47 protein-coding genes, 2 tRNA genes and 1 pseudogene (1 of these 50 only partly in view) are annotated in these 57,671 nt (G+C 70.9%); 37 read left to right on the top strand and 13 right to left on the bottom strand.

Going from position 1 to position 57,671, the window contains the following annotated elements; translation table 11 throughout:
* A protein-coding gene (locus BQ9890_RS04480; RefSeq protein WP_075889679.1) for an alpha/beta hydrolase family protein crosses the window boundary here: on the bottom strand, positions 1–1,748 show its 5' portion. Its footprint begins 253 nt before the window's first position; 1,748 of the gene's 2,001 nt are visible here — the first part of the coding sequence; its start codon is at positions 1,746–1,748; its stop codon lies beyond the left edge, outside the window.
* A gap of 299 nt (positions 1,749–2,047) precedes the next feature.
* Here BQ9890_RS04480 and dxs point away from each other — a divergent pair, with 299 nt between their 5' ends.
* Positions 2,048–4,093, top strand: a complete 2,046-nt coding sequence (gene dxs / locus BQ9890_RS04475; RefSeq protein WP_075889677.1) for a 1-deoxy-D-xylulose-5-phosphate synthase — start codon at positions 2,048–2,050, stop codon at positions 4,091–4,093.
* A gap of 39 nt (positions 4,094–4,132) precedes the next feature.
* Here dxs and BQ9890_RS04470 read toward each other — a convergent pair whose 3' ends face one another.
* Together BQ9890_RS04470 and BQ9890_RS04465 are read right to left on the bottom strand one after the other, a co-directional pair.
* Positions 4,133–5,482 (bottom strand): AI-2E family transporter, encoded by a 1,350-nt coding sequence (locus tag BQ9890_RS04470; protein WP_075889675.1) that lies wholly within the window; start codon positions 5,480–5,482, stop codon positions 4,133–4,135.
* A gap of 26 nt (positions 5,483–5,508) precedes the next feature.
* The gene (locus BQ9890_RS04465) at positions 5,509–6,174 is read right to left on the bottom strand and encodes an HAD hydrolase-like protein (RefSeq protein ID WP_075889673.1); all 666 of its coding nucleotides are present in this window, start codon (positions 6,172–6,174) and stop codon (positions 5,509–5,511) included.
* Between the two features lie 178 nt (positions 6,175–6,352).
* Here BQ9890_RS04465 and BQ9890_RS04460 point away from each other — a divergent pair, with 178 nt between their 5' ends.
* Positions 6,353–6,817, top strand: a complete 465-nt coding sequence (locus tag BQ9890_RS04460; protein WP_230297816.1) for a MarR family winged helix-turn-helix transcriptional regulator — start codon at positions 6,353–6,355, stop codon at positions 6,815–6,817.
* 81 nt (positions 6,818–6,898) lie between these two features.
* On the opposite strand, the gene BQ9890_RS04455 is transcribed toward BQ9890_RS04460, so the two are convergent.
* Both BQ9890_RS04455 and BQ9890_RS04450 read right to left on the bottom strand, forming a co-directional pair.
* Complete coding sequence (locus tag BQ9890_RS04455; RefSeq protein ID WP_075889670.1) at positions 6,899–7,189, bottom strand: DUF1540 domain-containing protein; 291 nt, start codon at positions 7,187–7,189, stop codon at positions 6,899–6,901.
* Positions 7,190–7,494: 305 nt separating this feature from the next.
* Positions 7,495–7,581 (bottom strand) — tRNA-Leu (locus BQ9890_RS04450).
* A gap of 208 nt (positions 7,582–7,789) precedes the next feature.
* Between BQ9890_RS04450 and BQ9890_RS04445 the strand changes: the two genes are divergently transcribed.
* From BQ9890_RS04445 to BQ9890_RS04425, 5 genes are all read left to right on the top strand, one after another.
* Positions 7,790–8,497, top strand: a complete 708-nt coding sequence (locus BQ9890_RS04445; RefSeq protein ID WP_075889668.1) for a DsbA family oxidoreductase — start codon at positions 7,790–7,792, stop codon at positions 8,495–8,497.
* Positions 8,494–9,615, top strand: coding sequence for a GNAT family N-acetyltransferase (locus tag BQ9890_RS16595; RefSeq protein ID WP_075889666.1), 1,122 nt, complete (start codon positions 8,494–8,496; stop codon positions 9,613–9,615). Before BQ9890_RS04445 ends, BQ9890_RS16595 begins: the two co-directional genes overlap by 4 nt.
* Positions 9,616–9,729: 114 nt before the next feature.
* A complete protein-coding gene (locus BQ9890_RS04435) occupies positions 9,730–11,799 on the top strand; it encodes a M3 family metallopeptidase (protein WP_075889664.1) in 2,070 nt (689 codons plus the stop codon).
* 40 nt (positions 11,800–11,839) lie between these two features.
* A complete protein-coding gene (locus BQ9890_RS04430) occupies positions 11,840–12,937 on the top strand; it encodes an FAD-dependent oxidoreductase (protein WP_075889662.1) in 1,098 nt (365 codons plus the stop codon).
* A 130-nt stretch (positions 12,938–13,067) separates the two neighbouring features.
* A complete protein-coding gene (locus BQ9890_RS04425) occupies positions 13,068–13,373 on the top strand; it encodes a DNA primase (protein ID WP_075889660.1) in 306 nt (101 codons plus the stop codon).
* A 31-nt stretch (positions 13,374–13,404) separates the two neighbouring features.
* Here BQ9890_RS04425 and BQ9890_RS04420 read toward each other — a convergent pair whose 3' ends face one another.
* Complete coding sequence (locus BQ9890_RS04420) at positions 13,405–14,343, bottom strand: aldo/keto reductase (RefSeq protein WP_075889658.1); 939 nt, start codon at positions 14,341–14,343, stop codon at positions 13,405–13,407.
* Between the two features lie 87 nt (positions 14,344–14,430).
* On the opposite strand from BQ9890_RS04420, the gene BQ9890_RS04415 reads away from it, so the two are divergent.
* Together BQ9890_RS04415 and BQ9890_RS04410 are read left to right on the top strand one after the other, a co-directional pair.
* A complete protein-coding gene (locus BQ9890_RS04415; RefSeq protein ID WP_075889656.1) occupies positions 14,431–15,285 on the top strand; it encodes an undecaprenyl-diphosphate phosphatase in 855 nt (284 codons plus the stop codon).
* The gene (locus BQ9890_RS04410; RefSeq protein ID WP_075889654.1) at positions 15,282–15,980 is read left to right on the top strand and encodes an HAD family hydrolase; all 699 of its coding nucleotides are present in this window, start codon (positions 15,282–15,284) and stop codon (positions 15,978–15,980) included. The genes BQ9890_RS04415 and BQ9890_RS04410 overlap by 4 nt, the downstream gene beginning before the upstream one ends.
* Positions 15,981–16,073: 93 nt before the next feature.
* On the opposite strand, the gene BQ9890_RS04405 is transcribed toward BQ9890_RS04410, so the two are convergent.
* Positions 16,074–16,988 carry a RecB family exonuclease gene (locus BQ9890_RS04405; RefSeq protein WP_078062226.1) on the bottom strand — a complete coding sequence of 305 codons (915 nt, stop codon included), beginning with the start codon at positions 16,986–16,988 and terminating at the stop codon, positions 16,074–16,076.
* 103 nt (positions 16,989–17,091) lie between these two features.
* Here BQ9890_RS04405 and BQ9890_RS04400 point away from each other — a divergent pair, with 103 nt between their 5' ends.
* From BQ9890_RS04400 to BQ9890_RS04330, 15 genes are all read left to right on the top strand, one after another.
* Positions 17,092–18,285, top strand: a complete 1,194-nt coding sequence (locus tag BQ9890_RS04400) for a tRNA (adenine-N1)-methyltransferase (protein ID WP_143226236.1) — start codon at positions 17,092–17,094, stop codon at positions 18,283–18,285.
* Between the two features lie 130 nt (positions 18,286–18,415).
* Entirely contained in the window at positions 18,416–19,939 is a 1,524-nt protein-coding gene (gene arc, locus BQ9890_RS04395) for a proteasome ATPase (protein WP_075892715.1), read from the top strand.
* The gene (gene dop, locus BQ9890_RS04390; RefSeq protein WP_075889652.1) at positions 19,936–21,483 is read left to right on the top strand and encodes a depupylase/deamidase Dop; all 1,548 of its coding nucleotides are present in this window, start codon (positions 19,936–19,938) and stop codon (positions 21,481–21,483) included. The genes arc and dop overlap by 4 nt, the downstream gene beginning before the upstream one ends.
* A 32-nt stretch (positions 21,484–21,515) precedes the next feature.
* On the top strand, positions 21,516–21,698 hold the full coding sequence (locus BQ9890_RS04385) for a ubiquitin-like protein Pup (protein WP_075889650.1): 183 nt from the start codon (positions 21,516–21,518) through the stop codon (positions 21,696–21,698).
* A gap of 1 nt (position 21,699) precedes the next feature.
* Positions 21,700–23,088 (top strand): Pup--protein ligase, encoded by a 1,389-nt coding sequence (gene pafA, locus BQ9890_RS04380; protein ID WP_075889648.1) that lies wholly within the window; start codon positions 21,700–21,702, stop codon positions 23,086–23,088.
* A complete protein-coding gene (locus BQ9890_RS04375; RefSeq protein WP_075889646.1) occupies positions 23,085–24,047 on the top strand; it encodes an FKBP-type peptidyl-prolyl cis-trans isomerase in 963 nt (320 codons plus the stop codon). The genes pafA and BQ9890_RS04375 overlap by 4 nt, the downstream gene beginning before the upstream one ends.
* A gap of 62 nt (positions 24,048–24,109) precedes the next feature.
* Complete coding sequence (hisF, locus tag BQ9890_RS04370) at positions 24,110–24,883, top strand: imidazole glycerol phosphate synthase subunit HisF (protein WP_075889644.1); 774 nt, start codon at positions 24,110–24,112, stop codon at positions 24,881–24,883.
* An 89-nt stretch (positions 24,884–24,972) separates the two neighbouring features.
* Entirely contained in the window at positions 24,973–25,332 is a 360-nt protein-coding gene (hisI, locus tag BQ9890_RS04365; protein ID WP_075892713.1) for a phosphoribosyl-AMP cyclohydrolase, read from the top strand.
* On the top strand, positions 25,329–26,966 hold the full coding sequence (locus BQ9890_RS04360) for a chorismate-binding protein (RefSeq protein WP_075889642.1): 1,638 nt from the start codon (positions 25,329–25,331) through the stop codon (positions 26,964–26,966). Before hisI ends, BQ9890_RS04360 begins: the two co-directional genes overlap by 4 nt.
* 97 nt (positions 26,967–27,063) lie before the next feature.
* Positions 27,064–27,909 carry an indole-3-glycerol phosphate synthase TrpC gene (gene trpC, locus BQ9890_RS04355; protein ID WP_075892711.1) on the top strand — a complete coding sequence of 282 codons (846 nt, stop codon included), beginning with the start codon at positions 27,064–27,066 and terminating at the stop codon, positions 27,907–27,909.
* Between the two features lies 1 nt (position 27,910).
* Positions 27,911–29,224 carry a tryptophan synthase subunit beta gene (gene trpB, locus BQ9890_RS04350; protein WP_075889640.1) on the top strand — a complete coding sequence of 438 codons (1,314 nt, stop codon included), beginning with the start codon at positions 27,911–27,913 and terminating at the stop codon, positions 29,222–29,224.
* Positions 29,221–30,039, top strand: a complete 819-nt coding sequence (trpA, locus tag BQ9890_RS04345) for a tryptophan synthase subunit alpha (RefSeq protein ID WP_075889638.1) — start codon at positions 29,221–29,223, stop codon at positions 30,037–30,039. Before trpB ends, trpA begins: the two co-directional genes overlap by 4 nt.
* Positions 30,036–30,998, top strand: a complete 963-nt coding sequence (gene lgt / locus BQ9890_RS04340) for a prolipoprotein diacylglyceryl transferase (RefSeq protein ID WP_075889636.1) — start codon at positions 30,036–30,038, stop codon at positions 30,996–30,998. Before trpA ends, lgt begins: the two co-directional genes overlap by 4 nt.
* A gap of 9 nt (positions 30,999–31,007) precedes the next feature.
* Positions 31,008–32,453: a pyruvate kinase gene (gene pyk / locus BQ9890_RS04335; protein WP_075889634.1), complete on the top strand. Its 1,446-nt coding sequence runs from the start codon at positions 31,008–31,010 to the stop codon at positions 32,451–32,453.
* Positions 32,454–32,734: 281 nt separating this feature from the next.
* Entirely contained in the window at positions 32,735–32,977 is a 243-nt protein-coding gene (locus tag BQ9890_RS04330) for a hypothetical protein (protein WP_230297815.1), read from the top strand.
* A 50-nt stretch (positions 32,978–33,027) separates the two neighbouring features.
* Here the strand turns inward: BQ9890_RS04330 and BQ9890_RS04325 are convergent.
* Positions 33,028–33,101, bottom strand: a tRNA-Leu gene (locus BQ9890_RS04325).
* 65 nt (positions 33,102–33,166) lie between these two features.
* On the opposite strand from BQ9890_RS04325, the gene BQ9890_RS04320 reads away from it, so the two are divergent.
* Entirely contained in the window at positions 33,167–33,757 is a 591-nt protein-coding gene (locus BQ9890_RS04320) for an ANTAR domain-containing response regulator (RefSeq protein WP_075889632.1), read from the top strand.
* A 150-nt stretch (positions 33,758–33,907) separates the two neighbouring features.
* On the opposite strand, the gene BQ9890_RS04315 is transcribed toward BQ9890_RS04320, so the two are convergent.
* Complete coding sequence (locus tag BQ9890_RS04315; protein WP_143226235.1) at positions 33,908–34,351, bottom strand: PaaI family thioesterase; 444 nt, start codon at positions 34,349–34,351, stop codon at positions 33,908–33,910.
* Here BQ9890_RS04315 and polA point away from each other — a divergent pair.
* The 6 genes and pseudogenes from polA (at position 34,350) to BQ9890_RS04280 (ending at position 46,640) form a co-directional block, all read left to right on the top strand.
* A complete protein-coding gene (gene polA, locus BQ9890_RS04310; RefSeq protein WP_195907625.1) occupies positions 34,350–37,112 on the top strand; it encodes a DNA polymerase I in 2,763 nt (920 codons plus the stop codon). The two genes, BQ9890_RS04315 and polA, sit on opposite strands and share 2 nt — an antisense overlap.
* A gap of 185 nt (positions 37,113–37,297) precedes the next feature.
* On the top strand, positions 37,298–38,761 hold the full coding sequence (rpsA, locus tag BQ9890_RS04305; RefSeq protein ID WP_075889628.1) for a 30S ribosomal protein S1: 1,464 nt from the start codon (positions 37,298–37,300) through the stop codon (positions 38,759–38,761).
* Between the two features lie 97 nt (positions 38,762–38,858).
* A complete protein-coding gene (coaE, locus tag BQ9890_RS14710) occupies positions 38,859–40,286 on the top strand; it encodes a dephospho-CoA kinase (protein ID WP_078062225.1) in 1,428 nt (475 codons plus the stop codon).
* A gap of 211 nt (positions 40,287–40,497) precedes the next feature.
* Entirely contained in the window at positions 40,498–42,609 is a 2,112-nt protein-coding gene (gene uvrB / locus BQ9890_RS04290; RefSeq protein WP_075889626.1) for an excinuclease ABC subunit UvrB, read from the top strand.
* A 288-nt stretch (positions 42,610–42,897) separates the two neighbouring features.
* Positions 42,898–43,887 (top strand): annotated as a pseudogene (locus BQ9890_RS04285) (TerC family protein); the annotation flags it as partial.
* 212 nt (positions 43,888–44,099) lie between these two features.
* Positions 44,100–46,640 carry an HAD-IC family P-type ATPase gene (locus tag BQ9890_RS04280; RefSeq protein WP_078062223.1) on the top strand — a complete coding sequence of 847 codons (2,541 nt, stop codon included), beginning with the start codon at positions 44,100–44,102 and terminating at the stop codon, positions 46,638–46,640.
* Positions 46,641–46,713: 73 nt separating this feature from the next.
* On the opposite strand, the gene BQ9890_RS04275 is transcribed toward BQ9890_RS04280, so the two are convergent.
* Positions 46,714–46,998 (bottom strand): YciI family protein, encoded by a 285-nt coding sequence (locus BQ9890_RS04275; RefSeq protein WP_075889624.1) that lies wholly within the window; start codon positions 46,996–46,998, stop codon positions 46,714–46,716.
* Positions 46,999–47,086: 88 nt separating this feature from the next.
* On the opposite strand from BQ9890_RS04275, the gene BQ9890_RS04270 reads away from it, so the two are divergent.
* The 5 genes from BQ9890_RS04270 to BQ9890_RS04250 all read left to right on the top strand — a co-directional run bounded on the left by BQ9890_RS04270 (position 47,087) and on the right by BQ9890_RS04250 (position 51,434).
* A complete protein-coding gene (locus BQ9890_RS04270) occupies positions 47,087–47,896 on the top strand; it encodes an alpha/beta fold hydrolase (protein ID WP_075889622.1) in 810 nt (269 codons plus the stop codon).
* Positions 47,897–48,139: 243 nt separating this feature from the next.
* Positions 48,140–49,039 (top strand): ABC transporter ATP-binding protein, encoded by a 900-nt coding sequence (locus BQ9890_RS04265; RefSeq protein WP_075889620.1) that lies wholly within the window; start codon positions 48,140–48,142, stop codon positions 49,037–49,039.
* Entirely contained in the window at positions 49,036–49,758 is a 723-nt protein-coding gene (locus BQ9890_RS04260; RefSeq protein WP_075889618.1) for an ABC transporter permease, read from the top strand. Before BQ9890_RS04265 ends, BQ9890_RS04260 begins: the two co-directional genes overlap by 4 nt.
* 18 nt (positions 49,759–49,776) lie before the next feature.
* Positions 49,777–50,835: a sensor histidine kinase gene (locus BQ9890_RS04255; protein ID WP_075889616.1), complete on the top strand. Its 1,059-nt coding sequence runs from the start codon at positions 49,777–49,779 to the stop codon at positions 50,833–50,835.
* Positions 50,832–51,434 (top strand): response regulator transcription factor, encoded by a 603-nt coding sequence (locus BQ9890_RS04250; protein WP_075889614.1) that lies wholly within the window; start codon positions 50,832–50,834, stop codon positions 51,432–51,434. Before BQ9890_RS04255 ends, BQ9890_RS04250 begins: the two co-directional genes overlap by 4 nt.
* 74 nt (positions 51,435–51,508) lie before the next feature.
* Here the strand turns inward: BQ9890_RS04250 and BQ9890_RS04245 are convergent, their stop codons facing one another.
* Positions 51,509–51,826, bottom strand: coding sequence for a YciI family protein (locus BQ9890_RS04245; RefSeq protein WP_075889612.1), 318 nt, complete (start codon positions 51,824–51,826; stop codon positions 51,509–51,511).
* A gap of 140 nt (positions 51,827–51,966) precedes the next feature.
* Here BQ9890_RS04245 and uvrA point away from each other — a divergent pair, with 140 nt between their 5' ends.
* Positions 51,967–54,825, top strand: coding sequence for an excinuclease ABC subunit UvrA (uvrA, locus tag BQ9890_RS04240; RefSeq protein ID WP_075889610.1), 2,859 nt, complete (start codon positions 51,967–51,969; stop codon positions 54,823–54,825).
* A gap of 7 nt (positions 54,826–54,832) precedes the next feature.
* Here uvrA and BQ9890_RS04235 read toward each other — a convergent pair whose 3' ends face one another.
* Positions 54,833–55,633, bottom strand: a complete 801-nt coding sequence (locus BQ9890_RS04235) for an SDR family oxidoreductase (RefSeq protein WP_230297814.1) — start codon at positions 55,631–55,633, stop codon at positions 54,833–54,835.
* Positions 55,630–57,558 carry an AMP-dependent synthetase/ligase gene (locus tag BQ9890_RS04230; protein ID WP_075889608.1) on the bottom strand — a complete coding sequence of 643 codons (1,929 nt, stop codon included), beginning with the start codon at positions 57,556–57,558 and terminating at the stop codon, positions 55,630–55,632. The genes BQ9890_RS04235 and BQ9890_RS04230 overlap by 4 nt, the downstream gene beginning before the upstream one ends.
* Positions 57,559–57,671: the final 113 nt, after the last annotated feature.

Below are 57,671 nucleotides of genomic sequence, written 5' to 3'. Positions count from 1 at the left end.
GCGTCCACGTGCCGGATGGGGGAGCGCTCGTCCCAGACCGGGTCCGACAGGTCCCACGAGCCGACGAGTCGGAAGGCGTACTGGGACTCGAACTTGTGCGTCTCCCGCAGCAGGGCGCGCAGGTCCGAGACGCCGTACAGGCAGGTGGCGGCCGTGAAGACATCCGTCGTGGCGAGGGCCTGCAGGACCGTGAGGCCGCCGGCCGAGGCGCCCCTGATGGCCACGCGGGCCGGGTCCACGAGACCGCGCGAGATGAGGTGCTGGGCCCCCGTGGCGCAGTCGTCGACGTCCATGACGCCCCAGTGTCCGTTCAGGCGCTCCCGGTAGTCCCTCCCGGCGCCGGTGGAGCCGCGGTAGTTCACGTCGAGCACCGCGAAGCCACGCGTGGTCCAGAACTGGCGGGAGACGTCGAGGCCCGGGCGCGAGGCCGAGGTCGGCCCCCCGTGCACGTTGACGATCAACGGGGGGAGGTCACCCGTGGGTGCCCGGAAGCTGGAGTTGACGGGTGGGTAGTAGAAGCCGTGGGAGGTGTCCCCGTCGGTCGTCTCCCAACTGAGGAGCTGGGCACAGGAGACCATGTCGGGGGAGACCTCCGCCTCCGTCGAGGGGCGCACGACGCGCGTCGCACCGTCCTTGACCTCCACGATGGCCGGCGCGTGGGTGGCGGAGTCGGCCAGCATGACGACACGACCCTCGGTGGAGGCGACGTTGCCGATGGGCCACCAGCCGGTGGCCCACTCCTCCTCCAGTCCGTTGTCGAGTCGCACGGTGCCGATGTGCCAGGTCAGGTCCTCGGCCCAGGAGCAGATCAGGTGGTCATGGTCGAAGTTGTCGTAGGAGTGCAGGCCGAGGCGCCAGTGGGGGTGCGAGAACGCCTGGCGTCCCGGGTGCAGGGGACGCGTGCGCAGGCGCGTCGTCCAGGCGTCCGCCTCCTCGCCGTCGCGCCACACGAACCCCTCGGTGCGGTAGAGGTTGGCCCATCCCGTCGAGTCGTCGACGTGGATGAGGTCCCCGTCCAGTGTCCAGCGCGGTTCGTAGACGCACACGTCGGGGCGGTCGACCAGCGTGATGCTCGTGCGCAGCTCGCCCCCGAATCCCAGGGTGGCGACGTGCAACTGTGACCGGGTCCACGGCATGTCCGGGTGGTTCCAGGTCAGCCAGGCCAGCTTCGTCCCGTCAGGGGAGACGGAGGGCGCCTCGACGAAGTCCGTCCCGGAGAAGACAGTGGCCAGCGCGGACGCATCGCGCCCGGCCAGGCCGTCCAGGGGGATGGCGACCAGGGTGTTGACGGGTTCGCCGGGGGCGGAGTGGTCCTCGGCCACCGCGTAGACGATGCCGCGGACCTCGTCGATCTCGAAGTCGCCGTAGCGCACCCGGGACAGTGGGGTCAGGGGCACGAGCCCACGGCTGGGGGCCCTGGTGTCGAAGCGGTAGACGCGTCCGTCGAAACCGTCGGAGAAGACGATGAGGCCGCCCAGGACGGCATAGGCCCGACCGCCGTACTCGTGCACCCGCGTGCGCACGTCCACCAGCCTGACGCCGTCGAGGAGCGGCAGCACCTCCGAGGTCTGGCCCAGCGCGTCACGTCGCAGCAGGACCCCGCGGCCGTCCTCCTTGGGGTGTCCCTCCACCCAGTAGGTGTCGGGCCCGTCGACACGGACCTGGGAGAGGGTGACGCTGCGCGCTGTGAAGGACTCGCCGTTGATGGGCGAGTCCCACTCTCCGTAGGGGGCGACTGCTGAGGACATGGAGCACCTCTTCGGATCCGGGGACGTTCCGGCGCGCGGTGCACGCCGCTTGCACCGATCCTAGTCGCGACTCCCTGCCCCGGTGCACGGGCGTCCCGCTTCCGCCCACCGGAGCGCGGGCCGCGGGGGCCGGGCCGGGGAAGTGACCCGGCAGGGCGCACGGCCGCCGTCCCCGACCCCGGGGCACGAGGGCGTCCCCGACGCGTTCACCCGTCCAGACGCCGGGCCAGTCCCCGGCCCCGGGGGCACGAGGGCGTCCCGGAGGCCGCGCGCGACGCCGGGCCACTAGAATCAACGCCATGGTCCTTCCCGACAGTGCCGACGAGCTGCCCCTGCTCTCCCGTGTGCACGAGCCACGTGACCTCCGCGCCTTCACCCCCGGGGAACTCGTCGACCTCGCGGGCGAGATCCGCCGCTACCTGATCTCCTCGGTCTCACGCACCGGTGGGCACCTGGGGCCGAACCTCGGGGTGGTCGAACTGACGATCGCCCTGCACCGCGTCTTCGACTCCCCGCGCGACGTCCTCGTGTTCGACACCGGGCACCAGGCCTACGTCCACAAGCTCCTCACGGGCCGCCAGGACTTCTCCCACCTGCGCCAGGCGGGCGGCATCTCCGGCTACCCCTCCCGTGCGGAGTCGCCCCACGACGTCGTGGAGAACTCCCACGCCTCCACGTCCCTGTCCTGGGCGGACGGCATCTCACGGGAGAAGCAGCGGCAGGGTTCCACCGTGACCACGGTGGCCGTCATCGGGGACGGAGCGCTCACCGGGGGCATGGCCTGGGAGGCCCTCAACAACATCGCCGCCTCGCCCGAGCGCAACCTCGTCATCGTCGTCAACGACAACGGCCGTTCCTACGCCCCGACGATCGGCGGGATCGCGCACCACCTGGATGCCCTGCGCACCTCCCAGCAGTACGAGCGCACCCTGGCCTGGGGCAAGCGGACCCTGCTGTCCATGGGCGACCCGGGTCGTGCGGCCTACGATGCCCTCCACGGCCTCAAGGCGGGTGTCAAGGACGTCCTGGCGCCCCAGGTGATGTTCGAGGACCTGGGCCTGAAGTACCTGGGTCCCTTCGACGGTCACGACGAGGTCGCCCTGGAGACCGCGCTGGCCCGTGCCCGGGCGCTGCACCAGCCGGTCATCGTGCACGTGCTCACGGAGAAGGGCCGCGGCTACACCCCCGCCGAGGAGGACATCGCCGACCGCTTCCACGCCGTGGGGCGCATCCACCCCGAGACCGGACTGCCGGTGGCCCCGGCGCGCTTCGGGTGGACCAGCGTCTTCGCCGACGAGATCGTGCGCATCGCCCGTGGGCGTGAGGACGTCGTCGGACTCACGGCGGCCATGATGCTGCCGGTGGGCCTGGGGCCCATGGCCCGGGAGTTCCCCGGACGGGTGGTCGACGTCGGCATCGCCGAGCAGCACGCGGTCACCTCCGCGGCAGGCATGGCCTTCGCGGGTGCCCACCCCGTCTTCGCGGTCTATGCGACCTTCCTCAACCGCGCCTTCGACCAGGTCCTCATGGACGTCGGACTCCACCGGGCGGGAGTGACCTTCGTGCTCGACCGCGCCGGGATCACCGGGGACGACGGCGCCTCCCACAACGGCATGTGGGACATCTCGATGCTGCAGGTGGTTCCCGGGCTGAGGCTGGCGGTCCCCCGCGACGAGGCGACGCTGCGTGACGAACTCGACGAGGCCGTGGCGGTGGGCGACGCGCCCACGGTCGTGCGCTACCCCAAGGGTGCCCTGCCCGCACCGATCCCCGCCCTGAGGCGCGAGGGTGGGATCGACGTCCTCTCCGAGCCTGCCGGTGCCTCCCCCCGCCGCGGCGAGCCCTCCGTCGACACGGACCCGGGCACCGGGACGGGTCCCGGGACGCAGGTCGACGAGGGCGGCGACACCGGGGTGGCCCCGCGTGTGCTGCTCGTGGCGACGGGCTCCTTGGTGCCCGAGTGCCTGGAGGCGGCGGAGGCCCTGTCGGTGGAGGGCACACAGGTGACCGTGGTCGACCCCAGGTGGCTCGTCCCCGTCCCGGAGTCCCTGGTGGGGAAGGCACGGGACGGTTTCGACCTGGTCGCCACCGTGGAGGACGGGATCCTCGAAGGTGGTTTCGGCTGGGCCGTCCGCGACGCACTCGAGGGCGCCGACGTCCCGGTCCTCACCCTGGGGATCCCCAGGAGCTACCTCTCCCAGGCACGCAGGTCCGCCATCCAGGTGGAACTGGGGTTGGACGCCGTGGGCATCGCGGCGACGATCGGTCAGCGGGTCCGGGAACTCACCACGCGGCGCACCCCGGACACGACGCTGCCGACGGTTGCCTCCCTCGGGCGCCGCTGACCCTCCCCGCGGAGGGGCGGGTCGGGTGCCGTCGGGTCCTCAGTCCGCGTTGCGCGCCCTCTTGCGGGCGCCCAGGTAGTCGGGCAACGGGCCCTCGATGGGTGGGTCCGGTTCGTGGAGCTCCGCGAAGACGGCCCAGATGACACCGATGATCGGAATGGCGATGACGGCTCCGAGGAGCCCTGCGGTGAAGGTACCGACGGCCACGCCGACACCGACGACGACGGGGTGCAGTGAGACCTGGTGGCCCATGATCAGCGGTTGGAGGATGTGTCCCTCCAGCTGGCCGATCGCTGCGATGCCGAGGCCCACGATGGCTGCCTTGAGGATGCCGTCCGCTGCGAGCGCGACGACCATCGCCACGACCATGGCGGTGGGTGCGCCGATGAGGGGGATGAAGGCACCGATGAACACCAGGACGCCGAGCGCGGGAGCGACGGGCACCCGGAGGAGCTGCAGGAACACCCCCGCCAGGATGCCGTCGGTGGCGGCGATGATCATCGTGCCCCGGGCGTACCCGGAGAAGGTGTACCAGCCCGCCGAGGCGGCACGGTGGGTGTTGTCGCGCCGACGTGCCGGGAGCATGTTGAGGAACCATCTCCACATGCCCGTGCCCGAATGGAGGAAGAACACCGTCACGAAGACCGACAGCGCCATCACCGTGAATGCCAGGGCCACGCTGGACACATTGGAGAGGAGGTCCCCGGCGAGGCGGCTCCAGTTCGTGGCGAGGTAGGACTGGGCGTTGTCGACCATCTGGTCGAGCCAGGTGCTCACGTCCTCCTGGGTGAGGGTGATGTGGAAGGGGGTGGAGCGCAGGAAGTCGATGATGATGTCGATGCCGTTGCCGAACTGGTCCGTCAGTTTCGGCCACTGCCCGACCACCGAGGTCACGACCAGGGTCATGAGACCCATGAACAGACCGAAGAACCCGAGCAGGGCGACCAGTACGGCGACCCACCGGTTGACCCACCGGTCCAGGAGGTTCACGACCGGGTTGAGGATCGCCGTGAGCAGCAGTGCCACGAACATCGCCGTGAACACCGCGGAGACGCGCGCCAGGGCGAAGACGCTCGCGGAGATGACGATGACCAGGCCGATGAGGGCCCAGGACCCGAGCCCGGCCTTGCGCAGCCACGCGGGGAGGTCGCCGTTGCGACGTGTGTCCGTCGTCTGGACGAAGCGGGAGGTGGAGGGCCGCGACGAGCCCATGAGGCGGGGGGCCGTGCGGGCGGTGGCATGGCTCGTGCCCTGTCCCGCGGAGACCGTCGCGGAGGCCGGGAGCGGCTCACGGTGCTGCGTGGAGCCTTTCGCACTGCGCAGCAGCCGGTCCATTCCGCGACCGAGCCTGGACAGTGAGAGCGGTCGTTCGGAGCTGTCGTCGTCCATGGGATCTCCCTTCCTCTGGGCCCAGCCTAGGCGGGAGCGCTCCCGAGCAGGAGATCACGCGCCGAGGCGACGTCGTCCGCCACCGCGTCGGCCCCCGCGAGTTCCCCGGCCTCCGCGTACCCCCAACCGGCGCCGATCACGGGGATCCCGACGGTGTGGGCACCCTCCACGTCCCACCTGCGGTCACCCAGCAGGACCGGGCGCGAGATGTCGGTGCCGGCCTCCTCCAGGCGGGCGAGGGCGGAGGCGATCACGGTGGCCTTGGTGCTCGACGGGTCCGGGGTGGCTCCCGCGACGACCGTGAAGAGGGGGGCGAGCCCCAGGTGTTCGAGCTGGGCGCGTGCCATGGGCTCCTGTTTGGAGGTGGCCGTCGACAGGGGGAGGCCCGCCGCGTGGAGGTCCCGGAGCAGTTCCTCGACGCCGGGGAAGAGCAACGGGTCGAGGAAGAGGGCGGAGTAGATCTCGCGGTACAGGCGTACGGCGGCCTCGAGTGCCCGGTCCTCCAGACCGAGCTCCCCGAAGGAGGTCCACAGGGGCGGGCCGACGAAGCGGTTGAGGGTCGTGTCGTCGGGAACGGGTCGGTCGAGCTGTGCGAGAGTCTCCCGGAAACTCTGCACGACGACTGCGGCGGAGTCGACGACGGTGCCGTCGACGTCGAGGAGGACGCAGGTCCAACGGGGTGTGCCAGGCATCCGATGACTGTAGGACATCCGCACGTGGGGAGTCTGTCACCAGATTCACAGGACGGATCCCACACGGGGCAGGAGCTGCCCCCTATGCTCCGAAGGTGTGTGGTGGAGAACGCCCGCACCCGGACACTGCTCCGTGAGAGGAACGCCGAAAGGAATGCCGGTGGTCGATGGACCGGGGATGAATCCGATCAACGAGACGGGCAACAGTCGGTCCGCTGCGTGGCGGGTGTTCTTCGAGGCCTCCGGCCGCCTCCAGGGGATCCTCGAGTCCCGTCTCAAGCGCGAGTTCGGGCTGTCGATGCCCGACTACAACGTCCTCCTCGCCCTCTGGGAGGCCCCGGGACGCGTCCTGCGCATGGGTGAACTGGCCGGGAAGGTGGTCTACTCACCCTCCAGGCTGACCTACCTCGTGACCAATCTCATCCAGGACGGGTGGGTCTCCAAGCAGCCCTCCTCGGCGGACGGTCGGGGGTACGAGGCATCCCTGACGGACTCCGGGGTCCAGACGGTCCTGGCCGCCACCGAACTCCACCAGCAGACGGTGCGCGAGTACCTGCTGGATGCCATGACGGACGAGGACATCGACCAGATCGTGCGGGTCTTCGGGGCCCTCGACATGCGTCTGCGGGACCGGGCGTCCTGACCCGGCCCGCCCCTGCGCCAGTCACGGAGGCCCCACCCCCGCCACCGGGGGTGGGGCCTCCGTGTCGGTGGAGGTGGGGACTCAGCGGGCCGAGTACGTCAGGCAGTCGGCGGTGTCGGCTCCGATGCGCACCGAGGGCGCCGTGCACTCGAGCTGTGAGTTGTGGCTGCAGTCGGCCTTGGAGCAGGCACCGACGAAGCTGGTCACGCGGTCCAGGCCGCCCTTGACCCCCAGGGGGATGAAGGTGCGGCACGTGGCGTCGGGGGTGGAGCCGATGGTGACCGCAGCCGCCGAGCAGGCATCGGAGTGGTTGTAGGAGCACGCCGAGACGGTGCAGTCCAGGACGTGGGGGAGTTCGAGTGTGGTGGACATGGCGTTCCCTCCGGGTCTGTGTGGCACATCACTGTCACGACCAGCTTCCGGCACGCCCGGTGAGGTGTCACGCAGGGAGGCATCAGCGCAGGTCACGGACCGGCGCCGCGACGGGTGGGCCGACCAACTCCGTGCAGTGGACCTGCCCGGTACCCGTGGGACGGATCTCGCTCCGTCCGCCCGGGTCACGGGTGACGGCACCAGTGGGGCCGCCGGTGCGTCCGGGAAGGGCCCTCGGGCAAGCGGAACGCCCGGACCGACATCCTGTCGGTCCGGGCGTTCCGTCATGCCACTGCGTCACACTGTGCGCGGAGGGGGACTTGAACCCCCACCCTCGTATAAGGAGGACTAGCACCTCAAGCTAGCGCGTCTGCCTATTCCGCCACCCGCGCGGGTGGATCACGACTCGTCGTGAGCGGGAAGACTCTAACACGCGGCACCCGTGCCACGCCAAATCCGGCGTCACCACCGCGGGGCCGGTCGTCGGGGTGCGGACGTGCTCACCCCACCCGGCCGGGTCCGTCCCCCCCACCCGGCCGTGTCCGTGGGCGGGGCGCCCGCCCCCCACTATGGTGGGGGCATCCGATCTTTGGGAGTGACATGCACATCGACGTCTGGACCGACGTTGCCTGCCCGTGGTGCTACCTCGGGATCCGCCACCTGCGGAGCGCCCTGGCTGCCTTCGAGCACGCCGAGGAGGTGGAGGTGGTCGCACACGCCTACTTCCTCGACCCCGAGCTCTCGGAGCGTTCCGAACTCTCCGAGGTCGAGTACCTCATGGAGCACAAGGGGATCACACGCGAGCAGGTCGACCAGGCCCACGAGCGCCTGAGCTCCCTCGGGAGCGCCGAGGGCTTCACCTTCGACTTCGACCACCTCGTCGTCGTCCCCACCTCCAATGCGCACCGCGTGGTGGCCGCCGCCCGGGAGCACGACCTCGCCGCCGGCACGGAGACCGGGGCGGACACGACGCAGTTGCGGCTGCTGGAGGCCATCGACCGCGCCCACTTCGAGCTGGGCCTGGACATCGCCGACGCGGATGTCCTCATCGGGTGTGCCCAGGACGTCGGCATGGAGGCCGAGGACGTCGTCGCCGCCCTCGCCGATGAGCAGAGGGCCTCCGAGGTCTTCTCCGACTACCAGATCGCGGTCCAGATGGGCATCGACTCAGTGCCGACGCTCCTCGTCGACCGCACCTTCGTCGTCCAGGGCGCCCAGCCCGTCACGGCGCTGGCCAATGCCCTGGGGACGGCGTGGGAGCAGTCCCACTCCGTCGGGGCCGACGGGACCGGGGCGACGCCGCGATGACCATCCTCCCCTTCACCGTCGAGGGCGGGGACGTCCGTCTGGTCCCCCTCGCCACCACCGACGCGCACGACGTCCACCGAGCCGTCCAGGACCCGGAGATCCCCCGGTGGACGACCGTTCCCTCCCCCTACTCGCTCACCGATGCCGAGGAGTGGACCTCCGCGGCCCCCGGGCAGTGGGTGGCTGGAGCGCCGCACTGGTCCGTCCGCCGCACCACCGATGACGCCTTCCTCGGCGCGTTGACCCTCTTCCCCGCCGGCACCGACACCTTCGAGATCGGGTACTGGATGGCGCCGGAGCACCGTGGCCACGGGTACATGACCGAGGCCGTCCGCCTGGCCACCGCGGCTGCCGTCGAGGACCTCGGCGCGACCCGCGTGCAGTGGCGCGCAGTGGTGGGCAACTGGGGCTCGTGGAAGGCGGTGTGGCGCAACGGGTACCGCCGCGAGGGTGTGCTGCGTGCGCTGACGGACCCGCGCGGTCGCGTCCGGGACCACTGGAGTGCCTCCCTGGTGCGCGGGGACCTCATGCACCCCGTCGCCCCCTGGGACGGTCCCGGCGCACACGGCGCCGACGTCGGGCCTGCCCTGGACCCCTCGCGCCCCCAGGGCCTGGTCGCCCAGTTCCACCGCACCTACTCGATGCCCGACCGCCTCGCCGAGGGCGTCCCACCCACGCTCGACTACGACCGCCTGGGCATGCGCATCAGCCTGGTCGCCGAGGAGTTCTCCGAACTGCTCGGCGCCGTCTACGGCCCCGCCGCGCGCGCAGAGGTGGAGGCCGGCGTGGCCCGCGCCGTCGCCGCCGACGACTCCACCCGCGACATCGTGGAGACCGCGGACGCCCTGGCGGACATGGTCTACGTCATCTACGGGATGGCGCTGGAGTCCGGCATCGACCTGGACGCCGTGCTCGCGGAGGTGCAGGCCTCCAACCTGTCCAAGCTCATGCCCGACGGCTCCGTGCTGCTGCGGGCGGACGGCAAGGTGCTCAAGGGGCCGAACTTCTTCCGCCCGAACGTGCGTCGCGCCCTCGGGCTCCCCGGACAGGACGCCCACGAGGGCGACCCCGACCCGGCCGGGTCGGGCGACCCCCAGAAGCATCCCCGCGCCTCCTGAGACCGGCGTCCGCCCGTCCCCCGTGCGCACCCACGACGTCGCCCGGCCGGGGGAGGCAACACCCAGGGGCGCCGCCCTCGTGAACCCACGTCCCAGACCCATCCGGAGGACACCGTGCTCGACCCCGACAACCCCCTCGCCCGCCCCTCGGACCTGCCCTACGGGCTCCCCGACTACGCGGCGATCACCCCCGCCCACCTCGAAGCGGCCCTCCGCGAGGGGATGGCCCGACAACTCGCCGAGTGGGAGGCCGTCGCCACCGACCCGGAAGAACCGGACGTGGAGAACACCGTCGTCGCCCTGGACCGTTCGGGTGAGCTGCTGGAGCGCGCCGTCGGTGTGCTGTGGACCCTCGCCTCCAGCATCGGGGGAGAGGAGTACGACTCCCTCCAGGAGACCTTCTCCCCCCTGCTCGCGGCCCACGCCAGCGCCTTCACCCTGGACGCCCGCCTCCACCGGCGCTTCCTCGCCGTGGCGGCACTCCCGGACCTGGATCCCGAGACTGCCTGGGTCGTGCACCGCCAGGTGCGGGAGTTCGAACGCCTCGGCGTGGCCCTGGGGGAGGAGGACCAGGACCGTCTGCGTGCCCTGGACCAGCAACTCGCCTCCGCGGAGGCCGATGTCGAGATCCGCATCTCCCGGCAGCTGGAGCGCACCGGACTGGACGGCGACGACCCGCTCGGCCTGGACGGACTGGACCCGGCCACCGCGGCCCGGTACGAGCAGGCCGGGAGGGAGCGGGGGCACAGGTGGTTCATCCCCTGCCGGAACTTCTCCACCCAGCTCGACCAGTCCGTGCTGCGACACCCCGGCGTGCGCCGCGACCTGCTGGAGGCGTCACTGACCCGTGGCACGGGGCAGGACCCGGAGACCGACACACGGGCCCGGATCCTGGAGATCGTCGCGCTGCGCGCCGAGCGCGCGCACCTGCTCGGCTTCCCCGACCACGCGAGCCTCGTCATGGAGTCCGAGACCATCCCCGGACCCGACACGGCCCGCGACCTCCTGGTCCGTGTGGGCACCTCCGCCCGGGCGCGGGTCGGGGAGGACGCCCTCGTGCTGGGGGAGCTGGCCGCGGAGGACACGGAGGGTGACGGCCTGCGTGCGGCGGACTGGCCCTACTACGAGGACCGTCTGCGCCACCGGGACCTCGGAGTGGACGCCGACGCGCTGCGGCCCTACCTGGTCCTGGACCGTGTCATCGAGGACGGCGTGTTCCTGGCCGCCCGACGGCTCTACGGGATCACCCTGGACCCGCGCCCCGACCTGCGCGGGTGGAGCGAGGACGCGCGTGTGTGGGAGGTCCGTGACCACGACGGGTCACCGCTCGGGCTCTTCGTGGGTGACTGGTTCAGCCGTCCCGGCAAGAAGGGCGGGGCCTGGATGCACGAGGTCGTGGCGCCCGGCGGGCCCGGAGGACGCCTGCCCGTCATCGGCAACAACGCCAACTTCAGCCGTCCCGCACCGGGAGAACCCGCCCTGCTCACCTGGGACGAGGTCGTGACCTGCTTCCACGAGTTCGGCCACGCGCTCCACGGACTCTTCTCCGACACCCGTTACCGCGGGGACGCCGGGACCAATGTGCCCCGTGACTTCGTGGAGCTGCCCAGCCAGCTCAACGAGATGTGGGCCTTCCACCCCGATGTGCTCGCCCACTTCGCGCGCCGCCACGACACGGGCGAGGCGTTGCCGCCGGAGTGGGTGGAGGCGATCGCGCGCTCGGCCACCTTCGGACAGGGCTTCGCGACGCTGGAGTTCGTGGAGGCGGCCCTCATCGACCAGGCCTGGCACCGGCTCTCCCCCGAGGAGGTCCCCGCGGAGGTCGAGGACGTCACCGCCTTCGAGACGGCGGCGCTGGCGCGCTACGGGGTGTCCTCCGACCTGGTCCCCCCGCGCTACCGCTCGACCTACTTCGCGCACACCTTCGCCGGGGGCTACGACGCCGGCTACTACTCCTACATGTGGGCGGAGGTGCTCGTCGCCGAGCTGGAGCAGTGGTTCCGCGGCCCCGCCGCCCGGGGGGACGACGGGGGCCTCAACCGGGCCGCCGGGGACCGTCTGCGCCACGAGCTGCTGGGCAGGGGCGACTCCCGTGACCCGTTGGACTCCTTCCGCGCCGTGGTCGGCCACGACGCGGATCCCGGGTCCGTCCTCGTTCGACGTGGACTCCCCGACATCGCGTGAGATGATGACCCGACCAGAAGTGATGACAGGAGACAGCACAGTGGCACGAATCGTCGTCGTCGGTGGAGGATACGGTGGGGTCACCGTGGCCAAGGGGCTGGACCCCCTGGCGGACGTGGTCCTCGTGGAGCAGAAGGACCAGTTCGTCCACCACGCGGCAGCGCTGCGCGCGGCGGTGGACGACGTGTGGGAGCACACCGTCTTCATGCCCTACTCGAACCTGCTGGAGCGCGGGCGCGTGGTCCAGGGCACCGTCTCCCGGGTCGAGGGGACCACGGTCCACGTCTTCGGACAGGACCCCATTGAGGCGGACTACGTGGTGCTGGCCTCCGGGTCCAGCTACCCCTTCCCCGCCAAGTACTCCTCCTCCCGCACCGTGGTGGCCAAGGCCCGCCTCGAACAGCTCCACGAGAACCTGGCCGCGGCGCACTCGGTGCTGCTGGTGGGTGGCGGCACCGTCGGCATCGAACTCACCGGTGAGCTCGCCAACGCCTTCCCCGGCCTGGACATCACGATCGTGGAGAAGGCCGACTCGATCCTCTCCACCCCCGGTTACACCGATGAGCTGCGCTCGGAGATGGCCCGGCAGCTCGACGAGCTGGGCGTGCGCGTGCTCACGGGGTCCGAGCTGGCCTACCTGCCCCCCTACAACGTGGGGGAGTTGGGGCGCTTCACGGTCCACACCAAGGCGGGGGAGGCGGTGGAGGCCGACCTGTGGTTCCAGTGCTACGGGGCGAGGGCGAACACCGGGTACCTGGACGGGACCGACTACGCCGGGCTGCTCCACCCCGACGGGACGATCCGTGTGGGACCCAACCTCCTGCTGGAGGGCCACCGCGACGTCTACGCGATCGGTGACATCACGGACGTGCGCGAGTCGAAGCGCGCCGATGCCGCGCGCCAGCAGGCACGTGTCGTCATCGCCAACATCTCCCACCAGTTGGAGGGCGGCGCGCCCGACGTCACCTACCAGCCGACCAAGGAATGGGTGATCCTCCCCCTCGGCCCGAACCTGGGTGCCTCCCAGTTGGTCGACGAGCAGGGCGAGACCCGCATCCTCGGTCCCGACCAGACCGCGGAGATCAAGGGCACGGACCTCATGGTCTCCGTCATCCGTTCCCAGCTGAACCTGCCCTGACCTGCACGGCCCGTCGGGGTCGGCCCCGACGGACGTGCAGGCGGGCCCCGCGTGCCCGGCTGCGGGGGTGCGGGGGAGCGGCACCCTGACGGATGGTGTGACTCGGGGGGAGTGCGGGTAGTCTGTGCGCATGGCCACTGACCCCCGCGACGCCCTGAACCGCCTGATCGCCGCCTTCGAGAACCACTTCGACGCTGCCCGGTCAGGTGGGGTCGACTCGCCCGCGCTGGAGGCCGCCGAGGAACGTCTGCGCGACGCCTTCTTCACCTACGACGACGTCCTCTTCACGACTCACGAGGTGGAGCTCCCCTTCGACATCGTCGAGGACGAGGACCTGGAGGACGAGGACTTCGAGGACGACGACCTCGACGACGAGGACGAGGATGACGACGAGGACGACGACGATCCGGAGATCGCCGACATCGAGGCGGACTGACCTCCCGCACGTCGCGGGGCGCTGAGGTGTCTCAGACGCGTGAGACCTCGTCGAGGACCTGACGGATCTGTGCCGGGAGGGCCTCGCCCCCCTCGAGGACCTGGTCGAGCTGGCGTGCGGTCCGTGGACCGACGACGGCCGCGGTGACGCCCGGGGCGTCGCGCACCCAGGTCAGTGCCACGTCCAGTGGCGTGCGCCCCAGGCCCTCTGCCGCACGCACGACGGCCTCGACCACCCCGGCATGACGGGGACCCAGGTACGGGTCGACGAGCTGGCGCAGGTGGGGGGAGGCGGCCCTCGAGTCCGGAGGGGTCGAGCGCCGGTACTTGCCGGTGAGCACGCCTCCCGCCAGCGGTGAGTGTGCCAGCAGCCCGAGTCCGCCGGCGACGGCGCCGGGCAGGAGCTCGGCCTCGATGCGCCGGTCCAGCAGGGAGTAGGACTCCTCGACGAGGACGGGCACGGCGTGGGCCCCACCCCGCGCCCGGGCGGTTGCCGTGGCCGTGTCCCAGGTCCCCAGGTGCGTGGTCCCCACGTAGCGGGTCCGGCCCGAGCGCCAGGCGACGTCCAGGGCGGAGAGGGTCTCCTCCAGGGGAGTGCCCGGGTCGGGAGCCGCGAGCCACACGTCGACGTGGTCGGTGCCGAGGCGCTCGAGTGCGTCGTCCAGGCAGGCGAGCATGTCGCCCCGGGCTGCGGAGGTGTGCCAACGTCCGTCGTGGCCGAGGCGTGCCGCACCGCGCCAGACGATCGTCGCACGGTGGCGGCCGACCACCGGGAGCAGGGATCCGAGGACGTCGACGGCCTGACCGTCACCGTGGGTGGGGGACAGCTCGAGCAGGTTCCCGCCGGCGGTGACGAAGCCGGTGAGCATGGCCTCGGCCTCGTGGACCTCGGTGTCGCGCCCCCAGGTGAGTGTTCCCAGACCCAGCTCGGAGACGGCCAGCCCCGAGTACCCGCATCGACGAATCCGCATGCCCCCACCGTAGTGGCACAGCTCGCACTCCCGGTGCCGGCGCCCGGGATGTGCCGGGGGTGGGACCACGGACCGTAGAGTGTCGCCATGAGCTGGCTCGAAGCAATCATCCTCGGCCTCGTCCAGGGACTCACGGAGTTCCTGCCGATCTCCTCCTCCGCACACCTGCGCATCGTCGGCGAGTTGACCGGGGCCAGTGACCCCGGTGCCGCCTTCACCGCCATCACCCAGATCGGCACCGAGACCGCCGTCCTCATCTTCTTCTGGAAGGACATCACCCGGATCCTCTCCCGGTGGGCCCTGTCCCTCCCGGTCGTCGGGCCCGCCAAGCGGGTGGAGTCCTCCGACCCCGATGCGCGGCTCGGGTGGATGATCATCGTCGGCTCGCTGCCCATCGGCATCCTCGGGCTGCTCCTGGAGGACTGGATCGACACGACCTTCCGCAACCTGTGGATCACGGTGACGATGCTGGTGGTCTTCGGACTCCTGCTGGGCCTCGCCGACCGGCTGGGGGCCAAGGTGCGCACTCTGGACCGCATGAGCTGGCGTGACGCAGTCCTCTTCGGCCTCGCCCAGGCGATGGCGCTGATCCCCGGGGTGTCCCGTTCGGGCGGCACCATCACCATGGGCCGGGCACTCGGCTACACGCGCGAGGCCGCTGCGCGCTACTCCTTCCTCCTCGCGATGCCCGCCGTCTTCGCCTCCGGGTTCTACAAGGTCGCCAAGGTCCTCACCGGCGGGGACCACGTCGACGTCGGCCCCACCCTGGTGGCGACACTGATCGCCTTCGCCGTCGGGTACCTGGTCATCGTCTGGTTCCTCAAGCTGATCTCCACCAGGTCCTTCGCACCCTTCGTCTGGTACCGCCTCGGCCTGGCCGCGGTCGTGGCGGCACTGCTGCTCACCCACGTCCTGGAGCCCCTGGCGGGGGTGACCCCGTGAGCGCACGCGGCACACACCGCCCCGCCGCGGTGCTCTTCGACCAGGACGGCACGGTGGCGGACACCGAACCCGTGTGGATGGCCTCCGAGACCGCCATCGTCGAACGTCACGGTGGGACGTGGTCCCACGAGCTGGGCCTGCAGATGGTGGGCAATCCCCTCCTGGTCTCCGCCCGGATCATGATCGAGCAGGCGCACCTGCCCATGACTCCCGACGAGGTCGTCACCGAGCTGCTGGAACTGGTCCGCCAGTCCCTGCAGGAGCACGGTGTGCCGTGGCTGCCGGGGATCCCCGAACTCTTCGGGCGCCTGCGGGGGGCCGGGATCCCCTACGCGCTGGTGACCTCCTCCTACTGGCGCGTGGTGGAGGTCGTCGCCGAGCTCGCGCCCCACGGCGGTTTCGACGCGGTGGTGGCCGGCGACGACGTGGCACGCGCGAAGCCCGCGCCCGACGCCTACCTCCTCGCTGCGGAGAAACTGGGTGTGGACGTGCACGACTGCCTGGTCGTCGAGGACTCGCCGTCCGGGATCACTGCGGGCCTGGCCTCCGGCGCGCACGTCGTGGGCATCCCCTGTGTGCTCCCCGTCGACCCGCGCCCGGGCCTCAGCCGTCTCAACTCCGTGTCCGAACTCGATGACGCGATGGTGTCACGGATCATGTCGGGCGAGGTCGTGGACACCGTCGCCGCTGGCTGAGGGCGTGGTGGTCCGTGCCCCGGGACCTGCAGGACCGGGACCCCGCCCCCGGTACCGGTGACCGTGGCGCGGGACCGGCAGTGCCGCCGGTCCTCAGGCGGCACCCACCCGGGTGTGCAGCAGTCGTTCGACGGCGGGCTCCTGCAGAGCGGGGGTCTCCCCACCGAAGACGGGGCACAGCGCCTTCATCGCGCACCACCCGCACAGGGGGTTGCGCCGGGGGGCGAAGGACCGGCGACGTGCATCCGCCTCGATGCCCTCCCAGATGCCGGTCACCTCGCGCTGGAAGCGATCGATGTCCGCAGGTTCGGGATCGAGTGTCAGCACCTGGCCGGACTTGAGGTAGAGCAACTGGGTGCGTGCGGGCAGCCGGTCGTGCTCGCGCAGCAGCAACGCGTAGAAGCGCATCTGGAAGAGCGCCTCCTCCACGTACCTGGGCGCGGGCGCCTTCCCCGTCTTGTAGTCGACGACACGCAGGTCACCACGTGGCGAGCGGTCGATGCGGTCCACGAACCCGCGCAGCCGGATCCCGTCGGGGGAGACGACGTCGACACGTTGCTCCCGGGCGTGGGGCTCCAGCCACCGCGGGTCCTCCACCTGGAAGTAGCGCTCCACCACTGCGCGCACGTCAGCCATCCATGCGGCCAGTTCCTCCGCGTCCCCGAAGAGGGCGGCCAGGGAGGCGTCGTGCGTGCCCATCTCCTGCCACCGGGGCTCCACCAGGGACTGGGCGAGCTCCGGGGTGCGCTGGTCGGAGGGGACGTCGTAGAGGTGTTCCAGGACCGCGTGGACCAGGGTTCCCAACGCGGTCGCCCTCGTCGCGGGTTCGCGGATGCGGTCCACGACGTGGAGGCGGTACTGGAGGGGACAGCGCAGGTACTCCTTGGCGCGTGAGGCGGACAGGGCAGGTTCCCAGCTGCCCCCACCTCGGGAGGCGGGGGCACTCCCCGGTCCGGACGGTGCGGGAACGGTGGGGTCCGGGGCGGAGGGGAGCGAGGATTCAGGCATGTGTCCACGGTAGCCGTCGGCACGTGCACCTGGGCTGCGCGTCGCACCCCCTGTGGACGGGGCCACCGGCGCGGGGCGCGGGGTGGAGGATAGACTCCCACCGATGAGCACCCAGCACCCCACACCCCGCCATGCGATCACGCCCGAACCCCTCCCGGCCGGTCCCGGACCCGAGCGGGAGGACCGGGCCGGGTCCCCCGACCGGGCACCACTGGGCCAGGCCTCCCACCGGGGACTGCTGCGCGAGGGCGACCGCGTCCAGGTCCGTGATCCCAAGGGCAGGCTCCACACGATCGTCCTCGTCGCCGGCGGACGGTTCCAGACCAACCGCGGGACACTCGCCCACGACGACCTCATCGGACTGCCCGACGGGCAGGTCGTGCGCACCCCCGAGGGCCGCGAGTTCCAGGTCCTGCGCCCCCTGCTCTCCGACTACGTCATGTCGATGCCGCGCGGTGCTGCGGTGGTCTACCCCAAGGACGCCGGCACCATCGTCCAGATGGGTGACATCTTCCCCGGCGCCACCGTCGTCGAGGCGGGGGTCGGCTCCGGAGCGCTCTCCCTCTCGTTGCTCGACGCGGTGGGGGAGGGGGGTCACCTGCTCTCCGTGGAGCGACGCGGCGACTTCGCCGACATCGCGGCCGCGAATGTGGACCTGTGGTTCGGCCGACGCCACCCCGCGTGGGAACTGCGGGTGGGGGACGTGGCCGACGCCCTGGACGACCAGCGCCCCGGCAGTGTGGACCGGGTCGTCCTCGACATGCTCGCCCCCTGGGAGAACATCGGACCCGTCGCCCGCGCACTGGCCCCCGGGGGCGTCCTGACCTGCTACATCGCCACCGTCACCCAGATGTCGCGGCTGGTGGAGGACCTGCGTTCCTCCGGTCACTTCACCGAGCCGACCGCCTGGGAGACCCTCCAGCGCGAGTGGCACCTGGAGGGACTGGCCGTGCGCCCCGAGCACCGCATGGTCGCCCACACCGGCTTCCTGCTCACCGCCCGCAGACTGGCGCCCGGCGTGGCCCCCCAGGGCGTGGACCGTCGTCCCGCCAAGGCCTCCGACGGCCTGGCCGGGATGTGGGACGAGGAGTCCTCCTGGAGTGACGAGGCCGTGGGCACGCGGACCTCCAGTGACAAGAAGGTCCGCCGGGTGCGACGCGACGTCCGGGCCCGGGCCGCCCACTGGGTCGGGGAGGACACGACGCCGGTGACCGGTGCGGCACCCGGGACCGGGAGGCCCGAGGAGGGGCGTGTGCCCGACACCGACGAGGGCGCCACCGACGGGGACGGGGTGTGAGCCTCGGCACGTGGCGGGGTCGGGACGTGGACCCGGCGGGCCGGTGACGGGGCGGGCATCTACCGTTGGACTGGTGTCCACAGGAGGGGGAGTCGTGGGGGAGTCCTACAGCGAGAGCCGCATCGAGGAGATGCAACGCACGGTCGTGTCCCTGGAGGGCAAGAACGAGCGCCTGACCCGCGCCCTCACCACAGCGCGCACGCAGCTCCTCCAGATGCAGGAGCAACTCCAGCAGGTCAACAGGCCCCCACTCACCCTGGCCACCTTCGTGGCCGCCGAGCCCTCCACCCGTGAGCTCGAGGCGGTCGTCCAGGGGCGCCACATGCGCCTGGCCGCGGCCCCCTCCCTCGACCTCACCTCCCTCAGCGCCGGACAGCTGCTGCGCGTCGACGACAAGATGGTCGCCGTGGAACCCGACGGGTTCCCGCGCAACGGCACCCTCGCGGCGGTCCTGGAGACCGTGGGCGCGGACCGCGTCCTCGTCGGGCTGGAGGGCGGTCAGGAGCACCTGGTGGTGCTCGCCGGACCGCTGCGCCACGGCAACCTGCGCCCCGGGGACTCCGTCATGGTGGACCTGCGCTCCGGCTACGCGCTGGAGCGCGTCGTGCGCTCCGACGTCGAGCAGCTCCTCACCCCGGAGGTCCCCGACGTCTCCTACGCCGACATCGGCGGCCTGGACGCCCAGATCCAACAGGTGCGCGACGCCATCGAGATGCCCTTCCGCCACCCCGAGCTCTACCGCACCTACGGACTGCGCCCCCCCAAGGGCATCCTCCTCTACGGGCCCCCTGGCTCGGGCAAGACGCTCATCGCGAAGGCCGTCGCGAACTCCCTGTCGCACGAGGACTCCGGTGCGCGCACCTACTTCCTCTCCATCAAGGGCCCGGAGCTGCTCAACAAGTTCGTCGGTGAGACGGAACGCCAGATCCGCGCGATCTTCGCCCGGGCGCGGTCCCTCGCCTCCACCGACGTGCCCGTGGTGATCTTCTTCGACGAGATGGAGGCGCTCTTCCGCACACGCGGTTCCGGGATCTCCTCCGACGTGGAGACCATGATCGTCCCCCAGCTGCTCGCCGAGATGGACGGCGTGGAGTCCCTGGACAACGTGGTCATCATCGGGGCCTCCAACAGGGCGGACATGATCGATCCCGCTGTCCTGCGTCCCGGCCGCCTGGACGTGCGCATCCGCGTCGACCGTCCCGACCGTTCCGGGGCCCGTGACATCTTCTCCAAGTACCTCACGCCCGACCTGCCGGTGTCCCCCGACGAGGTCGCCCGCCACGGCTCCGTCGACGCCGCGCTGCGGGCCATGACCGAACAGGCACTGGAGCGCCTCTACGCCCAGGACGACACCACCGCCCTCTTCGACGCGACCTTCGCCTCGGGCCGCACCCGGCGCATCCACCTCTCCGACATCGTCTCCGGCGCCCTCATCGCCGGCACGGTGGAGCGTGCGAAGAAGCACGCGATCAAGGACACCCTGCGCGGGGGTGTCCAGGGCCTGGGTGCCGCGCACGTCCTGGCGGGGGTGGACGAGGAGATGCAGGAGTCCATGGAACTGGCACGCACCTCGTCCCCCCAGGACTGGGCGCGCACCATCGGCATGCGTGAGGACGTCACGGCGGTCACCCCGGTCAGGGAGGAGCAACGATGAGCGTGCGACGCATCATCGGCACCGAGACGGAGTACGGGGTCTACCGGCCCGGGGACCCGTGGGCCAATGCCGTGGGCATGTCGGCCCAGGCCGTGGCCGCCTACGCGAGGATCTCGCGCGAGGGTGCCCCGGTCCGGTGGGACTACACGGGGGAGGACCCACTCAACGACCTGCGTGGGACCCGCATGGACCGCGCGGCCGTGGATCCCTCGCTGCTCACCGACGACCCGTACCACCTCGCCCCCTCGGGCGGCACCGAGGAGATGTCGCGCCCCACGCCGGAGGAACTGGCGCTGCCCTCGGCGACCAACGCCGTCCTGCGCAATGGCGCACGTCTCTACGTGGACCACGCCCACCCCGAGTACTCCGCCCCCGAGACCTCCAACCCCCGCGACGCCACCCTGTGGGACCGCGCCGGCGAGGTCGTGGCCCGCAGGACCATGGAGGAGGTCGCACGCGCGGGGGAGCCGCCCCTCGTCCTCGTCAAGAACAACACCGACGGCAAGGGCGCCGCCTACGGCACCCACGAGAACTACCAGGTCCGGCGCCTCGTGGACCTCGACGACCTCATCCGCGGTCTCACCCCCTTCATGGTCACCCGTCCCGTCCTGTGCGGTGCCGGTCGGGTCGGCATCGGGCAGCGCTCGGAGGTCGCGGGTTTCCAGGTCTCCCAGCGCGCGGACTTCGTCGAGAACGAGGTCGGCCTGGAGACCACGTTCAACCGACCCATCATCAACACCCGCGACGAGCCCCATGCCGACCCCTCGCGCTTCCGTCGCCTCCACGTGATCAACGGGGACGGCAACATGTTCGACGTCTCCACCTTCCTGCGGCTGGGCACGACCTCACTCGTGCTGTGGGCCATCGAACAGGGGATCGGGATGGAGTGGGACGCCCTGTCCATGTCCGACCCCGTCCAGGAGACATGGCAGGTCTCCCACGACCCGGACCTCACCCACCGCATCTCCGTGGCCGGTGGGAGGGCCTACACCGCCCCCGAGCTCCAGCAGGTCTACCTGGACCTCGTGCTGGCCACCCACGAGCGCCTGGGCACCGTCCCCGACGGGGCCGAGCGTGAGGTGCTGGACACCTGGCAGTCCGTCCTGGACCGCATGCGCTCCGACCTGTGGAGCGTGGCCGGCGAGGTCGAGTGGGTCGCGAAGTACCAGCTGACCTCGCGCCAGCGCGAGAGGCTCGGCACCGACTGGGCCGATCCCCGTCTGGCGGCCATCGACCTGCAGTGGTCCGACCTGCGTCCCGACCACGGGTTGGTCGCGCGTCTCGCAGCAGCGGGCCGTGTGCGCCGCCTCTTCACGGACGCCGAGGTGGAGGCCGCCGCCGACACACCGCCGCGCGACACGCGCGCCTGGGTGAGGGGTCGTGCCGTGGAGCAGGTCCCGAACCTGGTCAAGGCGTCCTGGACCTCGCTGGTGGTCGACGAACCCGGTCAGGACCGGTTGGTGCGTCGACCCATTCCCGACGCCGGCGGGGTCGACGCCTCCCTGGCGGACCTGGTCGAGTCGGGCCGGGTCATCGACGACTGAGAGTGGACCCCGTCCACGGAGAGGAGACAGACATGTCCGACACGCAGGTGTTCGCAGGAGCGGGTGGGGGGGAGGACCCCGAGGAGGAGGGCGCCCAGGCCCGGACCCAGGCCCGGACCGACTCCATCGACGACCTCCTCGACCAGATCGACTCCGTGCTGGAGAGCAACGCGGAGTCCTTCGTCCAGGGCTTCGTCCAGAAGGGCGGCCAGTGAGGTGAGACGACGGGTCGTCGGCATCGAGACCGAGTACGGGCTGAACGCGGCGTCCACCGATGCCTCGCCCTCACCGATCGACGCGGACAGGGCAGCCAGGTACCTCTTCGACCCCCTGCTGCACAGGGGGAGGTCCTCGAACCTGTTCCTGCGCAACGGGGGTCGGCTCTACCTCGACGTCGGCTCCCACCCGGAGTACGCCACCGCCGAGTGCGACCGGCTGGAGGACCTCCTCGCGCAGGACCGTGCGGGTTCCGTCATGCTCGCGGACCTGGCGACGCAGGGCGACGTCGCGATGGCCGCCGACGGGATCCACGCGCGCCTCCACCTCTTCCGCAACAACCTGGACGCCCAGGGCAACTCCTTCGGGTGCCACGAGAACTACCTGCTCCACCGCAGGCGTGACTTCCGCGAGGTCGCCGACGCCCTGGTCGCCTTCTTCATCACCCGCCAGGTTCTCACCGGGTCGGGGCACGTGCGCACCGTCTCGGGGCGGACCGCGTACTGCTTCTCCCAGCGGGCGGACCAGATGTGGGACGCGGTCTCCTCCGCGACGACGCGTTCCCGCCCCATCATCAACACCCGCGACGAGCCCCTGGCCGACTCCGGTTCCTACCGACGCATGCACGTCATCGTCGGGGACACGAACGTCGCCGAACCGACCACGGCCCTCAAGGCGGGAGCCACCGAGCTCCTCCTCTCCGCGGTCGAGGACGGTCTGCGCATCCAGGACCTCGCCCTGGCCGAACCCATGCGTGCGATCCGCGAGGTGAACGCCGACCTCACCGGACACGTGCGCGTGGAGCTCGCGGACGGGCGTGAGATGACCGCCGCCCAGGTGCAGCGCGAGATCCGCACCCGGGTCCTCGCCCACACCGACACCGATGCGCTCGACGACATCCACCGCTACGTCGTGGACCTGTGGGGTCGTGGCATCGACGCCATCGAGTCGGGGGACTGGTCGGGGGTGGACACCGAGCTGGACGTCGCCGTCAAGCGCCGCCTGCTGGAGTCCTACGCGCGCCGCGCCGGCACGACACTGGCGGACCCCCGCGTGGCCCGCCTGGAACTGGGTTACCACGACATCACGGCGGAGGGCCTGCGCCCCCGGATGGAGGCAGCCGGGCTCTTGCGTCGCCTGACCACCGAGGAGCAGGTGACCACCGCCGTCACCACTCCTCCGGCCACCACGCGTGCCGCCCTGCGCGGACGCGTCATCGGGGCCGCGGAGGACGCCCGCCGCGACCTGACCGCCGACTGGGTCCACCTCCGCCTCGACGACGGTGCCACCGCGCCCCTGTCCCTGCAGGACCCACTGGCCCATGACGATCCCCGCGTGGACCTCCTCGTGGAGCGCATCCTCGGACAGACCCCGACCCTGCCGGCATGACCGGACACGGGACCCGTCGCGCCACCCGCGCGCGGCGCAGGGGAGGGTGGTCCCTCCCCCTCGCGGTGGCCCTGGTGGTGCTGCTGGTCGCCGCGGCGGCCGCGGTGGGTCTGTGGATGCGCCCCGGCGACCTCCTCGGGCAGTCCTCGGAGCAGTCCGCGGCGCAGTCCGGCTCGGTCCTGGACCGGGTGACCGTCTCCGGACGCCCGGGAGCGACTCCCGTCCTCACCCTCACCGCGCCCCTGGAGGTCAGTGGCGAGAAGTACCGGGAGATCGCCACGGGCACCGGCCGCACGATCACCGAGGGTGCCCCGGTCGTCCTCGCCATCACCGCCTTCGACGGGGCGGACGGCACGATCCTCTCCCCGGACGCGCGGCCCCGCACCACTGCCGGCTTGGCCGGGTCGGGGGAGTTCGACGAGGTCCTCGACCGGGCGGTGCTCGGGCGGAAGAAGGGGGCGCGCCTCCTGTTCGTGCGCTCCATCGCCCCCACGGACACGGAGTCGGGCGCCGGGGACGTGCAGGTGGAGGTGGACGTCGTGGACATCCTCCCCTCCGTCGCGGACGGGGAGGAGGTGGAGGTGCCCGCCGACGCCCCCGTCACCGTCACCCTGGGTGACGACGGGCCGATGGTCTCCCACGAGGGCGCCGCACCCGAGGGCGAGACCACCCAGTTGCTGCTGCGGGGCAGCGGGTCCCAGGTCCGTTCCGGGGACCGTGTCCTCGCCCAGTTCTCCGTCACGGGATGGAGCGACGGCGAGGTCCGGGAGTCCACCTGGGGCACGGGCCTTCCCCGCGTCATCGACCTGTCCACCGCGATGCCCGGACTGGTCGAGGCCCTCGTGGACCAACGCGTCGGGTCCCGCCTGGTGGTGACGATCCCGCCCGAGCTGGCCACGGGTGACGACACCCTCATCGCCGTGGTCGACGTCTTGGGCACCTCGCCGGGCACCTCCTGACACCGCCGGGCGCCCGGTGAACGCCGGGGACCCCCGCCACCGTGTGCCGATAGGATCAGCCCATGCCAGTCGCACTCCGCATCATCCCCTGCCTGGACGTCGACGCCGGTCGCGTCGTCAAGGGGGTCAACTTCGAGAACCTCCGTGACGCGGGAGACCCGGTGGAGCTCGCCCGGCGCTACTCCGAGGAGGGAGCCGACGAGATCACCTTCCTCGACGTCTCCGCCTCCTCCCAGGGTCGGGCCACGATGCTCGACGTCGTCTCCGCCACCGCGGAACAGGTGTTCGTGCCGCTCACGGTCGGGGGTGGGGTGCGCATCGTCGAGGACGTGGCCACGCTGCTCTCCCACGGCGCCGACAAGGTCGGTGTGAACACCGCAGCGATCGCCGACCCCTCGCTGATCTCCCGGGTCACCGACCGCTTCGGGGACCAGGTCCTCGTCCTGTCCGTGGACGCGCGGCGATGCCCCCCCGGTGTCACCACGGAGTCCGGTTACGAGGTGACCACGCACGGCGGGCGCCGCTCGACCGGCATCGACGCCCTCGAGTGGGCACACCGGGCGGAGGGACTGGGAGCCGGGGAGATCCTCCTGAACTCCATGGACGCCGACGGGGTCCGTCACGGCTTCGACGTGGAGATGCTGCGCGCGGCACGTGAGGTCGTGGGCATCCCCGTCATCGCCTCGGGCGGCGCGGGGAAGGTCGAGGACTTCGTGGAGGCTGCCCGTACGGGGGCGGACGCCGTGCTCGCGGCATCGGTCTTCCACTTCGGGACCCTGGGCATCGCCCAGGTCAAGGAGGCACTCGGGAGCGCAGGCTTCCCCGTGCGGTCGTGAGGGGCGGTCCCCGCCCCCGGTGTGGACGGGGCACCCGCGGGGCTGGACGCCGGATGCACCCCGGGGTCCCGGGTGGGAGGATGTCGGGCGTGAGTCTTGACCCCGCCATCGCCGCCCGCCTGAAGCGGGACCCCGCCGGCCTCGTCGCCGCCGTCGTCCAGCAGTACGACTCCCGTGAGGTGCTCATGGTCGGCTGGATGGACGACGAGGCCCTCCACCGCACCCTCACCACCGGGCGTGTGACCTTCTGGTCCCGCTCACGCCAGGAGTACTGGCGCAAGGGCGACACCTCCGGCCACCTCCAGTGGGTCAGGTCCGTCCACCTGGACTGCGACGGGGACGCCCTCCTGGTGGAGGTCGACCAGGTCGGCGCCGCCTGCCACACGGGCACCCGCAGCTGCTTCGAGGCCGGGGGAGACCTCCACGCCGTCGCAGGGGAGGCCTCATGAGTGCACCGCAGGGGGGAGCCGTCCACCTCGAATGGGGCGGGACCTGGCCCGACCGGGACACCTTCCACGAACTGGCGCGGACCAGACGCGTCATCCCCGTGGCCCGCAAGGTGCTCGCCGACGAACTGAGCGCCGTCGGCGTGTACCGACAACTCGCCGAGGGTCGTCCCGGCACGTACATCCTGGAGTCCGCCGAGCACGACGGCACCTGGGGACGCTGGTCCTTCATCGGGGCCGCCTCCGCCGGGGCCATCACGTCCCGCGGGGGCCGCGCCAGCTGGAGTGGCACCCGACCCAGTGGTGCCCTGGCCGAGGGAACGCTCCTCGACGTCCTCCACTCCGCGCTGTCCGTGCTGCGCACCGACGCCGTCCCCGGACTCCCGCCGCTCACGGGCGCCCTCGTCGGCTCCCTCGGGTGGGGCATCATCCCCGAGTGGGAACCCACCCTGGCACCGGCTGTCCCGCGCGAGGTCGACGTGCCCGACGCCTCCCTGTGCCTGGCCACGGAGGTTGCCGCCATCGACCACTCGGAGGGTTCCCTGTGGCTGGTGGCCATCGCCTGGAACATGGACGGCTCCGACGACCGCGTCGACGAGGCCTACGAGGGTGCCCTGTCGCGCCTGGACGGCATGGCGGCCCGCATGTCGCGCCCGATCAGGCCCGCCGTCCTGGGACTCAGCGGTCTGAGCGGTCCCGCGGGCGGGGGCGGCACACCCGTGGAACCCCCGGCTGTGGCACACCGCACGCCGCGGGAGCAGTTCGAGGGCAGCGTGGTCGCCGCCAAGCAGGCGATCCGTGACGGCGAGGTGTTCCAGGTGGTGGTCTCCCAGCGCCTCGACGTGGACACCGATGCCTCCGGACTGGACGTCTACCGGGTGCTGCGCACGGTCAATCCCTCGCCCTACATGTACTACCTGCGCCTGCCCGACGGGCGCGGTGGCACCTACGAGGTCGTGGGTTCCTCCCCGGAGACGCTCATGCGGACCCAGGGGCGCAGGGTGTGGACCTACCCGATCGCGGGCTCGCGACCCCGGGGGGTGGACTCGGCCCAGGACCGTCAGCTGGCGGAGGACCTCCTGGCCGACCCGAAGGAGCTCTCCGAGCACGTCATGCTCGTCGACCTCGCCCGCAACGACCTCTCCAAGGTGTGTGACCCGGCCAGTGTGGAGGTGTCCACGCTGATGGAGGTCAAGCGCTTCTCCCACATCCAGCACATCTCCTCCACGGTGACCGGGCGCCTGCGCGAGGGCGTGGACGCGCTGGACTGCCTGGTGGCGACGTTCCCGGCAGGGACCCTCTCCGGCGCGCCGAAGCCACGTGCGATCCGTCTCATCGACGACCTGGAGCCCGCCGCCCGCGGTGTCTACGGGGGCGTGGTGGGTTACTTCGACCTGTCGGGTGACGCCGACCTGGCCATCGCCATCCGGACGGCCTGCCTGAGCGGGGGCACCGCCTCCGTGCAGGCCGGCGCCGGTCTCGTGGCCGACTCCGTGCCCGCCACCGAGTACGAGGAGACACGCAACAAGGCGGCGGCGGCCCTGGGCTCGGTCCTGCGTGCCAGCCAGCTCGAGCCACTCGCCCCCTCCTCCGCGGAGGCCCCTGACCCCGCAGGGGATGCGGGTACACGGAGCTGAACGGCCCCCCGGCGCAGGTCGGATGATGGGCCCGATTCGGGCCCGGGACCTCTGGCGGCTAGCATCGGGGAAACCACGCATGAGGGGAGTGATGGCCATGAGTGTCCTCGACGGCATCATCGCCGGAGTGCTGGAGGACCTGCGCGAGCGCGAGTCCCTGGTCTCCATGGACGACCTCAAGGTCCGCGCGAGACGTGCGCCCGAGGCGCTCGACGTCGTGGGTGCCATGCGCGGCCGGGACGGGGCCGTGTCGATCATCTCCGAGGTCAAGAGGTCCTCGCCCTCGAAGGGGAACCTCGCCCGGATCCCGGATCCCGCGGCGCTGGCCTCCGTCTACGAGGAGGCCGGGGCGACGGTGGTCTCCGTGCTCACGGAACAGCGCCGCTTCCACGGATCCCTCGCGGACCTGGACTCCGTGCGTGCGGCGGTGGACATCCCCGTGCTGCGCAAGGACTTCGTGGTCACGCCCTACCAGGTCCACGAGGCCCGCGCCCACGGCGCCGACATGGTGCTCCTCATCGTCGCGGCCCTGGAGCAGCCTGCGCTCGTCTCCCTCCTGGAGCGCGTGGAGTCACTCGGCATGACGGCACTGGTGGAGACCCACTCGCGGCTCGAGGCGCTGCGGGCACTGGACGCAGGTGCGAAGGTGGTGGGGGTGAACGCCCGTGACCTCACGACCCTGGAGGTCGACCGCTCGACCATCGAGCAGGTCATCGACGTCATCCCCGCGGAGGTCATCGCGGTGGCGGAGTCGGGCGTGCGGACCCCGCACGACGTCTTCGAGTACGCGCGTTGGGGTGCTGACGCCGTGCTCGTGGGAGAAGCTCTCGTGACGTCGGGGGACCCCGACGCCGCAGTGAGGGACATGGTGAGCGCAGGCCAGCACCCGGCCCTGCGCACCGACCGCAAGGCGCGTGTACGCGCCGCGAGGCAGGAGGACTGACGTGACACTGGCGGACCGGAACGGGCCGTACTTCGGGGAGTTCGGTGGGCGATTCGTCGCCGAGTCCCTCATGGGCACCCTGGAGGAGCTGGACAGCACCTGGCAGCGCCTGTGGCACGATCCCGACTTCCGCGCCCGCCTGGACACCCTGCTGCGTGACTACGCGGGGCGCCCCTCCTTGCTGACGGAGGCCCACCGCTTCGAGCAGGACCTGGGCGGTGTGCGCGTCTTCCTCAAGAGGGAGGACCTCAACCACACGGGTTCCCACAAGATCAACAACGTGCTGGGCCAGGCACTCCTCACCCAGGAGCTCGGCAAGACCCGCATCATCGCGGAGACGGGCGCCGGCCAGCACGGCGTCGCCACCGCCACGGCGGCGGCCCTCATGGGCCTGGACTGCACGATCTACATGGGACGCGAGGACACCGAACGCCAGCACCTCAACGTCGCGCGCATGCAGATGCTCGGCGCGGAGGTCGTGTCCGTCACCCAGGGTTCCCAGACCCTCAAGGACGCCATCAACGAGGCGTTCCGCGACTGGGTCACCAATGTGGAGACCACCAACTACATCTTCGGCACCGCTGCGGGACCCCACCCCTTCCCGACCCTGGTGCGTGACCTCCAACGCGTGATCGGTGACGAGGCACGCTCCCAGGTCCTCGGCCTCACCGGGCGACTGCCCGACCTCGTCTGCGCCTGCGTGGGCGGCGGGTCCAACGCCATCGGGACGTTCACCGCGTTCCTCGACGACGAGGGCGTCGCCCTCCTCGGGTGCGAGGCCGGCGGCGACGGCTTCGACACGGGACGGCACGCCGCCTCCATCACCGCCGGCGAGGTCGGCGTCCTCCACGGGGCACGCTCCTTCCTGCTCCAGGAGCGCGACGGCCAGACCAAGCCCTCCCACTCGATCTCCGCGGGCCTGGACTACCCCGGGGTGGGTCCTGAGCACTCGTGGCTGGCGCGCAGCGGCCGGGTGCAGTACGTGCCCGTCGACGACTCCGCTGCCATGGACGCCTTCCTGCTCCTGTGCAGGACTGAGGGCATCATCCCCGCCATCGAGTCCGCCCACGCCCTGGCAGGTGCCCGGGCCTGGGCACTCGAGAAGGCGCAGGAGGGACCCTTCGAGGAGGGGCAGGAACCCATCGTCGTGGTCTGCGTGTCGGGCCGTGGCGACAAGGACGTGGACACCGCCGCGAAGTGGTTCGGTCTGGGCGAGGCCACGCTGCAGGTCATCGACCCCAGCGCCGGCGAGGGCGGCATCCGCAGGGATGGAGCGACGACGCAGGAACCAGACACGACGGAGGGACAGGAATGACTCGGGCGGGATCCAGCGCGGCAGCCATTGATGCCGCCCACCAGCGTGGCGACGCCGCGCTCATCGGCTACCTCCCGGTGGGCTTCCCCACGGTCGAGACCTCCATCCGGGCGGCCGAGGTCCTCGCCGATGCAGGGGTCGACGTCCTCGAACTGGGCTTCCCCTACTCCGACCCCGGCATGGACGGACCCACGATCCAGCGCGCGACGGTGGCCGCCCTCGAGCACGGCACGCACCTGGAGGACCTCCTCCATGCGGTCGACGAGATCAGCGCCCACGGACTCGCCACGGTCTCCATGACGTACTGGAACCCGATCGAGTGGTACGGGGTGGAGCGATTCGCCCGGGACTTCGCCGCCGTGGGCGGCGCGGGCCTCGTCACCCCGGACCTCCCGCCCGAGGAGGGCGGGGAGTGGGAGCGGGCCTCGGACGCCCACGACCTGGAGCGCATCTACCTGGTGGCGCCCTCGTCCCCCGAACACCGACTGCGCCTCATCGCGGAGCACTCCCGCGGGTGGGTGTACGCAGCCTCCACCATGGGTGTCACGGGCGCCCGGACCAGCGTCGACGACCACGCGCGCGCCCTCGTGGAACGCACGCGGGCCGCAGGTGCGGAGCGCGTGTGCGTGGGGCTCGGTGTGTCCACCGGGGCCCAGGCGCGGGACATCGCCGGGTACGCCGACGGTGTGATCGTCGGATCAGCGCTGGTGCGCACCCTCTTCGAGCCCGACACCGACCGGGCGCTGCGTGAACTGGAACACCTGGCCGGTGAGCTCGTGGCCGGTGTCCGCGGGGCGTCGCGGGGCACCCGGTGACGCTGCCCACGGCCATCCCCTCACCCGGGCGCGGGGTCTGGTACCTGGGGCCGCTGCCCTTGCGGGCCTACGGGATCCTCATCGTCTGCGGCATGGTCGTGGCCGTGTGGATCACGTCACGCCGCTATGCCGCCCGCGGGGGTGACCCCGAGCTGGCGTCGACCATGGCCATGTGGGCCATCCCCTTCGGGATCGTCGGTGCGAGGATCTACCACGTCCTCACCTCACCCGCCGCCTACTTCGGGCCGGGAGGCAACCCCCTCCAGGCCCTCGAGATCTGGAAGGGCGGGCTGGGCATCTGGGGTGGGGTGGCCCTCGGCGCCGTGGGGGCGTGGATCGCGCTGCGGCGCGCCGGCCAACGCATGGGGCCCATGGCGGACTCCGTCGCACCTGCGCTGCTCGTGGCCCAGGCCATCGGCCGGTGGGGGAACTGGTTCAACCAGGAGCTCTTCGGGGCTCCGACCACGCTGCCCTGGGGGCTGCGCATCGACGCCGCCCACATGCCCGCGGGCTACCCGGAGGGGACCCTCTTCCACCCGACCTTCCTCTACGAGTGCCTCTGGAACCTCGCCATGGCGGGGCTCATCGTCCTCCTGGACCGTCGTCACCGGTTCCGTTCGGGCCAGGTGTTCGCCCTCTACCTGATGGCCTACACCCTGGGACGAGGCTGGATCGAGATGCTGCGCATCGACGACGCCGAGCACGTCCTGGGACTCCGCCTCAACGTCTGGGCGTCACTCCTCGTGTTCCTGGGTGGTCTGGTCCTCTTCGTGCTGGCGGGGCGCAGGGGTGCGCCGACGGAGCTCACCGCGGCGGAACGGGCGCTCGTGGTCAGCCGTGACGAACCGGACAGGGACGGCCCGGATGCCGCACTCCCCGCGGAGCAGGAGGGATCCGAGGGGGTCATTGGTCCCACCACACACGGTCCGACATCCCCCGGGGCCCCGGGTGACCGGTAGACTGGCCCCATGCGCCGAGCCAAAATCGTATGCACACTGGGACCTGCGACGGAGTCCCCTGAACAGGTCCAGGCACTGGTGGACGCCGGGATGGACGTGGCGCGGATCAACCGCTCCCACGGGACCGCTGCCGAGCAGGAGGTGGTCATCGAGCGGATTCGTCGCGCGGCGGCGACCTCCGGCCGTGCGATCGCCATCCTCGTCGACCTCCAGGGCCCCAAGATCCGCCTCGAGACCTTCAAGGACGGTCCGCAGTACCAGGAGGTGGGAGACACCTTCACCATCACGACGGACGATGTCGAGGGCACCAAGGAACGCGTCGGGACGACCTTCAAGGGTCTCCCGGGCGACTGCCGCGCCGGTGACCGCCTCCTCATCGACGACGGCAATGTCGCGGTCCGGGTCACCGAGGTGACCGACACCGACGTCGTGACGCGCGTCGAGGTCCCCGGTTACGTCTCCGACCACAAGGGCCTGAACCTCCCCGGGGTGGCCGTCTCCGTGCCCGCCCTGTCCGAGAAGGACCGCGAGGATCTCCGCTGGGGTCTGAACATCGGGTGTGACTTCATCGCCCTGTCCTTCGTCCGCAGCGCGGTCGACATCGAGGACGTCCACAAGATCATGGACGAGGAGGGCATCCGCCGTCCGGTCATCGCCAAGATCGAGAAGCCCCAGGCCGTGGACGCCATCGAGGAGATCGTCGACGCCTTCGACGGCATCATGGTGGCGCGTGGTGACCTGGGCGTCGAGATGCCCCTCGAGGTCGTCCCCCTGGTGCAGAAGCGGGCCATCGAGCTGGCGCGGCGCCAGGCCAAGCCGGTCATCGTCGCCACGCAGGTGCTGGAGTCGATGATCAAGAGTCCGCGGCCCACACGCGCCGAGGCCTCCGACTGCGCCAATGCGATCCTCGACGGTGCCGACGCGGTCATGCTCTCCGGTGAGACCTCCGTGGGCGCCTATCCCATCGAGGCCGTGCGCACCATGGCGCGGATCATCGAGAACACCGAGGAGAACGGCGGGGAGCGCATCGCCCCTCTGGGTGCCTTCGTGGTCGACCGCGCAGCGGTCATCTGCCAGGCCGCCGCCGCAGTGGGGGAGCGCCTGGACGTGAAGTTCCTGGTGACGTTCACCCAGTCCGGCTCCACCGCGCGCCGGATGTCCCGGCTGCGCAGCCCGATCCCCATGCTGGCCTTCACCCCCCTGGAGGAGACGCGCCGGCAGCTGGCACTGTCCTGGGGCATCCAGACCTACCGGGTCCCCGAGGTGACGCACACCGACGACATGGTCTGGCAGGTCGACCAGGTGGCCCAGTCGGCCCACCTCGCCGAGGTCGGGGACGAACTGGTGCTCGTGGCGGGGATGCCGCCGGGGACGTCCGGCTCCTCGAACCTCATCCGTGTCCACACGGTCGGTGACCAGGTGGACTACTCGATCGGTGGCGGCGGACACCGCTGATCCTCGAGGTCCTGACGCCGGAGGGCGGCACCCGTTCGGGTGCCGCCCTCCGGCGTTCGTGTGTGCGGTGTGGGCGTGAGCACCTCCACATGCGCTTGCGCACCTGTTGGTGGTGTGGGAATAATGGTGTGCCGGTCGCGTTGTGATCGGCAGGGTCCTGATGAGCTCCCGAAGTCGGGAGCGCCTGGACACCCCGACGTTGGCTGCCGCGGTTGCCTGTGCCCCATCTGCACATACCCCGGTGGCATCTGAGGAAGAGGAAGAAGAAGAGAAGAATGCACATGAACACGAACACGAACAACCGAATGATCGACCGGATGGCCACGGTGTCCGTCCACGACAGGTTCAGCGGACGCCAGGCCAACAACCTGCTCGCCGAACAGCTCCCGGAGGCCGTGCGGCCCTGGTTCGACGACTGGAGTGACGACGCGGGTATCGAGTCCGCCATCGAGGCCCTCAGGGAGCCGCGTCGGCGCAGCCAGGCCGCCAACTACCTGGGCCTGGACCTGATCCCTGCTGCGTGATCCTTGGCACTCGCGCGGTCCCGCCGCGCAGTGCGCGGCGGGACGGACGGTACCCCGAGTGGGATTCGAACCCACAACAAGCCGGGTTTGAGCCGACCGCCTCTGCCAGTTGGGCTATCGGGGCTGCACGCGCCGGTGCCTGTCAAGGATAGGATAGCGATCGCTCCCTGAACAACCTGAGGACCGAACATGACTGCAGATCAGACCTCTCCCCGCCGCGTGCTCGTGGCCGAGGACGAGACACTCATCCGCCTCGACATCGTCGAGACGCTGACCGGTGCCGGATTCGAGGTGGTCGGGGAGGCAGTCGACGGTGAGGAAGCTGTGAATCTCGCGCTCGAGCTCGAGCCCGATCTGTGCGTCATGGACGTCAAGATGCCGAAGATGGACGGCATCACCGCTGCGGAGAGGATCCTCAAGGAACTCTCCTGTGCGGTCGTCATGCTCACGGCCTTCAGCCAGACCGAACTGGTCGAGCGGGCCCGCGACGCCGGCGCCATGGCCTACGTGGTCAAGCCCTTCAGCCCCGCGGACCTCATCCCGGCGGTCGAGATCGCGCTGTCGCGCCACCAGGAGATCGAGTCCCTGGAGGAGGAGATCGCCGATCTCTCCGACCGCTTCGAGACACGCAAGCGCGTGGACCGGGCCAAGGGCCTGCTCATGAAGAACATGGGCATGTCCGAGCCGGAGGCGTTCCGCTGGATCCAGAAGACGTCCATGGACCGCAGGCTCTCCATGCGTGAGGTCGCCGATGCGGTGATCGACCAGGTCGAGGACTGACCCCGGGCGACCCCACCCCAGCGGTGGGGTCCTGACCCTGTGGGACGGGCCCACCACGCACCACGCGTGGTGGGCCCGTCCCCGTCCCAGGGCACCCCCGGGCCTGCTGCGGGTCCCCGGCCCCCCGGGCCCGACCGTGTCCCCGTTCCCTCAGTGTGAGGCGGACCCGCCGAGGATCCTGTTGGACACCCGGGCACTGGCCACCAGACGTCCCTCCCCGTCGCGCAGGTCCACGACATGCACGGTGGAGGTGCGCCCCAGGTGCACTGCGGTCGCCGTGGCCACCACCGGTGCGGAACCGGCCTCGCGCAGGTGGGAGATCGACAACTCGACGCCCACGGCGCTGGTGGCCCCGACCTCGCGTGCCCGTGCCTGGGCGGCCAGGGAGGCCGCGGTCTCCGCGAGAGCTGCGGAGGCCCCGCCGTGCAGGAGGCCCGCCGACTGGCGGTTGCCCTCGACGGGCATGGTGACCACGGTGCGCTGCGCCGAGTGCTCGACCACCTCCATGCCCATGCGCTCCATCAGTGATCCCGGCCAGTGCGCGCCCACCAGCGAGGCGGGTGCGGGCGGGTTCGTGTCGTCGTTCGCGCTCATGGGCCCTAGGGTGTCACGTGTGACGGACACCCTGCTGATCATCGACGGCCACTCCGTGGCCTTCCGCGCCTTCTACGCCCTCCCCTCGGACACGTTCAGGACCTCGACGGGTCAGTGCACGAACGCCGTCTACGGCTTCGTCTCCATGTTGGTGCGCCTCCTGGAGACCGAGCGCCCGACCCACGTGGCCGTCGCCTTCGACGTCTCCCGCCACTCCTTCCGCACGGAGGAGTACCCGGAGTACAAGGGCACACGGGCCGAGACCCCTCCCGAGTTCGTCGGCCAGGTCGAGATCATCCAGGACGTGCTCACGGCGATGGGTATCCGCTCCCTGACCAAGGAGGGGTACGAGGCCGATGACATCCTCGCCACCCTCTCCACCGAGGCGTCGGGGGAGGGGTGGCGGGTCCTCGTGGCGTCAGGGGACCGCGACTCCTTCCAACTCGTCAACGACCGGGTCACCGTCCTCTACCCGGGTCAGGGACCCGGGGACCTGCGCGAGATGACCCCCTCCGCCATCGAGGACAGGTACGGGCTGCCCCCGCACCGCTACCCGGAGCTCGCGGCGCTGGTGGGGGAGACCTCCGACAACCTGCCCGGTGTCCCCGGCGTCGGGCCCAAGACCGCCGCGCAGTGGATCACGAAGTTCGACGGCCTCGACAACCTCCTCGCGCGCGCCGACGAGGTCGGGGGCAAGCGGGGGGAGGCCCTGCGTGAGCACCTCGACGACGTGCGCCGCAACCGCCACCTCAACCACCTCCTCACCGACCTCGACGTCGGGGTGCAGCCCGCGGACCTGCGTCGCGGGCCCACTGACCGCCGTGCCGTGGAGGACCTCTTCGACACCCTCGAGTTCACCGGACTGCGCACCCGCGTCCTGGCGGTGGCCGACATCGGGGTGTCGGGGGCCGACCCCGGCGAGGACGACCCCGTCGGCACGGGTGGCACGGCGGGGGACCCCGGTGCCGGGGTCGCCCCGGCGGAGCCGGAGACGACGGTCGCCGGGCCCGACACCGACGTGGCCGCGTGGGTCCGGGCGGAGGAGCCGGGGCCGCTGGGCCTGTGGGTCGAGGGCTCGCGCCTGCCCGCCCGTGGGGACACCACCCGCCTGGCACTGGCCCGCAGCGGGGGAGTGCTGGTCGTGGAGGTCGAGCAGGTGACACCCGAACAGGACACGGCCCTGGCGGACCTGCTCGCCCACCGCGAGGACCTGGTGGTCCACGACGGCAAGGGGACCTGGCACGCCCTGCGGGGGCGCGGCTGGGACCTGCACCAGCCCGCCTTCGACGTGGAACTCGCGGCCTACCTGCTGCGCCCCGAGCAGCGCGGTTACGACCTCGCGACCCTCACCTCCCGCTACCTGGGCCGGGAGGAGGCGCCCGCCGGCAAGGGGGACGCCCTCTTCGACCTCGACGACCTGGCCGAGGGCACCGAGGCCGGCACACCCACCCCCGCCCAGCAGCGCGCCGCCCGGTCGGCCTCCGCCCTGCTGGAGCTGCGCGACGCCCTCGTCCCGCTCCTGGCACAGCAGGACGAGACGGACCTGCTCGGCCAGATGGAACTGCCCCTGCAGAGCGTGCTCGCGCACATGGAGGACACCGGCATCGCAGTGGACACGGCCGTCCTGGACGGGCTGCGCGAGGAGCTGGCCGCCGGTGTCGAGCGCGCCGCCACCGAGGCCTACGCCGCCATCGGACGCCAGGTGAACCTCTCCAGCCCCAAGCAACTCCAGGAGGTCCTCTTCGGGCAGCTGGACATGCCACGCACCAAGAAGACCAAGACCGGGTGGACCACCAATGCCGAGGCGCTCCAGGAGCTGTGGGCGCGCACCGGCCACCCCTTCCTGGAGCACCTGCTCACCCACCGCGACCGCATCAAGCTCCTCCAGATGGTGGAGACACTGCGGGCCACGGTCGGCGTCGACCATCGCATCCACACCACGTTCTCACAGGTGGTCGCCGCGACCGGGCGGCTGGCCTCCTCGGACCCGAACCTGCAGAACATCCCTGCGCGCACTGCCGACGGCGTCCGCATCCGCCACGCCTTCGTCGCGGGACCCGGGTACGCGGAGCTCATGAGCGCGGACTACTCCCAGATCGAGATGCGCATCATGGCGCACCTCTCCGGGGATGCCGGACTGATCGAGGCCTTCCGCACGGGGGAGGACCTCCACCGTGCCATGGCCGCGATGGTCTTCGGCACCCCCGTCGAGGACGTCACCCCCGAGCAGCGCACGAGGATCAAGGCCACCTCCTACGGCCTCGCCTACGGGTTGTCCTCCTACGGGCTCTCCCAGCAGCTGGGGATCCCGGTGCCGGAGGCCGCAGAACTGCGCGAGCGCTACTTCGAGCGGTTCGGGGGCGTGCGTGACTACCTCGCACACCTCGTCGCCCAGGCGCGTCGCGACGGGTACACCCAGACGATGTTCCACCGGCGCCGCTACCTGCCCGACCTGAACTCCGAGAACCGGCAGCGCCGCGAGATGGCCGAACGTGCGGCTCTCAACGCCCCCATCCAGGGTTCGGCGGCCGACATCATCAAGATCGCCATGGTCCGCGTGGACCGCGCCCTGCGCGCGGCCGGGCTGGAGTCCCGGCTGCTCCTGCAGATCCACGACGAACTCATCGTGGAGGTCCACCCCGGTGAGGACGAGCAGGTGGAGGCGCTGCTGCGACGCGAGATGGGATCGCCGGTGGCGATGGACGTGGAGCTCACCGTCGCGGTGGGACGTGGCCACTCCTGGATGGAGGCCGCGCACTGAGGAGTGGGACCCACCGGGTGCGTCGGTGTGCGTCAGGGGATGTCGAACCGGGTACTGGACTCGGGGCAGGGCGACCGCTAGGCTGTGGGCGGTGTGCGCGGTCCCACCATGCCCTCCGGCACGGTCAGCGGCGTCCACCGGTTCTGTCCACCCACTATTTCGTCCGTTTCGGAGAACACAACTACATGACCACCACCACCGAGCAGCCGAGCACCAGCACTCCTCAGGTTGCAGTGAACGACATCGGGTCCGAAGAGGACCTGCTGGCCGCCATCGACAAGACGATCAAGTACTTCAATGATGGCGACATCGTCGAGGGCACGGTCGTCAAGGTCGACCACGATGAGGTCCTCCTCGACATCGGTTACAAGACCGAGGGCGTCATCCTCTCCCGTGAGCTCTCCATCAAGCACGACGTCGCGCCCGAGGACGTCGTCAAGGTGGGTGACAAGATCGAGGCGCTCGTCCTCCAGAAGGAGGACAAGGAGGGCCGACTGCTCCTGTCGAAGAAGCGCGCCCAGTACGAGCGTGCGTGGGGCAAGATCGAGAAGATCAAGGAGGAGGACGGCGTCGTCACCGGCACCGTCATCGAGGTCGTCAAGGGCGGCCTGATCCTCGACATCGGCCTGCGTGGCTTCCTGCCGGCCTCCCTGGTGGAGATGCGTCGTGTCCGCGACCTGCAGCCCTACATCGGGCGTGAGCTCGAGGCCAAGATCATCGAGCTGGACAAGAACCGCAACAACGTCGTCCTCTCGCGTCGCGCCTGGCTCGAGCAGACCCAGTCCGAGGTCCGCACGAACTTCCTGCACACCCTCCAGAAGGGCCAGGTCCGCCAGGGAACGGTCTCCTCGATCGTCAACTTCGGCGCGTTCGTCGACCTCGGTGGTGTCGATGGTCTGGTGCACGTCTCCGAGCTGTCCTGGAAGCACATCGACCACCCCTCCGAGGTCGTCGAGGTCGGCCAGGAGGTCACGGTCGAGGTCCTGGACGTCGACATGGACCGCGAGCGTGTCTCCCTGTCGCTCAAGGCGACGCAGGAGGACCCGTGGCAGGCCTTCGCACGCACCCACGCCATCGGCCAGGTCGTGCCCGGCAAGGTCACCAAGCTCGTCCCCTTCGGCGCGTTCGTGCGTGTCGAGGACGGCATCGAGGGCCTGGTCCACATCTCCGAGCTCGCGCAGCGTCACGTCGACCTGCCCGAGCAGGTCGTCAAGGTCGGTGACGAGGTCTTCGTCAAGGTCATCGACATCGATCTGGAGCGTCGCCGGATCTCGCTGTCCCTCAAGCAGGCCAACGAGGGCGTCGACCCCAACTCCGACGACTTCGATCCCTCCCTGTACGGGATGGCTGCCGAGTACGACGAGAACGGCAACTACAAGTACCCCGAGGGCTTCGATCCGGAGACCCAGGAGTGGATGGAGGGCTACGAGACCCAGCGCGAGGCATGGGAGGCCCAGTACGCTGAGGCGCAGGCCCGGTGGGAGGCCCACAAGGCCCAGGTCGCCCGCGCCCAGGAGCAGGACCAGGAAGCCACCACCGCGGTCGAGGAGCAGGCTTCCTACTCCTCCGCCCCCGCCGACAACGGCGGCACGCTGGCGTCCGACGAGGCCCTGGCGGCCCTGCGCGAGAAGCTGACCTCCACCAACTGATGTGATCCGCCTCCGGGCGGTGAGGTCGAGGGGTGTGGGCACCACCTGCGGGTGGTGCCCACACCCCTTTCGCGTGCCCGGCGGATAGCCTTGGGGCATGCTGATCCTCGTCACCGGTTTCGAGCCCTTCGGTGGGGCGGACACGAATGCCTCCTGGGAGGCGGTGCGCGGACTCCCCGACGTCCTGCCCCCGGACGTCCCCGGGGAGCCCTCCACCGTCGACGAAGGAGCTTGTCCGGAGGCACCGACGGCCCTCCTCACGGAGGACCCGGAGGTCTCGGGCGACACGGAGGGGGCACGCTCCCACCCGGAGGGTGCAGGGACTGTCGACGGTGGCACGGGAGTCACGGGGGCACCGGTCGTCCTGGTGAAGCGGCTGCTCCCCGTCTCCTTCGCCCGGGCCCGCGAGGAGATCGCGCAGCTCGTGGACACGCTTCGCCCCGATGCCGTGGTCTGCACGGGGCTCGCCGCCACCCGCACCTCGGTCGGCGTGGAGACCACCGCACGCAACACGATGACGGCGCGCACCGCTGACGAGGACGGGTCGTGTCCCCAGGACCTGCCCGTGGAGGCGGGTGCCCCGCAGGTGCTGCACACGGGTCTGCCGGTCGGGCGGCTCGTGGCGGCGGTCGCGAACCGGGGGGTCCCGGTGTCGCCGAGCGGGGACGCGGGCACCTTCGTGTGCAACGCCACGTACTTCTCGGCACTGCGCAGTCTCGCCTCGGCACGACCGGGACCCGCCTCCGTCCCGGCGCCCGCGGTCTTCGTGCACCTGCCCCCCGAGGGCGTGCTCCCCACCGACCGTGCCGTGGATGCGCTGCTCGCCGTGCTGGGGGAGTGTGCGGCGGTGCGGTGGGCCTCGTCCGGGACCTGCGCCCTGCGCCACGGTGGGGCCCGCGCGGCCCTGCTGCGCCCCGTCACACTCCCTCTCCGACGCGCGCCGCGCATCGGGGTCTCCGGGGGCATCGGGACGGGCAAGTCCACGCTCACGGAGGTCCTGGCCGAGCGGGGGGCTGTGGTCGCGGACGCCGATGACCTGGCCCGCCGGGTGGTCGCCCCCGGCACGGAGGGTCTGGCGGCCGTGGTCGGGGCCTTCGGACAGGAGGTCCTCGCCGACGACGGCAGTCTGGACCGGGTGGCGCTCGCCCACCTGGTCTTCTCCGACCAGGGGGCCCGCGAACGACTCGAGGCCATCACGCATCCCCTCATCGCGCGTGCAGCCCGTGACGTCATGCGCTCCGCGCCGCCGAACACCCTCGCCGTCTACGACGTGCCACTGCTCGTCGAGACGGGCATGGAGGACCTGTTCGACGTCGTCCTCATGGTTGACGCGCCGATGGAGGCACGCCTGGATCGTCTGCAGGCGCGCGGACTCGACCGGGAGGACGCCGAGGCCCGCATCGCCTCCCAGGCGGGAATGGTCCGACGGCGCGCGGTGTCCACGATCTGGGTGGACAACGCAGGGACCCGGGAGGACCTGCGGGCCGTCGTCGACGCCCTCGTCAGCGCCTGGCTGACCCGTTGAGGGGGCGCCCTCGTCCACGGGGACGGACTTCGTGCCCCGAACAGAGCGGAGCTCGCGGTCGGAACTGAGCGGACCTCGCGGTCGGAACTGAGCGGACTCCGTGCCCCGAACTGAGCGGACCTCGGCAGAAGGGGGGTGGGTTCGCGCAGGGCGCAGGGCGGCTCGCCGTCCTGCCCTCGTCGATGCCCATGGTGTCGCCTACGGTGGGGGCATGACCACCCAGCAATCCCTCCTGCGCCAGGAGCACCCCTTCGAGGTCGTCTCCGACTACACCCCCTCGGGTGACCAGCCGACGGCGATCCACGAGCTCGCCGAACGACTGCAGGCGGGGGAGCAGGACATCGTCCTCCTGGGCGCCACGGGCACCGGCAAGTCGGCGACCACCGCCTGGCTCATCGAGAAGGTCCAGCGTCCCGCGCTGATCATGGAGCCCAACAAGACACTCGCCGCCCAGCTGGCCGCGGAGTTCCGGGGCCTGCTGCCCCACAACGCGGTGGAGTACTTCGTCTCCTACTACGACTACTACCAGCCCGAGGCCTACGTCCCCCAGACCGACACCTACATCGAGAAGGACTCCTCGATCAACGACGAGGTGGAGCGCCTGCGCCACTCCGCCACCAACTCCCTCCTCACGCGCCGCGACACCGTGGTCGTCTCCTCCGTGTCCTGCATCTACGGCCTGGGCACCCCCGAGGAGTACGTGGCCCGCATGGTGCAGCTGACCCGCGGCATGCACATCGACCGCGACGAACTGCTGCGCCGGTTCGTGGGCATGCAGTACGTCCGCAACGACATGGCCTTCACGCGCGGTACCTTCCGCGTGCGCGGGGACACCATCGAGATCATCCCGGTCTACGAGGAGCTCGCGATCCGCATCGAGATGTTCGGGGACGAGGTCGACCAGCTCGCGGTGCTGCACCCCCTCACCGGCGACGTCATCCGCGAGGTCGACCAGATCCACCTCTTCCCCGCCTCCCACTACGTGGCCGGGGAGGAGCGCATGGCCCGGGCGATCTCCTCGATCGAGGAGGAGCTGGAGGAGCGGGTCGCCTGGTTCGAGTCGCAGGGGAAGCTCCTGGAGGCCCAGCGCCTGCGCATGCGCACCACCTACGACCTGGAGATGATGAGGGAGATCGGGACGTGCTCCGGCATCGAGAACTACTCCCGTCACATCGACGGACGCGGCCCCGGGACCCCGCCCCACACGCTCCTGGACTACTTCCCCGACGACTTCGTCCTCATCATCGACGAGTCGCACGTGACCGTCCCCCAGATCGGGGGCATGTTCGAGGGCGACATGTCACGCAAGCGGACCCTGGTCGACCACGGGTTCCGCCTGCCCTCCGCCATGGACAACCGCCCCCTGAAGTGGGAGGAGTTCCAGGAGCGCATCGGGCAGACGATCTACCTCTCCGCCACCCCGGGGCCCTACGAGACGGACCGTTCCGACGGTGTCGTGGAGCAGATCATCCGCCCCACCGGGCTGGTCGACCCCAAGGTCGTCATGAAGCCGACCGAGGGCCAGATCGACGACCTCCTGGAGGAGATCCGCGTCCGGGTCGAACGCCAGGAGCGCGTGCTCGTCACCACCCTGACGAAGAAGATGGCCGAGGACCTCACCACCTACCTCGCCGAGCGGGGAATCCGCGTCGAGTACCTCCACGCGGACGTCGACACCCTGCGCCGTGTCGAGCTGCTGCGCGAACTGCGCCAGGGGAAGTTCGACGTGCTCGTCGGCATCAACCTGCTGCGTGAGGGCCTGGACCTGCCCGAGGTGTCACTGGTGTCGATCCTCGACGCCGACAAGGAGGGCTTCCTGCGCTCCACCCGTTCCCTCATCCAGACGATCGGGCGCGCGGCGCGCAATGTCTCCGGCGAGGTCCACATGTACGCCGACAAGGTCACCGACTCCATGCGGGAGGCCATCTCGGAGACCGAGCGACGCCGCGAGATCCAGATCGCGTACAACACCGATCACGGGATCGACCCCCAGCCCCTGCGCAAGAAGATCTCCGACGTCACCGACATGCTGGCGCGTGAGGAGGTGGACACGGAGTCCCTCCTCGAGGGCGGCTACCGCAGGGAACGGTCCGGACGCCCCATCGGGCACTCCCGGGCCTCCGATGAGGTCCTCCAGCAGGCCAGGGGTGCGCGGGAGCGTCTCGGGAAGGCCGCGGAGCAGGACCTCGTCGACCTCATCGAGGAGCTCTCGGCGCAGATGCGACAGGCCGCGCAGGACCTCCAGTTCGAGGTCGCCGCGCGACTGCGTGACGAGGTCGCCGACCTCAAGAAGGAACTGCGCCAGATGCGCGCCGCCAATTGAGGTACCGGCACACGCCGCCGACCGGAGGGCCCGTGACCCGGCGCCCGGGATCCGTCACCCGTCCCGGCCCGCGTGCGGACGACCTTCCGGGCGACCCCGGAGGACGTCAGGTACACTCGCCCGACGAGGGGAGTAATCCCGACAAGTGTGGCACCGTCATCGCGGCGGACGCACGCCGGCACCGCCGGCGGAGCGACTGCTCGGTGCCACCGCCCGCGGCCGTCCAGTCGGTTCCCGGGTGGGAAGAGACCTCAGCCGTGTCTCCCCCTATCATCTGAGAGGTTTCCCTTGGACGTTCACGCGCTGGGTTGGATCGGGCTCGCCACGATCGTGCTGGTCCTCATCACCGTCGACATCGTGGGCCACGTGCGCAAGCCCCACGTCCCCTCCATGAAGGAGTCCGTGTGGTGGTCGGTGGGTTACATCGTCCTCGCGCTCCTCTTCGGAGTCATCGTCTGGGCCGTGTACGGCTCCACCTATGCCGGTGAGTACTACGCCGGCTACATCACGGAGAAGTCCCTGTCCCTGGACAACCTCTTCGTCTTCATCATCATCATGGAGACGTTCCGGGTGCCGCGTCAGTACCAGCAGAAGGCCCTCCTGTCGGGCATCATCATCGCCCTCGTGCTGCGTCTGGTCTTCATCCTCGTCGGGGCGGCCCTGATCGCGCGCTTCTCCTGGATCTTCTTCCTCTTCGGCGCGTGGCTGATCTGGACGGCCTGGTCCCAGGCCCGGCAGGGGATCCAGGAACCGCTGGACGAGTCCGAGGAGTACCACGAGACGCGCTTCGTGCGCATCGTGCGCCGCATCTTCCCCGTGACCGACGGCTTCGTCTCGGACCGGTTCCTGCACCGCCACGGGGGCAAGACCTACCTGACGCCCATGCTCCTGGTCGTCATCGCCCTGGGTTCTGCGGACCTCATGTTCGCCTTCGACTCGATCCCCGCGATCTTCGGCCTCACCAGCGAGCCCTACCTGGTCTTCGCCGCCAATGCCTTCTCCCTCCTCGGCCTGCGCCAGCTCTACTTCGTCATCGACGGCCTGCTGGAACGCCTGGTCTACCTCCACTACGGCCTCGCCGCGATCCTCGGCTTCATCGGCGTGAAGCTGATCCTGCACGCCCTGCACGACAACACCCTGTCCTTCCTCAACGACGGGCAGGGGTACGAGGGCGTCCCCGACATCGGCATCGGTTTCTCCATGGTCTTCATCGCAGGGGCGCTGGTGCTCACCGTCATCGCGTCCATGCTGCGGTCCCGGCGTGACGCCAGGCGCTCGCCCGCGCTCGCCCCGGCTGGTCCCGCGGCGGCTGTCGATCCCGCCCCCGCAGCCGCCCAGGCCGCCCCGGCTGGTCCCGCGACGGGCGTCGACCCGTCCGCGACCACCACGACGACAGCTCCGGTGGAACAGGTGGAGCCCACCGAGGCACCGCCCGCACCCTCCGAGGCAGCGGAGGAGGGCGGGCGCTGAGCGCCGCACCGAGGAGGAGCATGGACACCGCTGCAGGGACCACCCCCGGGCCCGACACCCCCGGGCCCGACGCCACCGGACCCGACACCACCGGGCTCAGCACCGCAGAGGTCGAGGAGCGCAGGCGCCGCGGACTCACCAACCACGTCGACTCAACCACCTCCCGCTCCCTGGCCTCCATCGCCCGCGCGAACCTTCTCACGCTGTTCAACGCGATCCTCACGGTCGCGGTGGTCGTCGTGCTCCTGGTCGGCAACTGGCGTGACGCCGTCTTCGGCTTCGTCATGGTCCTCAACGCGGTCATCGGCATCGCCTCCGAGTACCGCGCGAAGCGCACCCTCGACGCACTGGCCATCGTGGACGCCCCGAGGGCCACGGCCCTGCGTGACGGGGCCACCACGGTGGTGCCCGTGGGTGACCTGGTGCTCGACGACGTCGTCGGACTGACGCTGGGGGACCAGGTCCCCGTCGACGGGGAGGTCCTCGACGTCCACGGCCTGGAGGTGGACGAGTCCCTGCTGACGGGGGAGTCCGTCCCCGTGCGCAAGCATCCCGGCGACAGGGTCCTGGCGGGCACCGCCGTGGTCGCCGGGTCCGGGAACGTCCGGGCGACCGCGGTGGGCGAGGAACTCTACGCCCAGGGCCTCACCCGTGAGGCGAAGCAGTTCTCGCTGGCGACCTCCGAGATCCAGCAGGGGATCAACAAGGTCCTCCGGGTCGTCTCCGCGGTCATCGTCCCGGTCGTCGTCCTCATGGTCTGGTCCCAGACACGTGTCCTCGCCGCAGAGGGACCCGACGCCTGGCGGTACGCACTGGTCCTGGCGGTCGCGGCGGTGGTGGGCATGATCCCACAGGGACTCGTCCTGCTGACGTCGATGAACTTCGCCCTGGGCTCGGCCACACTGGCGCGCCGCGGCGTCCTCGTCCAGGAGCTCCCCGCCGTCGAGGTCCTCGCCCGTGTGGACGCCCTCTGCGTCGACAAGACCGGCACGCTGACCACCGGCGGCATCCGGGTCCGCTCCCTGGAGGACCTGCCCGGCGTGTCGCCCGACGGACAGGCACGGGCCCGCAGGGCGCTGGAGATCCTCAGTGGCGACCGGACGAACGCCACCGCCTGCGCCATCGCGGATGCGCTCGCCGGGGAAGGGGAGCGGAGCGGGGGTCACGGGGTCGACGAGGGCGGGGCCGCAGCGGACGTCGCAGTACCCGGTGTCCCGGCACCCGACAGCACCGTCACCCCCGGCCCCGCGACCGGGGAGGAGTGGTCGGTGGCCTTCTCCTCGGCCCGGAAGTGGTCCGCGGCCGGTCGTGGGAACGAGGCCTGGGTGCTGGGCGCCACCGAGATCGTCAGCTCGGACCCGCGCGTCCTGGCACGCGCGGGGGAACTGGCGGGGGAGGGGCTCCGTGTCGTGTGCCTGTCGCACTCGGACTCGGCGACGGCCCTGGCGGCAGGTGAGGACACCCTGCCCCGCGACCTGGGGGCACGCCTCCTGGTCGTCCTCGAGGAGGACCTGCGCCCCGACGCGGCACAGACCCTGGCCTACTTCCGTGAGCAGGGGGTGCACGTCCGCGTCATCTCGGGTGACAACCCGGTGACCGTCTCCACCATTGCGCAGGACGTGGGCCTGCGGGCGCCCGACGGCTCACCCGCGCGCAGCTGCGATGCGCGGACCCTGCCCACCGACCTCGACTCCGAGGCATTCGCGGACGCCGTGGAGTCCCACGACGTGTTCGGGCGCGTCACCCCGGAGCAGAAGAGGGCCATGGTCCGCGCCCTGCAGTCCCGGGGGCACTCGGTGGCGATGACGGGCGACGGGGTCAACGATGCCCTCGCCCTCAAGGACGCCGACCTGGGGATCGCCATGGGGTCCGGCTCCGCCGCGACGAAGGCCGTCGCCCAGCTGGTGCTCGTGGACGGGCGCTTCTCGGTGCTGCCCGGCGTGGTCGCGGAAGGGCGCCGCATCATCGCCAACATGGAACGCGTCTCCGCCCTGTTCCTCGCCAAGACGACCTATGCCTCCGTGATCGCCCTGCTCACCGCGCTGTTCGCGTGGACGTACCCGTTCCTGCCACGTCACTTCACCTACATCGACGCCTTCACCATCGGCATCCCGGCGTTCTTCATCGCCCTGGGACCCAATGCACGCCGTTACGTGCCCGGCTTCCTCGGGAGGACGCTGCGCCTGGCGGTCCCGAGCGGACTGGTGCTCTCCGCCGCCGCACTGGGGGCCTACGGCATCGTCGGCATCGGCTCCGTCGCCGGGCAGACGGCGGCGACCCTGTCACTGATGGCGGGCGCACTGTGGCTGCTCTCCATCACCGCGCGACCACTCGTGGGGTGGCGGGTGGGGCTGCTCGCACTCATGGCCCTCGGCGCCGTGGGCGGGGTGCTCATCCCCTTCAGCCGGCACTTCTTCGCCCTGGAGTGGCCCGCAGGCAACCAGTGGTGGGTCATCGCCGGCCTGGGTGTGGGTGCCTGCGTGCTGATCGAGGCGGCGCACCGCGTGTTCGCACGCCGCGCACATGCGGAGGCCGGGAGCCGGGGCACCTCAGCTCCCTGAGTGGGTCGGGCGCCGGGCAGGAGCGCAGGTCACCGGCGAGCGGGGGTCCGGGTGCCGGGGAGTCCGGGAGGGATCAGGCGATCTCGCCGATGACGGGGTTCCACTGGCGTGCCGTGCGGGAGATGACGAAGCCCTGCACGAAGAACGGGTCCTCTGCCAGGACGTCGAGCGCGGCCTCCTCGGAGTCCGCGTGGACGAGGATGAGGGCACCGGCCCGACCACCGACCCAGGGACCGGAGGCGACATTGACACCGCGGTCGTGCAGCTCACCCAGGTGGGCCCGGTGGAGGGGACGGACCGGGTCCATCTCGGAGGTGCGCGCAGGGTCGTAGACGTATTCGACAGCGAAGAGAGCCATGACCCCACCGTAGCGCGGTGGGCCCACTCGCGTGGGGCCGTCCCGGGCGGCAGACTGGGGGTGGACCGTACAACGGAAGGGGACACGGATGTCGTCACAGCAGTGGGAGCTGGGCCTGACCACCGACGGACCCGAGGAGGCGCCCGCGCTGGTGCTGGGCCACTCCCTGGGATCGAGCCACGTGATGTGGGACGAGGTCGTCCCGGCGCTGGCACCACACCTGAGGGTCGTGCGCTACGACCTGCCGGGCCACGGGGGCACCGCACCTGCCCCGGTCGACGAACCCCTCACCATGGAGCAGTTGGTCGCCGCACTCCTGCGCTCCCTGGACGGGATCGGTGTGGACGACTTCCACGTGGCCGGCCTCTCCCTGGGGGGAATGGTCGCCCTCGCCACGGCAGAGCTCGCCCCCTCACGCGTGCTGAGCACGACGGACATGAGCTCCGCCCCCGTCAACCTCCCGCCCCGGGCCTGGGTCGAGAAGGCCGCAGCCGTCCGCCGCGACGGCACCGGGCCCCTGGCGGAGCCGACGATGGAACGCTGGTTCTCCGAGGGGTTCCGCACCGGTCGGGGCCGTGACTGGGTGGACCGCATCCGGGCGGAGTTCCTGGCCTGTTCACCCGAGGGCTACGCCCAGTGCTGCGAGGTGCTCGCCACGACTGACCTGAGGCCCGGTCTGGCGACGATCACGGCGCCCGTCCTGCTCGTCTCCGGCGAGGACGACGCCGCACTGCCCTGGGCCGCTGCGGACGACCTGGCCGGGGTGCTCCGCGCGGGCACCTGCCCGGACGTGGAGGTCCTGCGCATTCCCGGTGTGCGGCACATGTCAGCCGTGGAGGAACCGGCGACGGTGGCCCGGGCACTGCTCGCCCGCACCGGGGCCACCGCCAGGGGATGAGCCTGCGGGGCCCGCCCGCGTGCTCCACCAGCCGCACTCATGACATCTGCCCTATGTGACGCCTTCGCGTTGAGGCGACGCTGGGAGCACTGGGGGCGATGCCCACCGGCCGCCGGTGGCCTGTGGACCGGGCGCGGGCCACACGCCCGGGTCGTGCGGGAGTGCCGTGCGCCGGGACGGGCCCCGCCCCCCGGACGGGGCAGGAGGCCCTGCTCCGCCGCAGACGAGGGAGGAGCCACAGGCATGAGTGACCACACCATTGACATTCGTGGGGTGTGCAAGGAGTACGGCACGGTCAGAGCGGTCGACGGGGTGACCATGCAGGTCCCACAGGGACAGGTGGTCTCCATCCTGGGGCCCAACGGTGCGGGCAAGTCGACGTTGATCGACCTGCTCCTGGGCCTGACCTCCCCGGACGCCGGTGAGGTCCGGGTCTTCGGGATGTCGCCCGCCGATGCCGTCCACGCCGGGACCATCGGTGCGATGCTGCAGTCCACCGCCCTGCTCGACGATGCGACGGTCGCCGAGCTGGTCGGGATGGTGACCCGCCTGCACCGGCACCCCCTGGGGGTCCCGGAGACACTGCAGCGGGCCGGGATCGCTGACCTCGCGAGCCGTCGTTCCACGAGGCTGTCGGGGGGCCAACGCCAGCGCGTCGCCTACGCCCTCGCAATCGCCGGGGACCCCGATGTCCTCGTGCTCGACGAACCGACGGCCGCGATGGACGTCGTTTCGCGGCACGCCTTCTGGGCGTCGATACGTGAGATGAGCGGGAGCGGGAGGACGGTGCTGTTCGCCACCCACCACCTCGCCGAGGCCGAGGAGTTCGCCGACCGGGTGATCTTCATGCAGGGCGGGCGCATCATCGCCGACGGCACGGTGACCGACGTGCAGGACCTGGCCGCGGGGAGGGAGGTCTCCGCCACCGTCCCGGCGGAGCACCGCGACGAGGTCGCCCGCCTTCCCGGGGTGGTCGAGGTGGCGTGGAGGCACGACCGTGTCACGCTGCTCACCACACGCTCCGACGAGACCCTGCGCGCGCTCGTCGCGACCGTCCCCCGGGCCACCACGATCGAGGACTCAGGAGTGTCGCTCGAGCGCGCGTTCCTCACCCTGACCGCACAGGAGAGGAAGGTGTCATGATGATCGGCTACCTGTTCCTGGAGTTCCGCCGGACACTGCGCTCCTCGGGGACCCTGCTCTTCACCCTCGTCTTCCCCGCAGTGTTCTACGTCCTGGAGACACTGCTCTTCGCCGGCTCCGAGTCGGTCGTCGAGCCCCGACAGATCATGGTCGGGATGACCGTCTGGGGTGCGATGACGGCCGGGCTTCTCGTGGGCACCAGGATCGTCGACGAACGTGCCTCCGGGTGGCAGCGCGTCATCCGCCTCACCCCGCTCCCGGCTCGCGGCTACCTGACCGCGAAGGTCGTCGTGGGTGTGTTCATCGCCCTGCCCGCGGTCGTGGGCGTACCCCTCGTGGCCGTCCTCATGGACGGCGTCTCCCTGACGGCCCTCGGATGGCTCTTCGCGACCCTCGGCATCTGGATCGGGTCCGTCACCTTCGCCGTCCTCGGCGTCGCCGTCGGACTGTTCGCGACGAAGGACAACGTGCAGACGGTCGTCATCGTGCTGATGCTCGCCCTGGCGACCCTCGGCGGGCTGTTCCTCCCCCTGGGTGCCCTGCCCGAGTGGTGGACGTCCGTCGCGCGGACGATGCCGAGCTACTGGCTCGCCGAGCTCGGAGCGGCCGGTGACACCCCGATGAGGGCCCTCACCGCGGGCGTCGTCCTCGCCGCCTGGCTCGGGGCACTCGTGTCCCTCTCCCTGTGGCGGTACGACCGTATCGCGGAACGCGTGTGAATGGGATTGGATGGCAGGATGAGGAACCCGTGGATCGGCACGCTCATCGCCGTCTGCTTCACCGTGCTCACGGTCCCGGCATGGGTGTCGCTGCTGGGGGCGCCCGAACACGCACCCCACCGGGTGCCCGCGACCGTGCTCGCACTCACCTACGCGGTCGCGACCATCGCCGCAGCGCTGCTCACCGGCACCGGAGGACCACCGGCCCTCCGGGTGGTGGCGGTCGGGACCGTCTCCGCGCTGGGAGCAGTCCTCGTCGCACTGCTCGGGGTCGGGAGTTCTCCGGTGCTGGCGGGGGCCATCTGCCTGATGCTCGTCCTGCTCCCGCGACGGGCCGGGATCATCGTCGCCTCCGCCAGCCTCCTCGCCCTCGGCGTCCTGGGTCTCTCACGGGGAAGTCCCGATGAGGTCCTCCCGGACCTCCTCACACTCCTGTCCGTCGCGGTCGCGACCCTCCTCGTGCTCCACCTCGTCGAGGTCCACGAGGAGCTCCTCGACGCGAGGGAGGCGATCGCGGACCTGGCCGTCCTGTGGGAACGCGAGCGCCTCTCACGCGACCTGCACGATGTCCTGGGCAGTTCCGCGACCACCATCGCCCTCAAGGCCCGACTCGCCGCAGAGCTCGCACGGCGCGCCGAGCCGGAGCGCGTCAGCGGCGAGCTGGAGGACATCGAGCAGCTCGCCTCCACCATCTCGCGCGACATCCGCGACGCGGTCCGCGACCTCCGACGGGCCACACTCGACGCCGAACTCTCTGCCGCAGGTGTCACCGCCGGTGCAGCGGGCATCCGTCTCGACGTGCGGCGCAGCGGCGTGCCCGACCCCCGGCGCGAACCGGTCCTCGCGATGGTCATCCGTGAGGCCGTCACCAATGCCGTCCGCCACGCGGACGCCTCGCTCGTGTCCGTCGCCGTCGACGCCCGGGGCGTGACGGTCGCCGACGACGGGTGCGGGGCACCGATCACCGAGGGAGCCGGGATCCGGGGGATGCGGAACCGGCTCGCCGCATGCGGTGGCACCCTCGTCGTCGCAGGCGGGCAGGGCAGCGGGACCACCGTCACAGCGAGGCTGCCATGATCCGCGTGCTCCTCGCCGACGACCAGGTCCTCTTCCGCAGGGCACTGTCCACCTACCTGGAACTCACCACGGAGTTCGGGATCGCGGGTGAGGCCTCGGACGCGGAGGGCGCCCTCCGCCTCATCCGGGACACCCGACCGGAGGTCGCGCTGCTCGACGTCCAGATGCCGGGGGACGGACTCTCCGTGGCAGACCAAGCAGCGCAGCTGTACCCGGAGACCCGGCTGGTCATGTGCACCACGTTCGACCGTCCCGGCTACGTCACGCGCGCACTGGAGTTCGGGTGCGCGGGCTTCGTCACGAAGGACACGGAACCCGGTGAACTGGTCGACGCGATCCGGCGGGTGGCCTCAGGCGAGCGCGTGTACGACCCGGGTCTCCTCGAGGAGGCCCGTACCCGGGGTCGCAACCCGCTCACGCCCCGGGAACAGGAGGTCCTGCGTGTCAGCGCCGACGGCGGGTTGGTCAACGACATCGCCGCCCGACTCTTCCTGAGCAGGGGCACCATCCGCAACCACCTCTCGTCCGCCATCGGGAAGACGGGAGCCAGGTCACGGGCCCAGGCAGTCGACCTCGCCCGTGAACGTGGATGGCTCTGACAGGTCCCCACGCGGGGGCAGTCCCGACTGCCGACGGCACCGTCGGCCCACGGGTGCCCCGGGAGGGACGCCCGTCAGGAGAAGGGGAACTCCGTGTCGAAGTCCTCGGCCTGGTCGCCGATGGTCGGGACCCACTGGCGGGCGTGGCGCCGCACGATGAACCCGGCGGAGAAGAAGGGGTCCTCCTCCAGGATCCGCAGCGCGTCCATGGCGGAGTCGGCATTGAGGATGATCAGCGCGCCCTCGTCCATCGCATCGCGCAGGAAACCCGATGCCACGAGGATGCCCCGGTCGTGCAGCTCCCGCAGGAAGGTGCGGTGGGAGGGACGGAAGTCGTGGATGAGGGAGTCGAGCGAATGGTCGTAGGTGTACTCGATCACGTAGAGGCCCATGGCTCCATTATGCCCGTGACCGGGTCCCTGCGCGGGGCGACGGGGGTGACGGCGCAGGTCGCGCACGAATCGTCGGTGGGGGAGCCCACATGCCATGGAACACATGTACGAATGGGGGCGCGGGAACGTAGGATCGACGGGTGACTGACCAGCTCATCATCCGCGGTGCCCGCCAGCACAACCTCAAGGGCATCGACCTCGAACTCCCGCGCGACGCCATGATCGTCTTCACGGGCCTGTCAGGCTCGGGCAAGTCCTCCCTCGCCTTCGACACGATCTTCGCCGAGGGACAGCGCCGCTACGTCGAGTCCCTGTCCTCCTACGCCCGACAGTTCCTGGGCCAGATGGACAAGCCCGACGTCGACTTCATCGAGGGGTTGTCCCCGGCGGTCTCGATCGACCAGAAGTCGACCTCGCGCAATCCCCGCTCCACGGTGGGCACCATCACCGAGATCCACGACTACCTGCGCCTCCTCTACGCCCGCGCCGGTGTCGCCCACTGTCCCGTGTGCGGGGCCCGCATCCAGTCCCAGACCCCCCAGCAGATCGTCGACCGCGTCCGTGCCCTGCCCGAGGGCACGCGCTTCCAGGTGCTCGCACCCGTCGTGCGTGGGCGCAAGGGCGAGTACCAGGACCTCCTGGAGGAGCTGCGCACCTCCGGCTACGCCCGCGCCGTCATCGACGGGGAACAGGTGCGCCTCGAGAAGCCCCCGACCCTGGAGAAGAAGCTCAAGCACGACATCTCCGTGGTCGTGGACCGCCTCGTCGTGCGCGAGGGCATGCGTCAGCGCCTCACCGACTCCGTGGAGACCGCGCTGGGACTCTCCGACGGGCTGGTCGTCATCGAGCGGGTGGACCTGCCCGAGGACGACCCCGAGCGTTCCCGTCGTTTCTCCGAGAAGCGCGCCTGCCCCAATGACCACCCCCTCGCCCTGGAGGAGATCGAGCCGCGCACCTTCTCCTTCAACGCGCCCTACGGCGCCTGCCCCGAGTGCTCAGGACTGGGCTCCAAGCTGGAGGTCGACCCCGACCTGGTCGTCCCCGACGAGGAGCTGTCCCTGGCGGACGGTGCGGTGGCGCCGTGGAGCTCGAACCAGAAGTACCACGTCCAGCTCCTCACCTCACTGGGTCGGGAGATGGGGTTCTCCGTGAAGACCCCGTGGAAGGACCTGCCCGAGGAGGTCCGACAGGCGGTCCTCTTCGGACAGGACTACGAGGTCAAGGTCAAGTTCCGCAACCGCTGGGGACGGGAGCGTTCCTACACGACCGGCTTCGAGGGCGCCGTCAACTTCGTCGAGCGCAAGCGTGACGAGACCGAGTCCCAGTGGACCCTGGACCGCATGGACGCCTACATGCGCGAGGTGCCCTGCCCGGCCTGTCACGGTGCCCGCCTGCGCCCCGAGGTGCTGGCCGTGCGTCTGGGGGACCTCAACATCGCGGAGCTCTCCGACCTCTCCATCTCCGGTGCCCGTGCCTACCTCGACGACCTGGAACTGGACGCACGCGCCACGGCCATCGCCGGGCCCGTGCTCCACGAGATCCGCGCCCGCCTCGACTTCCTGGTCGACGTCGGGCTCACCTACCTGACGCTCTCGCGGGGCGCCGGGACCCTCTCGGGCGGCGAGGCCCAACGCATCCGTCTGGCCACCCAGATCGGTTCGGGCCTGGTGGGAGTGCTCTACGTGCTGGACGAACCCTCCATCGGCCTCCACCAGCGTGACAACCGCAGGCTGATCTCCACCCTGGAGCGCCTGCGGGACCTCGGCAACACCCTCATCGTCGTCGAGCACGACGAGGAGACCATCGAGTCGGCCGACTGGGTGGTCGACATCGGTCCCGGTGCCGGTGAGCACGGGGGTTGGGTGGTCCACTCGGGCAGTGTCGAGGACCTCAAGAGGAACCCTCGCTCCATCACGGGCGACTACCTGGCGGGGCGCCGCTCCATCCCGCTGCCGGAGTCCCGACGCCCGGTGGACCCCAAACGCCGGATCGTCGTCAAGGGCGCGCGCGAGCACAACCTGGACGACGTCACGGTCGCGTTCCCCCTGGGCTGTTTCGTGGCCGTGACGGGGGTCTCCGGCTCCGGGAAGTCGACCCTGGTCAACCAGATCCTCTACCGCTCCCTCGCCTCCCGGCTCAACGGAGCGCGCACCGTGCCGGGCCGGCACCGCTCGGTCACGGGCACCCAGGACCTCGACAAGGTCGTCCACGTCGACCAGTCACCCATCGGTCGCACGCCACGCTCCAACCCCGCCACCTACACCGGCGTGTGGGACCTGGTCCGCAAGCTCTTCGCCGAGACCCAGGAGGCGAAGGTCCGCGGCTACGGGCCGGGACGGTTCTCCTTCAACGTCAAGGGCGGACGATGCGAGGCCTGCAAGGGCGACGGCACGATCCGCATCGAGATGAACTTCCTGCCCGACGTCTACGTCCCCTGCGAGACCTGCCACGGGGCCCGCTACAACCGCGAGACCCTCGAGATCCACTACAAGGGGAAGACGGTGTCCGACGTCCTCGACATGCCCATCGCCGAGGCGGCGGAGTTCTTCGCCTCCATCCCACGGATCGCCCGCCACCTCAACACCCTCGTCGAGGTCGGGCTCGGCTACGTGCGCCTCGGGCAGTCCGCCACGACGCTGTCGGGCGGGGAGGCGCAGCGCGTCAAGCTCGCCTCCGAGCTCCAGCGTCGCTCCACGGGACGCACCGTCTACGTCCTGGACGAGCCGACCACAGGACTGCACACCGAGGACATCCGCAAGCTCCTCCTGGTCCTGCAGTCCCTCGTGGAGCGCGGGAACACCGTCGTCGTCATCGAGCACAACCTCGACGTCATCAAGTCCGCCGACTGGGTGATCGACATGGGTCCCGAGGGCGGATCCGGTGGTGGCCGCGTCATCGCCGAGGGCACACCCGAGGAGGTCGCCGAGGTGGAGGAGTCCTTCACGGGTCAGTACCTCAAGGGCGTGCTCGCGCGCGACACCGCACGCCGCAGCGCCTGAGGCCGGCTCAGTCCCGCGGCGCCCACGGGCGCACCCGCAGCTCCTCCACGCTCGCGCCGACCGGCATGTCCACCGCCAGGCGCACCGTCCGGGCGACATCGGCGGGTGCCATGTGCTCCGACGCCACGTAGGGGCGTCCGTCCTGTGCCTGGAGGGCGACCTGCATGTCGGTGTCGATGCGACCGGGGTGGACCGAGGTGACGCGGACGCGCCCTCGTTCCTCCTCGCGCAGCGCCTGGGCCAGGCCGCCCAACGCGAACTTGGACGCGGAGTAGGCGGCGCTGCCGGGGGAGGGGGACTGGCCCGCACCGGAGTTCACCAGCACCACGAGTCCCCGGCTCCGCCGCAGGAGTGGCAGTGCCAGGCGCGTCAGGTCGGCGACCGCGACCACATTGACCTCCAGCATCCGGCGCCACTGTTCGCGAGGTGTGTCCGCGACCGTCCCGCGCGAGGAGATCCCCGCATTGTGGACGAGGACGTCGAGGCGGCCCAGCGGGGCGAGCACCTGTGTCACCGCGGTCCGTGTGGCGCGCGCGTCGGTGAGGTCCGCGACGAAGGGTTCCGCACTGGGCAGGGAGGTGGCGAGTGCCCCCACGGCCGCCGGGTCGCGACCTCCCAGGAGCAGGTGGTGGTCGGGCGCCAGCACGCGGGCGATCTCACGTCCGAGGCCCCGTGTGGCGCCGGTGACCAGCGCCACCGGGAGTGCCCCCAGCTCCGTCCCACTCCCGTCGGGCCCGCCGGGGGCGTCCTCGTCCGTGCGGCGTGGCCTGCCCGCCCGGCGCTGCTCCCCGGTGTCCCCGGAGCTCACGCCCGTCCGCCGTTGGCGCGCTCGGCCTCGCCCTCCGCGTAGAGGGCGTCGACCTCGTCGGCGAAGTCACGCAGCACGGCGTGCCGCTTGAGCTTCAGGGAGGGCGTCAGGTAGCCGTTCTCGACCGTGAAGGCCGCATCGATGATGCGGTACCGGCGGATGGACTCCGCCCGCGACACGTGGCGGTTGGCGCGCGCGATCGCGCGGTCGAGGGACTCACGGACCTCGGGCAGGTCGGCGGCGGCCGCGAGCGGGGTCACCGGCAGGCCCTTGTTCCGCAACCAGACGGGCAGCATCTCCGCGTCCAGGGTGATGAGGGCACCGATGTAGGGCCGACCGTCACCCACCACGACCACGTGGCTGATGAGGGGATGGGTCTGCAGAGCGTCCTCGAGGACCTCCGGGGAGACGTTCTTCCCGCCGGCGGTGACGATGAGCTCCTTCTTGCGTCCCGTGATCCGCAGGTGCCCGGTGTCGTCGATGCTGGCCAGGTCGCCGGTGACGAACCAGCCGTCGCGGAAGGCCTTCGCGGTCTCCTCGGGCAGGTTGTGGTAGCCACTGGTCACCGACACGCCGCGCAGCAGCAACTCCCCGTCGTCGGCGATCTTCATCCGGTTGCCCGGCCAGGCGAAGCCCACGGAGTCGGGCGGGAAGTCGGAGGGGATCTCCACCGCGATGGGGCCGGTGGTCTCGGAGAGCCCGTAGCCCTGCAGGAGGGTGATGCCGAGGCCGCGGTAGAAGTTCGCGAGGTCCAGGGCCAGGGGCGCACCCCCGCAGATGACGGTCTCCAGGTTCGTGCCGAGCACCGCGCGCACCTTGGACAGGGCCAGGGCGTCCGCAATGCGGTGCCGGGTCCTCAGCGCGAAGCCCGGGCCGGGGGAGGCCTCGGAGGTGTAGTCCGTGACGCGTGAGGTGTCGGCGACGGGCACGTCCTGCCCGAGAGGGGTCTCGCCCTGCGAACCGACGTAGGCGGTGGCGCGTGAGAAGTCCCGGGCCTGCTTCGCCGACCAGGAGAACACGGTCCTCGCGAAGCCACCCCCGGCCTTCGCGGAGGCGAGGTTGTAGACCTTCTCCAGCACGCGGGGCACGGCCAGCATCATCGTGGGTCGGAAGGTCGCGATGTCGGAGACGAGGTTCTTCGTGTCCGGGGCGAACGCCACCCGCCCCTGCCCCGTGAGCAGGGCGTACATGACGAAACGCGCCAGGACGTGGGCGACGGGCAGGAACAGGAGGGACCGGGAACGCGGGTCGTTGATGAGGGCGGGCAGGAAGTCGTACGCCTGCGCGAAGCTCTCGATGAAGTTGCCGTGGGTGAGCACCACTCCCTTGGGGACACCGGTGGTGCCCGAGGTGTAGATGATGGTTGCCACGTCGTGGAGGCCGACGGCCTCGGTGCGCTCCTCGACGTCGACCGGCGCCACGGAGCGTGAGGCGCGTGCCACCTCGGCCTCGGCGCCACGGTCCAGGGAGAAGATCCGACGCACGGTGTCGGTGCTGACGGACTCCACGAGGTCGGCCTGCTGGGAGGTCGCGGTGAAGACCAGGACGATCCCGGCATCGGTGAGGATGTGGCGGATCTGGGCGGCGGAGTCGGTCTCGTAGATCGGGACGGTGATGGCCCCGCAGGCCAGGGCCGCGGCGTCGAGGACCGCCCACTCGTAGGACGTGGGGGCGAGGATGGCGAGGTGCTCTCCCGCCTGCAGGCCCAGACCGATGAGGCCCCGGGCCGTGTCCTCCACGGCGCGCAGGTACTCCTCGATGGTCACGGGCCTCCAGGACCCGACGTCCGTGCGCCGCTCGATGGCGACCTGACCGGGATGCTCCCGGGCACGCTGGGCGAGCATCTTGGGGAGGTTCATCGAGGGATCGACCTCGTGGAGTGCCGGGTTCTCCCACGAACCGTCCTCGAGCCTGCGCACTGGCATGCGGCCCTGCCTTCCTGCCGCAGGTCCGCGGCTCCGTGTCTGCGCGCCACTCTACCCGGGGGGATCCGTGGACGAGGGCGGACCCGCCGTGCCGCCCGGTGACCCCGGTGTCC

This window comes from Actinomyces provencensis (assembly GCF_900155435.1).
Taxonomy (GTDB): domain Bacteria; phylum Actinomycetota; class Actinomycetes; order Actinomycetales; family Actinomycetaceae; genus Pauljensenia; species Pauljensenia provencensis.
Note: the sequence above shows the minus strand (reverse complement) of the source record. Positions and strands in the feature narration are given on the sequence as shown.

Excerpts from the sequence above, each read along its gene's own strand:
- BQ9890_RS04330 (WP_230297815.1), top strand. The coding sequence starts at position 32,735 with ATGAACACGAACACGAACAACCGAATGATCGACCGGATGGCCACGGTG.
- pyk (WP_075889634.1), top strand. The coding sequence starts at position 31,008 with ATGCGCCGAGCCAAAATCGTATGCACACTGGGACCTGCGACGGAGTCC.
- BQ9890_RS04250 (WP_075889614.1), top strand. The coding sequence starts at position 50,832 with ATGATCCGCGTGCTCCTCGCCGACGACCAGGTCCTCTTCCGCAGGGCA.
- BQ9890_RS04280 (WP_078062223.1), top strand. The coding sequence starts at position 44,100 with ATGGACACCGCTGCAGGGACCACCCCCGGGCCCGACACCCCCGGGCCC.
- BQ9890_RS04425 (WP_075889660.1), top strand. The coding sequence starts at position 13,068 with ATGGCCACTGACCCCCGCGACGCCCTGAACCGCCTGATCGCCGCCTTC.
- BQ9890_RS04260 (WP_075889618.1), top strand. The coding sequence starts at position 49,036 with ATGATGATCGGCTACCTGTTCCTGGAGTTCCGCCGGACACTGCGCTCC.
- BQ9890_RS04400 (WP_143226236.1), top strand. The coding sequence starts at position 17,092 with ATGAGCACCCAGCACCCCACACCCCGCCATGCGATCACGCCCGAACCC.
- BQ9890_RS04360 (WP_075889642.1), top strand. The coding sequence starts at position 25,329 with ATGAGTGCACCGCAGGGGGGAGCCGTCCACCTCGAATGGGGCGGGACC.
- BQ9890_RS04255 (WP_075889616.1), top strand. The coding sequence starts at position 49,777 with ATGAGGAACCCGTGGATCGGCACGCTCATCGCCGTCTGCTTCACCGTG.
- BQ9890_RS04270 (WP_075889622.1), top strand. The coding sequence starts at position 47,087 with ATGTCGTCACAGCAGTGGGAGCTGGGCCTGACCACCGACGGACCCGAG.
- dxs (WP_075889677.1), top strand. The coding sequence starts at position 2,048 with ATGGTCCTTCCCGACAGTGCCGACGAGCTGCCCCTGCTCTCCCGTGTG.
- trpA (WP_075889638.1), top strand. The coding sequence starts at position 29,221 with ATGACTCGGGCGGGATCCAGCGCGGCAGCCATTGATGCCGCCCACCAG.
- trpC (WP_075892711.1), top strand. The coding sequence starts at position 27,064 with ATGAGTGTCCTCGACGGCATCATCGCCGGAGTGCTGGAGGACCTGCGC.
- BQ9890_RS04275 (WP_075889624.1), bottom strand. The coding sequence starts at position 46,998 with ATGGCTCTCTTCGCTGTCGAATACGTCTACGACCCTGCGCGCACCTCC.
- BQ9890_RS04265 (WP_075889620.1), top strand. The coding sequence starts at position 48,140 with ATGAGTGACCACACCATTGACATTCGTGGGGTGTGCAAGGAGTACGGC.
- arc (WP_075892715.1), top strand. The coding sequence starts at position 18,416 with ATGCAACGCACGGTCGTGTCCCTGGAGGGCAAGAACGAGCGCCTGACC.
- uvrB (WP_075889626.1), top strand. The coding sequence starts at position 40,498 with ATGACCACCCAGCAATCCCTCCTGCGCCAGGAGCACCCCTTCGAGGTC.
- BQ9890_RS04405 (WP_078062226.1), bottom strand. The coding sequence starts at position 16,988 with ATGCCTGAATCCTCGCTCCCCTCCGCCCCGGACCCCACCGTTCCCGCA.
- polA (WP_195907625.1), top strand. The coding sequence starts at position 34,350 with ATGGGCCCTAGGGTGTCACGTGTGACGGACACCCTGCTGATCATCGAC.
- hisF (WP_075889644.1), top strand. The coding sequence starts at position 24,110 with ATGCCAGTCGCACTCCGCATCATCCCCTGCCTGGACGTCGACGCCGGT.
- BQ9890_RS04460 (WP_230297816.1), top strand. The coding sequence starts at position 6,353 with ATGAATCCGATCAACGAGACGGGCAACAGTCGGTCCGCTGCGTGGCGG.
- rpsA (WP_075889628.1), top strand. The coding sequence starts at position 37,298 with ATGACCACCACCACCGAGCAGCCGAGCACCAGCACTCCTCAGGTTGCA.
- BQ9890_RS04465 (WP_075889673.1), bottom strand. The coding sequence starts at position 6,174 with ATGCCTGGCACACCCCGTTGGACCTGCGTCCTCCTCGACGTCGACGGC.
- BQ9890_RS16595 (WP_075889666.1), top strand. The coding sequence starts at position 8,494 with ATGACCATCCTCCCCTTCACCGTCGAGGGCGGGGACGTCCGTCTGGTC.
- coaE (WP_078062225.1), top strand. The coding sequence starts at position 38,859 with ATGCTGATCCTCGTCACCGGTTTCGAGCCCTTCGGTGGGGCGGACACG.
- BQ9890_RS04420 (WP_075889658.1), bottom strand. The coding sequence starts at position 14,343 with ATGCGGATTCGTCGATGCGGGTACTCGGGGCTGGCCGTCTCCGAGCTG.
- BQ9890_RS04445 (WP_075889668.1), top strand. The coding sequence starts at position 7,790 with ATGCACATCGACGTCTGGACCGACGTTGCCTGCCCGTGGTGCTACCTC.
- BQ9890_RS04230 (WP_075889608.1), bottom strand. The coding sequence starts at position 57,558 with ATGCCAGTGCGCAGGCTCGAGGACGGTTCGTGGGAGAACCCGGCACTC.
- BQ9890_RS04415 (WP_075889656.1), top strand. The coding sequence starts at position 14,431 with ATGAGCTGGCTCGAAGCAATCATCCTCGGCCTCGTCCAGGGACTCACG.
- BQ9890_RS04245 (WP_075889612.1), bottom strand. The coding sequence starts at position 51,826 with ATGGGCCTCTACGTGATCGAGTACACCTACGACCATTCGCTCGACTCC.
- BQ9890_RS04455 (WP_075889670.1), bottom strand. The coding sequence starts at position 7,189 with ATGTCCACCACACTCGAACTCCCCCACGTCCTGGACTGCACCGTCTCG.
- BQ9890_RS04375 (WP_075889646.1), top strand. The coding sequence starts at position 23,085 with ATGACCGGACACGGGACCCGTCGCGCCACCCGCGCGCGGCGCAGGGGA.
- dop (WP_075889652.1), top strand. The coding sequence starts at position 19,936 with ATGAGCGTGCGACGCATCATCGGCACCGAGACGGAGTACGGGGTCTAC.
- BQ9890_RS04315 (WP_143226235.1), bottom strand. The coding sequence starts at position 34,351 with ATGAGCGCGAACGACGACACGAACCCGCCCGCACCCGCCTCGCTGGTG.
- BQ9890_RS04320 (WP_075889632.1), top strand. The coding sequence starts at position 33,167 with ATGACTGCAGATCAGACCTCTCCCCGCCGCGTGCTCGTGGCCGAGGAC.
- BQ9890_RS04470 (WP_075889675.1), bottom strand. The coding sequence starts at position 5,482 with ATGGACGACGACAGCTCCGAACGACCGCTCTCACTGTCCAGGCTCGGT.
- BQ9890_RS04385 (WP_075889650.1), top strand. The coding sequence starts at position 21,516 with ATGTCCGACACGCAGGTGTTCGCAGGAGCGGGTGGGGGGGAGGACCCC.